This is a genomic window from Faecalispora sporosphaeroides DSM 1294 (assembly GCA_000383295.1).
Taxonomy (GTDB): domain Bacteria; phylum Bacillota; class Clostridia; order Oscillospirales; family Acutalibacteraceae; genus Faecalispora; species Faecalispora sporosphaeroides.
The window spans coordinates 1-57671 of record KB911078.1 but is presented as its reverse complement, the minus strand read 5'-3'; the positions used below and the strand labels follow the sequence as shown (position 1 = coordinate 57671).

Genomic DNA, 57671 nt, shown 5'->3' with positions numbered 1-57671 from the left:
GAAGTAAGGCTTTGTTTTGTGCTTTGCTGTATTTATTATAGTAAAAAAGCGCGGCTGCGTCAAATGGAAGAGTCTGCACCGGCTGTGCCTGCCGTCACCGTCGCCGCCAGAAACTGTGACGCAAAGGTCTGCTCGTCCAGGGTGATTTCCGTCAGCTCGCCCGTTTCCATATTTTTCAGCTTGCCGCGCCCGCTCTGCAGCTCGTCGTCGCCCAGCACCAGCGTGTACTTCGCGCCGATCTTATCGGCATACTTCATCTGGGCCTTCAGGCTGCGCCCGCAGGAATCGAACTGCGCGAATACGGAGCATTCCCGCATGCGGCGGGTAAGGCCGAACGCCCGCTTCTGCGCGGCCTCGCCGATGGCTGCCACGAACAGCTCGCACTGAGACTGCACCGGCAGCTTTATTCCCTGCGCCTGCAGGATCATCAGAACGCGCTCGAGGCCGATTGCGTAGCCCAGCGCGGGCAAGGGCTTGCCGCCCATTTCGGCCACCAGACCGTCGTAGCGTCCCCCGCCGCAGAAGGTGCTCTGCGAGCCGAGGTCGTTCGACACAAATTCAAACACCGTGCGGGTGTAGTAATCCAGCCCGCGCACGATGGTGGGGTTGACCTCGTATTTCACGCCGGCGTCGTTCAGATAGCCCTTCACGCCCTCAAAGTGCTCGCGGCAGTCGTCGCACAGGTAGTCGAGCATGATGGGCGCACCCTTCGCCACCTCTGCGCAGGGCGGATTTTTGCAGTCCAGAATGCGCATGGGGTTTCGGTCAAGGCGGTCCTTGCAGGTGTCGCACAGCTGGTCGACGGACGCAGAGAAATATTCCTTGAGCGCCTGGTGGTACTTGGCGCGGCATTCGGGGCAGCCGATGGAGTTGATCTCGATGGAGTAGCCGCGCATGCCGAGGCGGTCGAAAATGGACTTGGCCAGCAGAATGGTTTCTGCGTCGGCGATCGGGTCGGCGGAGCCGAAGGCCTCCACGCCGAACTGGTGGAACTCGCGCAGGCGGCCGGCCTGCGGCTTCTCGTACCGGTAGCAGGAGGTGAAATAATACAGCTTTACCGGCAGCCCCTCGTTGTAAAGGGCGTGCTCCAGCAGGGCGCGAACCGCACCCGCGGTGCCCTCGGGGCGCAGGGTGATGGAGCGCCCGCCTTTATCGTTAAACGTGTACATCTCTTTTTGAACCACATCGGTGGTTTCGCCGACCGAACGCTGAAACAGTTCCGTATGCTCAAAAACAGGGGTGCGGATTTCGCCATAGCCATACAGTGACGCCTCTTCGCGCATCACCTGCTCCACCAGCTGCCAGCGCGCGGTTTGTTCGGGCAGAAGATCCTGTGTGCCCTTGGGGCCCTGAACCAATAATGCCATAAAAAACACTCCTTATTTTCTGTTCCCGCCTTTCGGCGGGCGAGTTAAAACAAAACCCCCCGCTCCGCTGAGAGCGAGGGATCCTACCTGAATAGAGATAAATCCCAAGATCAGTACTTCGGATTTAAGATGTTGCGCCAGTCCAGGTCACCGCGCTCCAGACCGTGGATGAGAACCTCCGCGGTGGCGATGTTGGTAGCCACAGGGATATTGTGCATATCGCACAGGCTCAGCAGATTCATATCGTTGGGCTCGTGCGGCTTCGGATTCAGGGGGTCGCGGAAAAACAGAAGAAGATCAACTTCATTATACGAAATCCGCGCCGCGATCTGCTGGTCGCCGCCCTGCGCTCCGCTTAAAAAGCGCTGAATACTCAGCCCCGTGGCCTCCGATACCAGCTTGCCGGTGGTGCCTGTCGCGCACAAGCTGTGTCGGCTCAGCACCCCGCAGTATGCGATGCAGAACTGAACCATCAGTTCCTTTTTGGCGTCGTGGGCAATCAATGCAATATTCAATGCTTAATCCTCCTTCATCTGAGATTGATTAGAATAGTTGCTGCGATGAATTTACAGCTTTTCCAGTCTCGCAAGGGGAACCGATTCCCCCTCCAGCCGGGCGGCCAGACGGTGAAACGCCTGCATCGCTGGAAAATATGGTGAAACTGGCTTGCCGCCGGTAAATGCGGCGGCGGTTTCCGGGTCCTCCGGTACAATTCCGATCAGCCGGATTCCCGCGGCGTCGATCACATTGTCCAGGTCGTGGAACAAGCCGGATTTGACAAAATTTTTGTAGTGGAACCGATTGACGACCAGCCTCTGCGACGAAATGCCGGCCTGTGTGAGCAAAAGCCGCACCTTGTCGCTGCCGCGCAGGCAGAGCGGGTCGGGCGTTGCTACCACAAGGGCTCTCTGCGCCGCGGCCGCGGCCGACTCAAAGCCCGCGCCAAGCCCGGCGGGGCAGTCGATCAGAACGTGGTCGTAGTAGCGCGAAAGAATCGGCACCAGCTGCCGCATCAAATGGGGCGAAACAACTTTTTCCTCACGGTACGGCGCGGGCATCAGGTACAGCCCCGGCACACCGCATTCATAAATGGCCCGAATCGGCTCGCAGGAGCCGGAGACCACGTCGGAAATGTCGAACATCACCTGGTCGTCCAAAGCGAGCATACGGTCCAGGCTGCGCAGCCCGGCGTCGCCGTCGATCAGCAGCACCCTGCGCCGGCGTTCTGCCAGAACTCGTCCCAATCCGGCACAGACGGTGGACTTCCCCACGCCCCCTTTGCCGGATGTAATGACTGTTACCGCTCCCATAAGTCACTTCCTCACTTCTCATACTAACACAATTGTGAATCTCCGTCAAAGATTTTTTTCAAAATTTGAACGGCAATAGTCACAATCCATAAATTAATCAAAAAAATAGAACACAATGTCAGCGCCATGGCAAACCGCTCAGCCCGCGGCGGAGGAAGCGCCGGAAGAGGTTCCCGTGCCGGGGGCGGCTGCGGAGGAGGTTCCGGAGGAAGCGGAATCCTCTTTGGCGGGGAATACCAGGTTGCCCGAAGCGTCCACGGTTTTGCCGAAGAAATACGCGTCGAACAGATCGCGCGCCACAGCAGTGGAGTATTTGCCGTAGGCGCCGTATTCCAGCACGACCGCCACGGCGATTTCGGGCTTGTCGTACGGGGCAAAGCCCACGAACACCACGTTGTCGGAATGCGGCGGCACCTGCGCGGTACCGGTTTTGCCGGCCACGGCAATGCCGTAGTTCGCGAACGAGGCGGCGGTGCCCCCAACGCTCGTAACGGCGCGCATGCCCCTTTTCACTGTTTCCAGATTTTCTTTGGAAACGCCCGTTTGGTCTACGACCGTGGGGGAATTCGGGTCGTTCTGCATTACGACCTTGTCGCGGTTGTAGTCGGTGATCTTACTGATGAGATGCGTTTTCAGCCGGGTGCCGTCGTTGACGAGCGTTGCGACATAGGTGGCCAGCTGCAGAGGCGTAAAGGAGTTGTCGGCCTGGCCGATCGAGGCCTGTACCACGTCGCCGCCGTTCCACACGCCGCCGGCCGCAACGCGCACCTGCGGGCTGGAGAGAACGCCCGCGCCCTCGTTGATCTCGATGCCGGTTTTCTGCCCCAGACCGAAGCGTTTGGCGTACAGGTCGAGCGTGTCTATGCCGAGGCGGCGGCCGGTGTCGTAAAAGAAGATGTTGCAGGATTTCTGCAGCGCGGTGACGACGTTGACGGTGCCGTGGTAGCCCATGCAGGTGGGCTGGTAGTCCTTCCAGAAGGTATACACGCGGTGGCAGGTGACGGTGGAGGAGGAATTGATGACTCCCTCCTGCAAAGCCGCCGAGGCGACCACCGGCTTAAACGACGAGCCGGGCATGAAGGAACCGACCAGCGCGCGGTCGTACATCGGCTTTGTCTTGTCCTGAAACAGGCTCGACACATACGAGGGATTGCTGTTGTACTGGTTTAAATCGTAGCTGGGGAACGTTGCCGCCGCCAGCACGGAGAAATCCTTGACGTTGAGCACCACGGCGCCGCCCGCGACGCAGTCCGCCCCGCCCTTGCTGCCGCCATTCTTCCCCTCGGTCTGGGCGTTCTTCACGTTGTTCGCAAGTGAAACCTGCGCCACCTTCTGAAGGTTTTTGTCGATGGTGAGGTAAATCGAGTCGCCCGCTACGGGCGCCTGCGTTACCGTGCTGGAGGCAACGGCTCCGGTGCGCGTGGTTTCGATCACCTTCAGGCCGTTGGTGCCGCGCAGGTATTTTTCAAAATACGATTCCACACCGCTTTTGCCGATGGAATCATTATAGGCATAGCCGCCCAGATTATCCAGGCTGTAGGTGTTTCCCTGCTTCTTTTCTTCGGCGTATTCCTCCTGGGAGATCGCGCCCAGCGTTCCCAGCACATGCGGGGCGACGCTGCCGTCGGGGTAATCGCGCACGGTGCTCACCTCAACGGTGGCGCCGGGAAGATTCTGCGCGTTTTCGCTGACGATCCCAACGGTGTCGGAGGAAATACCTGTCGCAAAGGTATACGGGGTGGAAACGGAGAAGCCAGAAATATCCATATTGTAGCGCACAGAGAGAATGGCGCGCGTCTGCTTCGGGGAGTAGCCGTCGCAATCGTAGTCCTTTTTCATCTGCAGTACGCACTGCTCGGCGGTGGCGTAAGTATTCAGGCGCAGATGCTTGATCAGCGCCGCCACGTCGGAATCGCGGCCGGGAATGAACTCATACGCCCCCGCGGCCGTTACCTGAATCGGCAGCTCGTCCACCCAGGTCTCGCCGCGTTTTTCGAGCAGCGAGGCGAGCTGAAGAATGGTTTTGTTCTGCGTGTCCTTTGTCATGGCAGACTTATCGAACACGATGGTGTATACGGTTTTGTTTACCGCCAGCGCGTTGCCGCTCCTGTCCAGAATTTCGCCGCGGGCAGCCGTCATTTTCACCGACGAGGTGTTGGTGCGGGTGGAAACGTTCAGCCAGTAAGCGCCGTTGATGATCTGCCAGTCGATCAGGCGGAGGCCGTACACGGCGAACGCCGCCATGATGACTACGATACAGAAAATATAACGGGACAAGCCCTTCATGCGATTCATGGAAAACCTCCTGTCAACCGGCGCTTTCCCGGATATTCAGTGCGAAAGCCCGGTTAAAGGCATAAATCAAAGGCACCGAAAGCAGCGTGTAAACAAAGCGTGGCAAAAAATGGCTGACCAGCGCGAAGCCGGGATATTCGTACCCTGAAAACACGTAGTAGAACAGCCACTGCAGCAGCAGAATCAGGGCCACCGCCACAGTGGAGAGCAGCAGTGCCGACAGCAGGCTGGCCCGCAGCAGGTGGATGGCCATCAGCGCGGCGCAATAGCACAGAATACAGAGCAGCAGTGTGTGGAATCCGATCGACGCGCCGCCGCTCATACCGAAATCGAGCAGAATGCCGCAGAAAAGACCAAAACCTATGGCTGCGGTTTCGCTCTCGAACACAGCGATGGAAACGGCCACAGGCAGCAGCAGAACGGGGCGCGCACCGAAAACCGGTGGAATCAGGCCCGGCGTTTCATTCAGCAGGTAGATCACAATGATTTCTATAGTATAGGCAAAGTAGCGCAGCAGCTTTTTCCTGTCCGTCATTTGGCAGCCTCCGAACCGGGTGTTGTTCCGCTGGAGGCGGTGCCGCCGCCCGAAGACGGTTTGCCGCCGGACGGAGTGCCCGAGGGCTCGGGCAGTGAGCTGAGCGCTTCCCCTTTGCCGAGGAAGCCGGTGATGATGAATACGTCGCGCACGGTTTTCGGGTCAACAAACGGTTTGATGACCGCCATGTAAGAAACGCTGTATTCCTCCGGCCCGACCGAAATCACCTTGCCCACCGGCAGATTTTTCGGGTAGATGCCGCCAAGGCCGCTGGTGACGATGATGTCGTCCTTCTGTACCTTGGTTTCGGAGGAAAGGTAGCCGAGCTTCGCGTAGCCCTGCTCGTACAGCTTAATGTTGCTGCTGACCACGCCGCTTTCGCGGTTCGCGCGGTCGAGCGCGGCCATGTTCGTATCTGGGGAGAAAAGAGTGGTCACCTGGCAGAACGTTGAGCTGACGCTGGACACCCAGCCAACCACGCCGCTTTCGGTAATTACCGGGCTGCCCGCGGTCACACCCGCCAAAGAGCCCTTATCCACGGTAAAGCTGCCGAACACGTCGTTCGGGTCGCGCCCCACCACAGAGCCGGAAACAAAGGTGAAATCCTTGTTTTCGTTTTTCAGCTCCAAAAAAGTGCGGTACTGCGCGTTCTCCTGCTTCACCTGGTAGTAGTCGATCAGCTTGGCGCGCAGGGCGTCCACTTCTTTTTTCAGCTCCCGGTTCTCACTTTCCAGGTCGGCGGCGGGGCGGCCCACGCTGGCCGCCGCATTGTTGGAAATAACGGTGGAAACCTTCTGCATGGGGGTGAATACGCGCCCCAGAAGAGAAGAAAACACAGAGCCGCCCTCGGCCCCGGCCGAATAGACCATAATGCCCAGAACAACAAATACAATGCCAAGCAGAGCCTTAAAGCCCCGGCTGTGAAAGACATCTCTCAAAACGTCACCTCCATCGGCAAGACGGCGGGGATGCCGCATGGCTCAATCCCCCGTTTTCAGCGGAAAAAAGCGGAGAGCCACCAATGAACCCTCCGCGAAAGTTATATTGCAGGCAAGGCTTATCTCTTCCGCGCCTTGTAGTATTCCGACGGCATGGCTACCTCCAGCCGCTTTCCGGTTCCGTCCACCACGCAGTCGAGTGGGCTGTCCGCCACATGTACCGGCATGTTCGTCTCCTGCGAGATCAGCATGTCCAGGCCGCGCAGCAGAGCGCCGCCGCCGGTGAGCATGATGCCGTGGTCAATGATGTCTGCGGAAAGCTCGGGCGGGGTTTTCTCCAACGTGCTCTTTACCGCGTCCACAATCAGCGCGAGCGGGTCGCTCAAGGCCTCGCGCACCTCGTCGGCATGAATTGTCACGTTCTTCGGCAGACCGTCGAGCAGGTTGCGGCCCTTGATGACGACGGAAGCATCCTTGGTTTCTTCGGTGGGGAACGCCGAGCCGATGGAAATCTTGATTTCCTCAGCGGTGCGCTCGCCGATGAGAAGATTGTATTTTTTCTTGACGTAGGAGATAATCGCCTCGTCGAATTTATCGCCCGCCACGCGCACGGAACAGGAGGTGACGATGTCGCCGAGCGAGATCACGGCTACCTCGGTCGTGCCGCCGCCCAGGTCAACCACCATGCTGCCGGTGGGCTCCGCCACGGGCAGGCCCGCGCCGATCGCCGCGGCCATGGGCTCTTCAATCAGCTCCACCTGGCTCGCGCCGGCCTGGCGCGCTGCGTCCTCCACGGCGCGGCGCTCCACCTCGGTAACACCGGAGGGGATGCACACCACAATGTGGGGCTTGCTGAACATGTTTGATTTGGTTGCCCTTTTGATAAAATGCTTGAGCATGGTCGCGGTGATGTCGAAGTCCGCAATCACACCGTCTTTCAGCGGACGAACCGCCACAATGGAACCCGGGGTGCGGCCAATCATTTCCTTGGCCTGCGTGCCTACCGCCAAAACCGTGTCGGAGCGGATGTCCACCGCCACGACCGACGGCTCGCGCATCACGATTCCCTTTCCTTTCATGAACACCAAAGTATTGGCTGTCCCTAAATCGATTCCAATATCCTTTGCAAACATGGATGTTCCCCTTTCATTCCCGCCCGTTTTATGTGAATCAAAAAATAGATTGATAGAGTTGCCCGGTCAATTACCGAAAAAGGGCGCAAAACCCCATTCGTCCGAATATCCCTATTATAACCGCTGAACCGTCATTTCTCAACAGGAATCCGAAATAATCACAAAAAATTCATTATTTTGAAAGAAATGATTTGCAGAAAAGTTTACGGCGTTTGCTTCTCCCGTTTGGGCGGGTGCACATGAGGCAGCATTTCTTTGCAGCACGCCCCGAATTTTTGAAATTTGGCGCGCTTCGTTCTGGGGGATCCCGTGGTTTGCGTTGCTCGCCTCGTCCGGGCCGCTCAAAAACACGTCGTCTTCCCAATGGCAGACGGATTTCCGCAGCCGCACGCCGGGAAACTGCCGGTCAGTGCAAATTCTGCCTGAGCCATGCGGAAAAGGCGGCGAGCTGCTCCGGCGTGTGGAAAAAGTGTTCTCCCCCGTTTACCACCTCCAGTTTGCAGGAAAAGCGCCGGGTGAAGGCGTCGATGGTGTCCCGCTCGCACAGGGTGTCGTTTTCGCCGTATAGGATTGCGGTTTCGCTGTCCCACCGCTCGATGGGGTGATCTTTGACATAGCAGTAGTAATCCCAGTACAAAGTCTGGCCGATCGGCGTCGGGATTTCGCCGAGCTCCCGCAGCCGTTCTTCGGTAACCTCAAACCAGGTCATCATGTTTTCAATGATGCGCCGCATATCCACCACGGGGGAAAGAAACAACGCCTGTTGGAGCGGTTCCTCCCGGTATTCGAGCAGGCTGAAATAGGCCCCCATACTGCAGGCGAACAGGCTGACCTGCTGCCAGCGGCTTTTTGCGTAATCCATCACCTTACGAAGATCGCGCACGCAAAACTGTACCTTGCAGGGCGGCTGTGTGCCGGCGCGTTCCCCGTGCTCCGGCAGGTCAAAGCTGATTACCTGCGTGCCGCGGAGTGCGGCCTCCTCGGCCAGCAGCCGGATAACGGTGTCCTCCTTGTTTGAGAGATTGCCGTGCACGGCAAGAAAAACCCGGTCGGAGGGTTCGCCCCAAACAACGGCGGGAATTTGGTCTATGAGAAGCTTTTGTGTTTTCATTTTATCGTCTCCTGAATCAGTCGGCCGTTCGGCAGGCGGTTGAAGCATGCTCAAACGGTTTGAATTTGAAATAAGCGATCTAGCTCGATTTTATGGCATTTCAATTTTTATATTCGATAATATCATCCACTTTGCATTCAAGTACAAAACAAATCCTGGCCAGGATATCCGTATCAATCTTTTCCACTTGATTCTTGTACCATTTATCCACCACTTCAAATCGGGAATCGATTTTACGGGCAAGATGATTTCTGGTCATCCCCCGAGAATCTAGCAACTCCTTTAACTTGAAGTTTATTTGTCCATAGTTCTTTCGCTGTAATACAGAATTTGTTTTGCTCATGTTAATATCACCTCTAATAGATACTACATGCAAAGTTACTTATTGACGAATCGCTTATTAATAGTTACTATATAAGAAGTAAAGTAATATAGGAGGGTTAAAATGGAGCAAAAAGGAATCGCAAGAAAACTGGATCAGCACGGTCGGATTGTAATACCGATTGAAGCAAGGCAGTTATTGGGCTGGACAGCGCACACGCCCATTGAAATCGGCCGGTTGGGACGCTATATTCTTCTGTATACACAGGGAGAAAGCGACGCAAAACCAATTCCGGTACGGGAAAATCCTGTTTTGAGGGAAACAGAAGAGATGCTGGGGAATTTGCCGGATCAGGATCTGCTGCTGGTGTGGGAAATTCTGCACCGCCTTACCAAACAGCAAAAGGGAGCGGAATAAAACAGCTTCGGCGTCTGACGGGGCCCCCTGAATAAGAGCAGGGCCGCCCGTCGCCCGCCAAAAATTGCGGGTACTGCGGCGGGCCTCGCTCGAAAAAAACACACAAAAACTGCGGCCAACCCATTCGGATTGGACTGCGGTTTTTGTGTGTCCTGCCCAATTTTGATGCGGCATTTTTCATACAGCAAAAGTCCCATTCGCGGGCTGTACGCCGGGGGATTCCCAGCCGGCAGTGCGTCAGTCACTCAATCGGGCAGCTTGCCTCCAGGCCCAGAAGGGCGCCGAATCTTTGACAAGCCGTGATAAAACAGATCAGCGCAAAAAGCTCCGCGATTTCCGCATCTGAAAATACCTCTTTCAGTGCGCTGATGTCATCGCCGCCGATATGCGTTTCGTTGCTGGACAAGTCTGCGGCGCGAACCGCCAATTGTACCCGCGGATCCGTTATGTTTTTGGAAGGGCTTCCCTTCGCCATGCAATATTCACAGCCGTTATGAAACGCCAGAGTGCGGCGAACCTGTTCTTTCAGCTCTGCGGAAAAGGTATCGCTGGAAAAAATGCAGTCCTCCAGAGAAACCCATTTCTCCAGTATTTCTTGATGATGCCCCAACAGCTGTTGAAAGGGGGTAAGCCCGTTCTGCGAGAAAGAGATGCCTGCCATGATGTTTCCTCCTTACATGATGTGTTCCGTTGACAAATCAATTATAGCAGGAGTATATTTAGAATCGTATTCCGTATGATAGAATATTGTTGTGTTTATATTGCTGTTGGAACTTATATTTTGAAAGGGCATTTCAAATGAAAACAGACGAAACAGATGTGCGGATTTTGCGGGAGCTGCAAGCGGACAGCCGGATTTCCATAAGAGAGTTATCGAAGCGGGTGAATCTTTCCCCTCCCTCTGTGACCGAAAGGGTACGGAGACTGGAGGATCATCACATCATCGAGGGGTATACAATCCGTTTGAACAAAAAGGCGCTTGGCCTCGGCATCGACTGTATCGTTCAGGTTACCATGAAGGATGGGCAGTACGAAAAATTCAAACAGTTCATTCAGGAGGATAAACACACCGAGTGGTGTTACCGGATTGCGGGCGCAGCGTGCTTTATCGTCAAATTGTCGGTTCCCTCTTTAGAGGAGATCGAACAGTTCATCAATGCCGTATCCTCCTATGCACTGACGAACACGTCCATCGTTTTCTCCAAAGTGGAAGTGAACGACCGCATCGATAAATTTTTATGAATCCCGCCGCGGGAGAAAACCGACCGGCGGCTCCCCCGGGCCGCCCACAGGACTTTGTGCCGCTGCAAAAAAAAGAGAAGAGGACGAATGGCAAGCGCCCAATCATGCGGAGAACAGGAGGAAAGAAGAATGACTTTGCTATCCAGAGCAGAGATTATTTATTTAGTAAGAGAGATAACGGATTGTTCGGACAAATCCGAAGCGGAGATCGACAGATTGATTGATCGCCTGGAAAAAGGAGTGCTTGACCCTCAAATTACAGACTATTTGTTTTGGAATGAAATGACGCCGGAAGAAATCGCGGATACAGCGTTGGCTTATACTCCGATGTGTCTATAATTTTCATATGAGCTATAGAATAGAGAGTGCTTGAAGTCATGCCGGAAAAAGATCTTCACATTCAGGCGATATGCGGGCGACCGAAAAAAAGCAGGTAAATCGAAAAGACGGACGATTCGCGGGGAGCGGATCGTCCGTCTTTTGCTGTTTTTCTGCCGACCGGAATGCTTTTGCCCACCGCTTCTTCGGAGCCGGTTCCTTTTGCTTCCCAAAAAGAAAAGTGACAGGGGCTATTCCGGGGGAATCCGACGCCTTAATCCTGTTCTGAATCCGGGGAATACACCTCACCATTCTCCCAGCTTTTGGTCAGCTTGGCAACCACCCCTCCAAGAAGAATCAGGGCCAGAATATTCGGGATGACCATCAATCCGTTAAACAAATCCGCAAGGCTCCATACCAGATCAACCTTCAGCGCACAGCCGATGCCCACAAAGACGGAGACCAGAACGGCATAGAGCGGTACCGCTTTTTTCCCGAAAAGATATTTTACGTTGGCAAGGCCGAAAAAGTACCAGCCCATAATGGTTGCAAAAGCGAAGAAAAAGACGCAGACCGCAATGATCACATATCCGAAATGGCCGAATACCTGAGAATAGGCCGCCTGCGTCAGCTCAATGCCGGTGACGAATTCCCCTTTTGCGTTGGTAGAGCCCAACACCCCCGAAGTTAAAATGGCCAGAACGGTCAGCGGGAGCAGAACGATGGTATCAATGAATACGCCCATCATGGCCACAAGGCCCTGCTCGCAGGGATTCTTAACGCGGGCCAGAGCATGCGCGTGGGGGGTCGAGCCCATGCCGGCCTCATGCGTGAACAGGCCGCGCGCGATGCCGAACCGAACGGCCTGCTGCACGCTGACGCCCAAAACGCCGCCCAAAACCGCCTGGGGATAGAACGCGCCGACAAAAATATCGTAAAACGCGGGGAGGATGTTGCGGAAGTTGATAAAGATCACGACCAGCGAGGCCGCGGTGAAGAAAACCGCCATAAAGGGAACCACCTTTTCCGCAACGGCCACAATACGCTTGACGCCGCCCAGAAAGACCAGCAGAGAGATCAGCGCGAGCCCGCCGCCCACAAATTCGGAAGGGACGCCGAAGGCCGCCTCCATGGCCCCGCCAACGGAGTTGGCCTGCACCATATTGCCCATAAAGCCGAGCGCGAAGATGATCAAAACGGCAAACACGGCGGCAACCGCCCGGCCCGCCGGCCCTTTAATGGCCGCACGGATGTAGTAGGCCGGCCCGCCGACCAGCGTGCCGTTTACATTGGTTTTGTAGCGCTGGGCAAGAGTGGCCTCCGCATAAATGGTGGCCATGCCCAGAATGGCGCTTACCCACATCCAGAACACCGCGCCGGGGCCGCCGGAGACCATGGCGGTAGCCACACCCGCCAGATTTCCCGTGCCGATCTGTGCCGATACCGAGGTGATCAAAGACTGAAAGGAGGTCATGCCCTCCTTTTCACTCGCTTTCTTTCCGCTGAACGTGATCGAGCCAAAGGTAGAGCGAAAGCTCTGCTTGAATTTTCGGAATTGAACGCCTCTGGTCAGAATTGTAAAATAGATGCCGGCGCCGCAGAGCAGAAGAATTAAAAATACATTCCACAATACCCCGTTAATACTGTTGACCAAATGAGAAAACCACTCCACAATAACACTCCTCCATAAGTTGAAACAAAAGCCGTCGGAAGAAGCGCGGCGCCTGCCGCAGTGTGCTTTGCGAATAAACAAAAGAGTCAAACCATGCAGCGATGGTTTGACTCTGGATATGCAGCACAAAAAAGGCCCAATTGTTGTGGGCACAGAGCTCTGTCCTTTTGCCTGAGAGATTAGCACGAGCGAATCGAGCCTTACACCTTCGGCACCCAAAAAGGGATTCTCCAGAGTTACATCCATTCATAGTCCTCACCTGAATAACTCAGGCGCCTGAGAGTGTTACTCCTTCGGCAGGCCGCAGCCGTTTTCCTACGAACTTCTCTTGTTTCGGTAATAATATTCATTTTACTTTATCGTATCATATGGATTCCGTTAAGTCAAATAAAGCTTTCGACTGGTCGCACGCGTTTTTTTGTGTGCTTTGCCGCGGGAATGGCCCTGATTGCGACGGATGTTCTGCAAAGAAAGTGTGGCGGCTTTCCCTCGCCTGTGTCCGGGCCTGTCTGCCGTTATTTGTCAGCCGCGCCGCAGAGAGACCGCCCGGTGCTCCAAAGGGCCTTTGAACTCTCCTGTTGTTTTCCTCAGGGGCGAAGGCTCGCCTTACGTTCGGTCGCCCCACCGCGTGGAAAGCCCAAAGTAAGCAAAGCGATTTCTGGTTTCGTATTGGGTCGGAGAAACGGTATCGTACAAAGTTCGCGATCGGGGTGAACGGCAGAGAAACGCAGGGAGAGCAAAGGGGCGGTCGGCGGGGTTCACATCAGGCGTTTTTCCCCATCCAGGTACGGAAGGCAGGGATCTTTTGCAGCACCGGGAACAGCACCAACGCGATCAGAACGCCGGATGCGCCCTGCACCACATTGAACGGTACCCCGGCCGTCGCTGCGATTGCCGACGCCGCCCAATTGCTGCCGGAAGCCATTCCCAGGCCGATTTCATAAAGATAATAGCCGCCGACCATGAGCGCTTCCCCCACCAGACCGCAGATCGCAATGCGCGCGCGGCTTTTCCCGGGCAGCACGCGGTATAAGACGCCCGCCGCCACTGCCGACGCGGCCTTAATCACCAGCGTGCCCGCCGCATAGGACGCGTAGCCGGAAAAAACATCCGCAAGCATCGAGCCGATTCCGGCGGCCAGCCCGCCGATTTGGGGGCCGAGCAATATGCCGCACAGCAGCACCATGCCGTCTCCGGGGTGAATGTACCCGTTTGTCGGGGTCGGAATTTTGATCGCCATGGTCGTAACGCAGGTCAGAGCGGCAAACAGGGCCGCGATGACAAGGCTTTTTGTGTTTTTCATTGGGCATCCCTCCTAGAATAGTTACCAGTATACCCCTGGTTTGACTATATGGAAATACCCAGTTTCGAGTTTTTTTATGGTATCAGATTCGTCGGCGCATGAGCTCCTCAATTTCGTGCAGGGTCGTCTGTTTCTTTATCTTCCAGTGCACGATGCGGTTTTATAAAGGGGTTCTCCCCCCAACGGGCGGCGCGGATTTATGCAATAATAAAAAAACAGAGCAAACGCAATGTCTGCTCTGTTTGGCGCGCCCGAAGGGATTCGTGCATTCATGCCGTTTCGCGCCTACGGCGGCAAGCCCTTTGAGCAGGAAAGAAAATAAAATCCGGTTGCCCCTCATTGGGGTGACGAGGGGTTCTCCCCCCAACGGGCGGCGCGGATTTATGCAAAATAAAAAACAGAGCAAACGCAATGTCTGCTCTGTTTGGCGCGCCCGAAGGGATTCGAACCCCTGACCTTCTGATTCGTAGTCAGACACTCTATCCAGCTGAGCTACGAGCGCAAATCGCTGATGCATGTCCTAAGACCGAACAGCTTTATTATTATATGCAAAGCAGGCTGAAAAGTCAAGTGGTTCTGTAAAATAATTTTCCGCAGAAAAGGAACGGCCTGCTGCCGGTCACAGCAGCAGGGCCGAAAATCCGATGGGCGGAAGCGTTAGAATACTGCCGGATAGCGGCTCCCCAAGTAGGCAATTCGCTTTCTCCCAGCCTATGGGCAGGGCGATCTGCTCGGCGGCGCTGCCGGAATTGAGCGCGATCAGCAGGCGCTGCCTTTTTCCTTCACGGATGTAACACAGACATCGGCGGAATGCGGCCACCGGCACCAGCGGCGAATCCTCCAGCGCGGCGCGGGCGGTCTGCCGCAGCCTTGCCAGCGAGCGGTACCATTCCGTGAGAGCGGCGTCTTCCTTCCCCCACGGGAAGCACCTGCGGTTGAAGGGGTCGCGGTAGCCCTCCATTCCAGCTTCATCGCCATAATAAATGCACGGGACGCCCGGCAGGGTATACTGCATCAAAGAAGCGCCGCGCAGCCGCCGCAGGGCAATTCCACGCTGCGTGGGGCTCAGGCGCTGGCGGCTCTGCCACTCACGGTCTCTCCCGTTCAGGGCTTCGCCGCCCAGAACGGTGAGCGCGCGCTCGGTGTCGTGCGTGCCGAGGTGATTCATCAGGCAGCGCAGTACCTGCGGCGGGTAGTTTTCCTGCACGGTGAGCAGAATTTCCATCGCGTCCTTGGCGCGCATTCCGGTGAAGAAGCCCAGCACCGCGCTGCGGAACGGGTAATTCATCACGCTGTGGAGCTGCCGGCCCTGAAAATATCGGCGGCGCTGCCCGTAGGCGATTTTGTTCGAGGCGTCTTCCCACACCTCGCCCAGAATCAAAGCGTCGGATTTTTCCTCTTTGGCCGCCTCGGCAATCCGCTCGAGCAGCGGATCGGTAAGCTCATCCGCCACATCCAGCCGCCAGCCGGCCGCACCCAGGCGCAGCCACTTGCGCACAATGCCGTTCTTGCCGCACAGGTACTGCTGGTAGCTTTCGGAGCACTCGTTGATGCACGGCAGGGTGAGAAAGCCCCACCAGCAGTCGTATTTTTCGGGCCACGGCGAAAAGCTGTACCAGTCGTAATACGGTGACTCCTTCGACTGATATGCGCCGGGGCCGGGGTAGCGCCCCTCGCGGTTGAAATAGACGCTGTCGCTGCCGGTGTGATTGAACACTCCGTCCAGAAGAATGCGGATGCCGAAGCGTTCTGCCTCCCGGCACAGATGTGCAAAATCCCGCTCTGTGCCGAGCAGAGGGTCGATCCGGCTGTAATCCGCCGTGTCGTACCGGTGGTTGGAATGAGACTCAAAAATCGGATTCAGATACAGGCATGTGACCCCCAGCGATTGCAGGTACGGCAGCTTTTGCACAATGCCCTGCAAATCGCCGCCGAAAAAATCGCGGTTTGTGATTTCGCCGGTTTCGTCAGGCTGCCACTGCGGCTCCTCTCCCCACTCGTCGTGCATTTTCCTCCCGTAAGGGATCTCTTTCTTTGCCTGACCGGAGCGGTAAAAGCGATCGGGAAAAACCTGGTACAGAATCCCGCCCGGGAGCCAGCGGGGCGTTTCAAACCCCGGCTCATATACGGTGAGCTGCCATTTGTCCCCGCCGGAAAGCTCCCCCCGGCCGCCGAACGCGCGGCTCAGGCCGAGCATGCCCCGGTTCGTCTGCAAGGAAAAAGAGTAAAAATACAATCCGCTGCGCGGCGGAGTAAAATCGCATTCCCACCACTCCCGGTCGTTCCCGTTCATCCCGCACCAGAACATTCCCCAGTGGAACTGCTCTCCGCCGTCCTCCTGCAGATTCAGCGTGGCGGCGGTGCAGCCAAGGCCGCGGGGAAGTGTGATCTTAAAATGGATATTCTGCCCGGCGGGAGTGGCCCCCACCGGATTTTTATACACAGGATTCCTGGAATCAAACATATTGGAAGAAGCTCCTTTTTGCCGTTTTTCGGCGGAGCGTCACCGCTCCGCCTTTTCCGCGCGTCCTTTTCCCACCTGGGGAACCGGTTCCGCGTTCCAGATTTCTGCGGCGTACTCGCGAATGGAGCGGTCGGCGGAAAAGCGCCCCGCGTGGGCGGTGTTTGTCAGCGCAATGCGGTACCACTGCCCGGGGTTTTGATACAGCTGCTGCGAGAGGCGGCGCGCGCGGGTGTAGTCGTCAAAGTCCGCCAGTACCATGTAGGGATCGGCGTTTTTCAGCGAATCCGCAATCTGGCGGAAGCTGACGCCGTGAAAGCCGCGGCTCATCTCGTCGAGCGCCTGGCGTAGAACGGGGTGGTTCTGGTAAATCCCCGCGGGATAATACCCGTTCTTTTTGCGCTCCTGCGCCTGCGCGGTGGTCATGCCGAACAGCAGGATATTCTCGTCGCCTACGGCGTCGTGAATCTCCACGTTTGCGCCGTCGAGCGTGCCGAGCGTCACCGCGCCGTTGATCATGAATTTCATGTTGCTGGTGCCGGAGGCCTCGGTGCCCGCGAGAGAAATCTGCTCGCTGATGTCCGCCGAGGGGATGAGCAGCTCGGCGAGCGTTACGCGGTAGTCCTCCAGATAGACGACCTTCATCTTCTGGTTGACGCGCGGGTCGTTGTTGATGGTGTCGCCCAGATTGACGATGAACTGGATGATCTGCTTTGCCATATAGTAGCCCGGCGCGGCCTTCGCGCCGAAGAAATACGTTCTGGGGGTAAAGTCCGCGTTCGGATTGTCGCGCAGCCACTGGTAGGTGGCGAGGATTTCGAGCGCGTTCAGGTGCTGGCGCTTGTATTCATGCAGGCGCTTGACCTGCACGTCGAAAATGGAGTCGGGGTCGATCGCGATTCCGTTGGTTTTCAGCACATAGGCCGCGATGCGCTCCTTGTTGCCGCGGCGGATGTTCGCCATGCGCTCGAGCACGGACTTGTCGTTCTGGAATTTGAGCAGGCGGTCGAGCCGGGCGGCGTTGTGGATATATTCCTCGCCGATCAGCTCGGTGATCAGCGCGGCATACGCGGGGTTCGACTGATTCAGCCAGCGGCGGTAGGCGATTCCGTTTGTCACGTTGCGGAATTTTTCGGGCATTTCGGTGTAAAAATCATGGAATACGGTCTGCTTTAAAATGTCGCTGTGCAGCTGCGACACGCCGTTGATGGAGTGAGTGCTCACAACCGCGAGATTCGCCATTTTCACATAGCCGTCGTTGAGGGGAGCCATGCGCCCTACCTTGTAGCCGTCCACGCCTTTCGCGTGCATTTCAGCGCAGAAGCGGCGGTTGATCTCCTCCACAATCTGGTAAATGCGCGGCAGACGGCGGCGGAACAGATCCACGCCCCAGCTTTCGAGCGCTTCGGTCATCACGGTGTGGTTCGTATACGCCATAGTGCGGTGAACGATGCTCCAGGCCTGATCCCACCCGTAGCCGCATTCGTCGAGCATCACGCGCATCATTTCGGGGATCGCCAGCACCGGGTGTGTGTCGTTGAGGTGGATCGCGATCTTTTCCGGCAGGTTGTCGAGCGTGCGGTTGATGGAAAGGTGGCGGCGGATGATATCCTGAATCGTGGCGGAAACGAGGAAATACTGCTGCGTCAGGCGCAGACTCTTCCCCTCGGGGTGGTTATCCTCGGGGTACAGCACCTTGGTGATGACCTCGGCCATCGCGTTCTGCTCCATGGCGCGCAGGTAATCGCCGCCGTTGAAGAGTTTCATGTCAAAATCCGCCTCGGCGGAGGTGGCGGCCCACACGCGCAGGCGGCTTACGCCCCGGCCGTCCATACCGGCCACGTACAGGTCATACGGAACCGCCAGCACCTTTGAATAGTCCTTATGGCGCACAACGTGGTACTGGTTGTTCCACGATTCCTCAATCGTTCCGTCAAAATGCACCTCAACCGCGCGATCCGGCACCGGCTGGAACCACACGCTCCCGCCCGGCAGCCAAAAGTCCGGCAGCTCGGTCTGCCAGCCCTCCACCAGCTTCTGGCGGAAGATGCCGTACTCGTACCGCAGCGAATAGCCCATCGCCGGGTAGCCGAGCGTGGCCAGCGCGTCGAGAAAACAGGCCGCAAGGCGCCCCAGGCCGCCGTTGCCAAGGCCCGCGTCCGGCTCCTGCTCGTAGAGATTGTCAAGGTTCACATTCATGTCGCCGAGCGCGCCGCGGAACGAATCCTCCAGCCCGAGGTTGAACAGATTGTTCTTGAGCGAGCGCCCCAAAAGGAACTCCATACATAAATAGTAGATGGTTTTGGTGCCCGTTTTGGCCGCGGTATCGCGGAACTCCTTGCGGCCCTTTACCAGCATGTCGCGCACGACCAGGGCCACGGCCTTGTAGTACTGTTCGTCGGTGGCGTCCTGCCATTCCACGCTCATTTCATGGCTCAGCGTTTCTTTGACGCGCGCCTGAATCTCTTTTTTTGAAAGCGTATACTTCATATGCTCCTGTCCTCCGATTCTATCATAAAGCAGCACTTTTCCCTATTATATGCCGGGTTAGATTTATGTTTATTGTATACCAAAAATCACCGAAATACAATTCCAATAAACTGACAGAATAAAAGAGAAAAAAACGTAAATTTTGCCCGTATTCCCAGTTAAAAGGATTTTTCGGATTCAGGCAGGATTCTCTTTTATTGGTGGAGAGAAAGCGGCCCGAATTTAGTTAAATTCACCAAAATGGATTTCCTGTAAGAGCTTCTCTTCTCCGCCCGCCGGCGAAAGAAAATCCGGCAAAACGCGACAGGCCCTTTCCTAATTGCGCAAAATGGCTTATAATAAAAGAGATTGTAGGAATGCCGGCCTGCTGCCAAGGCTGTGAAAGGATGGTCACCATGAATAAGATTAAGGTGCGTCTGAATATTTGCGGAACCGAGTGTACCCTTACATCGGAGGATAACGAAACCTATGTGCTTGCACTTGGGGATGAAGTGGAAAAGAGCATTCAGAGCATTATGTCCAAAAACGACCGGGTTTCTTTGACCCTGGCCGCCATTATAACCGCTTTGTCGTTTTGCGACGACGCGAAGAAGGCTGCCGCCGCGGCGGATAATCTGCGCTCGCAGATTAAGGATTACCTGGAGGATTCCTCCCGCAGCCGTCTGGAGGCCGACGAAGCCCGCCGTGAAATCGAGCGCATGAAGCAGGAGATTCAGACCCTGCGCGCCCGCTTTTCGGCGGGAGAAGCCGCTCGGAGCCCTGCCCGGGAGCCCGCGCGCCCCGCACCTGCCGCAACGGAGCAGGAAAAGCCCGTGCCTTCGCCGGAGCCGAAACCGGCAAAGGAGCCGGAGCAGACCGAGCGGCCTTACGAGGAGGAACCGCCGGAGGAAATCCGGCCCGCCGCGCCCGCCGTGCCGAACGTGCATACCGGCCATTACTCGCGCCCGGCGTCTGCCCAGGTGCCGGAGGAGTTGGACCGCAGCAGTTTCATGAGCTTTTTTGAAAAGAAAGAAACGGACTGAACACCGAACATACCTGCGCGGAGGAAGAAAGGGACACTGTGATGAGCAACCGGGATTACGCCATCGTCATGGTACTTGCTGTCGTGATGTTTCTGGTGGGCTATACTGTTTTGGAGGCGCTCACAAAAGAGTCCTCCTCCTCTTCCGCTTATGGGACAATCATGGTGATTGTGTTTGCCCTGTACGTGACGTATCTGGGACGAAACAGAAAAGGGCCGAAACAGTAGCGCTGCCGAAAACGCTCCTGTGAGTTTCGGCGGCCCGCACTGTACGCACTGTATATTTTATGCTGAATAAAGGTTGGGATACAAACCATGGAAATTTTATCTCCCGCCGGGTCGCCGGATTCTCTGGTCGCCGCGGTGCGCTCCGGCGCCGATGCGGTGTATCTGGGCGGCAGCGCGTTTTCCGCGCGGGCGGCGGCGAAAAATTTTGACGATGACGCCCTGCGGCAGGCAGTGGAATACTGCCATGCCCGGGGCGTTAAAGTCTATCTGGCGCTCAATACTCTGCTGCGGCAGGAGGAGCTGCCCGCCGCGCTGGAGCTGGCCGAATACGCCTGTTCCCTCGCGGTGGACGCATTGATCGTGCAGGATCCCGGGCTGACCGCGCTGCTGCATGAGCGCGCCCCAAAGCTGCGGCTCAATGCGTCGACGCAGATGTCGATCACCAGTCCGGCGGGCGCGCGCCTGCTCGCGAAAAACGGTTTTGCCCGGGTGGTGCTGGCGCGCGAGCTCTCCCTTTCGCAGATCCGCGAAATCAGGGATGGAACGAAGGACACGCCCTTAGAGATCGAGAGCTTTGTGCACGGCGCGCTGTGCATGTCGGTGTCGGGCCAGTGCTATTTCAGCTCGGTGCTCGGTTCGCGCAGCGGCAACCGGGGCATGTGCGCCCAGCCGTGCCGTCTGCCCTTTTCCGTGCCCGGCGGCACGGGCCATGACCTGAGCCTGAAAGACCTTTCGATGATCGCCCGCATTTCGGAGCTGGAGAATGTCGGTGTGACCAGTGCCAAAATCGAGGGCCGCATGAAGCGCCCGGAATATGTGGCAGCCGCAACGGCGGCCTGCCGGTATTCGGCCGACGGCCGGCCGATCCCGCGTGAGCTGACGGAGAATCTTTCCGCCGTGTTTTCCCGGTCCGGCTTTACAACGGGTTACCCCGACGGCACGCTGGGGAGGGAAATGTTCGGCATCCGCTCCAAGGAGGATGTGACCGGCGCGACAAAAGAGGTGTTTGGGCAGCTGCACGCCCTGTATAAGGACGAGCTGCCGCGCGTGCCGGTGCGGCTGGAGCTGACGGTGCGGGCCGGGCAGCCGGTCGCGCTTTCGGCCGCCGATGACGACGGCCGCCGCGCCGAGGCTTTGGGCGAGTGTCCCGAGCCGGCGCTCAGCCGGCCCATCGACGAGGAGCGTTGCCGCACGCAGCTGCAAAAGACCGGCGGAACCCCGTTCTTCGCGCGGGAGGTGCAGTGCATAATCGAGCCGGGGCTTTCTCTGCCCCTCTCTATGCTCAACCGCCTGCGCCGCGAGGCGCTGGAGCGATTGTTGGCGCTGCGCTCGCAGCGGGAGCCGGTGCCGTTTACGCGCCTGCCCGTTCCGGCAGCCCGGCCGCATCAGCCCGCAAAACCACCGCGCCTGCGCGCCGCCTTCCGGCGGGCGGAGGATGTGCCGGAGCTGGCAAAACAGTGCGAGCTGGTGTATTTGCCGGTGGATGTGCCGGAGAAGCGCTTTGAAGAGCTGCTTTCCCGGGGCTTCCCGATGGCGGCAGCCTTGCCGCGCGGCATTTTCGGCTCGGAAAACCGGCTGAAGGAGCGCCTGAACGCGCTGAAAAAAGCCGGTATCTGCGACGTGTGGGCCGGAACGCTCGGTGCGGTGGGGCTTGCGCTTGAAAGCGGAATGAAGGTTCACGGCGGGTTTTCGCTCAACGCGATGAATACCCCGGCGCTCGAGTGGCTGGGCCGCCAGGGCCTGTACGACACCGAGCTTTCGTTTGGGCTGACGCTCGCGCAGGCAGCGGCGATCGGCGGCGATCTGCCGCGCGGGCTGGTGGTGTACGGCCGCCAGCCGCTGATGCTGTGCCGCAACTGCCCCGGCAAAAACGGCGCGCAAAGCTGTGCCGAGTGCGGCGGAAACGCGTGGCTCACCGACCGGCGCGGCGTGCGCTTCCCCGTGATGTGCGACGGCGACGCGAGCGAGGTGCTGAACTCGGTTCCGCTGTATCTGGCGGACCGGATGCGCGAATTTCGCGGGCAGGATTTCGGGGTTTTCAGATTTACTGTGGAAAACTCTGTGGAAATTGAGGAAATCTTTCGGAATTATCTTGGTTTGCGGGCTGTGGAAAATACAAAACGCGACAAAGAACAGCAGCCTTTTACAAGGGGGTTGTATTATCGTGGAATTGAGTAGCGAAAGCAGGCAGGAGGAACAAGCATGGAACCCATTCGATTTCAAAAACTGCATCCGAACGCGGTGATTCCCCAGAGAGCCACTCCCGGCAGCGCGGGGATGGACCTTGTGGCCTGCATGGAGGAGCCGGTGCTCTTGCCGCCGGGCGGGCGGGCGATGATTCCGACCGGGCTGGCAATGGCGATTCCCACTGCGGAGTGGGTGGGCCTGGTGTATGCCCGCAGCGGTCTGGCCGTGCGCCATGGGATCACCCTTTCCAACAGCGTCGGCGTGATCGACAGCGATTACCGGGGCGAAATTCGCGTAGGGCTGTGCAATCTGGGACAGGAGCCCTATACCGTACAGCCCGGCGAGCGGATTGCCCAGCTCGTGATTTCGCCGGTGCTTCTGCCGCCCGTGGAAGAGGCGAACGAGCTGGACAGCACCGAGCGCGGCACCGGCGGATTCGGTTCCACCGGAAAACGGTAACGGACGGAAAAGAGGAGAACCGCGATGAAACATAATTGGCTCAAAAATTTGTTTCTGGTTATTCTGCTTGTGCTGGCTGTGGTGCTGGGCAAGCTGCTCGGCACGGTAACGGCGAAGCTCCCGCTTCTCGCGTGGCTCGGCATGAGCGCCGATTTTGGCTTGAAGCCGGTAACGGTCGATCTGGCCGTGGTCAATTTTACATTCGGCCTGATGGTCAATATCAACGTGGCGCAGGCGTTGCTGCTCGCGGTGGCGATTCTCGCGTTCAGCGCGATCCGTCTGCGTGCCTGAGCCTGTACGCACACTGCGTGCGCAGGCTTGCTTTTTTATCTTTGGCATGAAAGCACAAGTTCTCAGTGGGTGCCGCGCGTGGGATTCCGCTTGCGCGGGCTTGCCCCTCGTGCCGGGGCGAACTGACGAGAAAAGAATTTTCCCGCGCCAAAGAGCTTTCCGCTCCCTTGTAGAAAACAAGACTGCCGCTCTGCAGGGAAGGTGCCGAAAGAAGATGGCAAAATAGCTCGGGCGCGGTAAAGCATGATCTATCAAAAGAGTATGGATGGGTTCATTTGAAAGCAAAAGCGAACGGGCAATCAAAAAGAAGGCCCTGTTTCGGGGCCTTCTTTTTTCAGTACATAGCAAACGGATGACTATTTCTGGTTCTTCTCAAAATCTTTGTACAGCAGGCTGGGCTGAATCCCCTTGTTGTTCTGATATTTGCCGCTGCAGTACGGGTCGTATTCCCCGTCGATGGTGTGGTAGTAAATCTGGCACACCTCTACGTCCGGGTAGATGACCAGAGGCTGTACGACGAAAATCTCCAATGTCCAGAAGCCCGCAAACCCCACGTCGCCGAAGCCCGCCGTGGCATGAATGCACATTCCAAGCCGACCAATGGAAGAGCGCCCCTCCAGCATGGGGACGAATCCTTCGGTTTTTGTAAATTCCTTCGTGCGGCCCAGGTACAGGCGGCCCGGGGCCAGTGTCAGGCCCTCCGGCGGAATCTGGATCAGCGTCGCGGGATTGGGGGTCTTCATATCCAGCACCGGGGCGTCGTAAACCAAAAGCTCGTTGTGCAGGGACAGATTATAGCTGTTCGGGTTCATCTTCGTTTCATCGAACGGGTCGATCACGATTTCTTTGTCAAGATGCTTTAAAATCTCTTTTCCCGATAATATCATGGCGAAAGCGTTCTCCTTTGTGCGGTCGGTATTTGCTGCTATTGTACCACATCACAAATTTTGTGTAAAGAAAAGCGCCGGCGTTTTCTGTGCCGTCAGGCGCCGCTCTGGCAGGGCACTGCTTGCGTTTTTCGGGGAAATAAGGTATCATACTCGCAGACGAACGCTTTTAAAAAAGGGTTTCAGAGACGGAAAGGACAGAGCACAGGATGCATCCTATGAGAAAAAAAGAGAGACAGATTACGCAGGACGAAGCATACCGGATTCTGGAGAATGCCGAATATGCTACGCTCTGCACTGTCAATGCGGATGACGGGGCGCCTTACGGTGTGCCGATTTCTTACGTGGTGAAAGACCGCGTGATCTATATTCACATGGCCAAGGAAGGCCAGAAGCTCGATAACCTGAAAAAGGATCCCCGCGTGTGCGTGACGTGCGTCGGTCAGACGTTGCTGTATCCCGAGCAGTACAGCACGGATTTTGAGAGCGTGATCGTGACCGGTCGGGCGGAGTTTGTCACCGACCGCGGCGAAAAGATGGAGATGCTGCGGATTTTGTGCGACAAATACGGCCTGCCGGACGGCGGGGTATTTCTGGAGAAGAAGATCGAGGGCGGTGTCGACCGCATGGAGATCATGAAAATCCCGGTGGAGACGATCAGCGGAAAGGCCCGCTGGAGAAAGCCGAAGCCCCCGCTGCCCGCGCAGCCTTGAACGGCAATACAGGAAGGAAAGGAGAGACAAAATGGCAGATGCAGTCGTGAATAAATCCTTTCTGTTTTACGGTAAGGTACCGGTTACCCCAGAAATTCAGCGCTTTCTGCACCCGTCGGAGCAGCTTCAGTTTTGCGTTAAAACCTTTCGGGATGTGGCGGTGTTTACCGATAAACGGATTCTGATTGCAGACCGTCAGGGAATCACCGGCAAAAAGATCGAGTATTTTTCCGTTCCGTACCGCAGTATCGTCACCTATGCAATTGAAACGGCCGGCACATTGGATCTGGATGCGGAAATTAAGCTGGTGCTTTCCGGCGGGATTGTTCTGGAATTGAACTTTTTCAAGGACAAAGAGAACCAGATGGAGGAGCTTTTGTTCCAGGTGTACGATCTGATCACGCAATACGTTTTGCAATAAGCATTTGATAAATATGCAGCACGGCTGCTCGAATATGGGGATTCTGCCTTTCTTTTTTGGAAAGCAGAGTCCCCATTTATTTATAAAAATACTTTATATTTGAAAAGAAATGTCCGCGTTTGTTTTTAGTTCAAAAAAAATTCATATTTATTTAATTATTTTCAGGAACAATTTGTACTTATTCCAAGGACAGAGAGGGGAACTTACAAAGAGTCAATTTGGTACCTTTGTATAGAATTTTTTCGGAGCACTCCGGATAGAAACGTGCAAGATTTTTTGATACTTCAGATTGCTTCAAAATAATACAAAACCTCAAAAATCAATATATAGGGGATCACATTCACGTAAACCGAATTTGAGAAAGGAGATCATCTCGATCAGAATGAGCCGCCCGGTTGCACCGCATTTGTCACAGATAAAAAGAGATAAGAAGAGCAATCCTGCATTTTCGGCATTTTTCTCTCCTCAGCCTGTCCGGGCAGAGGGGTGGCATTCGGGAGCCTGGTCCATCCCGCGGGGAGTTTGGGATGCCTCTAAAAGGGGGTACCCTTCGTGGAGAGATACAAGGGATAGTGGGAAGAAAGAAAAAAAGAGCTCCAAAAGGCTAAAAATAAGAATGATTTACATTTTAAAAACAGGGCTTTCAACTGTCCTCCACAGAAAGACAAAAAAGGCGAAAATCCACCGCTGGCCGCCGTTTTCGACCTATTGCCTTTGCAAAACAAATGCACTATAATAGGGTCGTGAATTTATTTGACAGCCCGGACAGGCGACTGTCCGGCGGAAAAAAAGGAGGCTGTTATGTCAATTTTAGAGGGTTCCATCGGGGTAATGGATTCCGGCATTGGCGGGCTTACGGTTGCAAAAGAAATTCAGCGTATCCTGCCGCATGAGGATATCCTGTACTTTGGCGATAGCGCCAATTGCCCCTACGGGAACAGGTCGGCGCAGGAGATCGCAGAGCTGAGCCGTAAAATGCTTCGCTTTTTGGGCGGCCATGGGGTAAAGGTCGTCGCGATTGCCTGCAACACCATTTCAACTCTTGTCGATATCCTTACACCGGACTTTGATTTTAAGATCATTGGCATTGTGGCTCCTTCTGCCGCATATGTTGTGCGCTCGGGAATCAAAAGAGTAGGGCTGATCGCTACGGAATTCACCGTTTCGACCGGCAACTACGACAAGCTGATCCATCAGCTTGATCCGGAGGTTCAGGTAACCGGCAAGGGCAGCCCGCTGCTGGCGGGGCTGGTTGACAGAGGTGACTTCAATCAGCAGGACATCAACACCGAGATCCGTACTCAGATCGACAACATCCTGTCCAGAGACGCTCAGATTCAGCACGTCATTTTGGGGTGTACGCATTATCCTATTATTGAAAACAACTTCAAAGAGTGCTATCCTGGGCTTTCCTTCATCAATCCGGCCCTTGAACAGGCCAATGTCGTTCGCGACTACCTGACGGAAAAGAATTCTCTGGCCCGGGAGGGAGAAGGCGGCTTTACCATCTGTACTTCGGGCGACCCGGAGGTTTACGTCCAGGTTGCGAAGCGGATTGGGATGAAAGAGCCTACTTCCACCGCTCATATCGCTCTGTAAAAAGAATTTGTATTCCGTTCGGTTTACAGAGAGAGCAGAATCAGAAAGCTTTTTGTACATAAGATGAGCTTTCGCGGCAAGCAAGAATGTGCGTGGCCTTTGTTCCGTATTCCATCGCTGAAGGCGGCGCTGCCGTATCTTTCGCGACAGCGGGAATCCAGCCGGCACAGAGCGGGTGGTGCTCGTAAAAAACCACCGGATTGAAAACAAATGGAGCTGCTCCAACAAGACTTTCTTGGCAGAATAACGGGAATTGGGCCCGCTATTTGTTCATGTTGGATGGTATTTGCTCCGGCGTCAAATATTTTTTATTAATTTTTTGACGTTATTGTATTTTTCTGTAGCATTTTGACATCGCGATGTCATACTTACAGACAACCAAATTTCTATTGTTGTAGGAGGAGATAGTTTATGGGCGTTTTAAAAGGAGTCATTGATATCGGCACGAACGATGCCGGTATGACTACAATTGGCCTGAACATGTACCTGGCGGCAGGTCTTGCGGCACTTTTGTTCTGGCTTGGTAACTGGACGGTTGATAAGGTTCGGTTCCTGAAAGAAAAGTGCATCCCCTCGCCTCTGGTAGGCGGTTTGTATTTCGCCATCGTGAACACGATTCTCACCGCGAGCGGCGTGCTGAGCATTTCGTTTAACGACACGCTGCAGTCTTTCTTTATGCTGGTATTCTTCTGCACCGTCGGCTTCACGGTCAGCATTCCGATTCTGAAGAGCGGCGGTAAAAACATCATTATCATGCTGCTGCTGGCAACCGTGATGACTTTCCTGCAGAACTTCCTGGGCGGCGGACTGATGGCCGCGTTCGGTCAGGATCCCAGACTCGGCGTTGCGGCAGGTTCCACCGCGCTGATCGGCGGCCCCGGCACGGCGGCGGCCTTCGGTGCGACTATGGACGCTCCTTTCGATAAGGGCGGCTACAACATGGGCGGCACAGGTACCATCGTAGGCGTTACCGCGGCTGTTTTCGGCCTGGTAATGGGCTCTATCATGGGCGGCCCCACTGCTTACAGAAGAATCAAGCAGTTCAACCTGAAATCCTCTGAAGCGGCTCTTGAGGGCGGCGAAGACGGCGAGACCTTTAGCACCACCAGCGGCGCCTTTACGCATGCCGCAATGCTCCTCGCGGTTGCAATCGGTATTGGTCAGCTCGTTTCTGTCGGCCTGAAAGCGGCTACCGGCATTACACTCCCCGGCTACATAGGCGCGATGCTGGTTGCGGCTTGCATGCGCAACATCAATGACGCAAGAGGCAAAAAGTTCCCGGGCGAAGAGATCGACACAGTCGGCGGACTTTCCCTGAACCTGTTCCTCGCAATGGCGATGATGGGCCTCAAGCTGTGGCAGCTCGTAGATCTGGCGCTTCCTCTGATCGTTGCTCTGCTGGCGCAGATCGTTCTGATGTATCTGTTCTCTTACTATGTCGTATTCAACGTAATGGGCAAGAACTATAATGCTGCGGTACAGACCGCCGGTTTCATCGGCTTCGCAATGGGCGCTACCTCGAACGCGATGGCGAACATGCAGGCGATCACCAAGCAGTATGGTCCTGCAAGAGAGGCTTATTTCGTAATCCCCATGGTTGGTGGTCTGTTCATCGACTTCATCAACGCGGCGGTGATTACCGGATTCCTCAACTGGTGGACTCCGTGATCTGATTCCTGAGGCTTGCAGGAATAGATTCCATCTGAATTTCTAAAATGTGTGTGTGGTTCTGCCGCCCGGATGAAATCGCCGGGCGGCAGAGCGTGGAAAAAACGATGATCGGCCGTTCTGAATGAGGTGTGTGGTTTCAGGAAGAGGGCCGTTTCGTGTTCTGAAAATAGCGACGTTTTTTGGACAAAATAGGCATTGGCAAAAGCTTTTGCGGGTTGAGTGCGTGCGCTGAACCCGGGGGCTTGCGAATCCTTTTTGTATATTTGTGTGAGTTTTCCCTATTTTTAGAGAAAAATTTTTTTATGGAGGTCTTTGTTATGAACGCGTATGTTGAAAGAGTGTTGGAAGAAACCAGAAAAAAGAACGCAGGAGAACCCGAATTTCTTCAGACCGTTGAAGAGGTTCTCACCTCTCTGGCTCCCGTAGTGGATGCCCACCCCGAGTATGAGAAGGCCGGCCTGTTGGAGAGAATGGTTGAGCCCGAGCGCACCATCGAGTTCCGTGTGGCGTGGGTTGACGACGCCGGCAAGGTAAACGTAAACCGCGGCTACCGTGTACAGTACAACGGAGCAATCGGCCCCTACAAGGGCGGCCTGCGCTTCCATCCGTCCGTAAACCTGTCTGTCATCAAGTTTCTGGGCTTTGAGCAGACCTTTAAGAACAGCCTGACCACTCTGCCCATGGGCGGCGCAAAGGGCGGTTCCGACTTCGATCCCCGCGGCAAGAGCGACGCCGAGATCATGCGTTTCTGCCAGTCCTTCATGACTGAGCTGTATCGCCACATCGGTCCCGACATCGACGTTCCCGCCGGCGACATCGGCGTAAGCGGAAAAGAAGTTGCTTACATGTATGGCCAGTACCGCCGCATTCGTGGCGCGTTCGAGAACGGTGTTATCACCGGCAAGGGCCGTTCCTTCGGCGGCAGCCTGATTCGCCCCGAAGCTACCGGTTATGGTGCTATCTACTATGTAAACGAAGTCCTCAAGCATGAAAACGACACCATTAAGGGCAAGACCTTCGCGATTTCCGGCTTCGGCAACGTTGCCTGGGGCGCTGTGAAGAAGATTGCGGAGCTGGGCGGCAAAGCCGTAACCATTTCCGGGCCTGACGGCTATGTATACGATCCCGATGGCATCGTAACCGACGAGAAGATCGACTTCATGCTCGAGATGCGTTCCAGCGGCCGTGACAAGGTGCAGGATTATGCCGACAAGTTCGGTGTGGAATTCTTCCCGGGCGAGAAGCCGTGGGGCCGCAAGGTTGATATTATCCTCCCCTGCGCTACGCAGAATGATGTCAACATGGACGAAGCGAAGAAGATCGTTGCCAATGGCATTAAATACTATATCGAAGTGGCCAACATGCCCACCACCAACGACGCTCTGGTATACCTGATGAGCCAGAAGGGCATGGTGGTTGCTCCTTCCAAGGCTGTTAACGCCGGCGGCGTTGCGGTTTCCGGTCTGGAGATGTCCCAGAACAGCGAGAGACTGTCTTGGACTGCGGAAGAGGTTGACCAGAAGCTCCACCAGATCATGAAGAACATTCATGACGCTTCTGTTGCCGCTGCGGAAGAGTTCGGCCTCGGCTACAACCTGGTAGCGGGCGCAAACATCGCCGGCTTCAAAAAGGTTGCCGACGCTATGCTGGCTCAGGGGATTTTCTAAGCAAACCCAAGGTTTTTCCAAGCTGTTTTCAAATAGGCGGGCGTTACAACGCCCGCCTATTTCTTCTGCCCGCAAGGGAAAGGATACCAAGAGAACCGGGCTGGAAAGGCAAAGGGACTCTTTTTCAAAGAACGGAGTCTTTCCGGTGCGCAAATTTTTCTGCGGTGCTGGCAGTGAGATCATCGCGGACTCATTAAATTCCGCAGAAAAGTACATAAAAACGCAAAATATATTTGGGTGATTTCATCAGAAAAATTTCGCTTTTTGTTAGAAATCACTTTGGAAAATACGGAATAATACATAAAAAATCACGCTTTGTCAGCATATCTTTCAACATAGTTGATTTTACGAAAAGCTATGGTATAATTAAAAGAAAGAATGAGACGGGGTATTTGAGGAATTTTATCTTTTTTGGAGAAACGCTTTCCCCCGTTCTCAAGCGGATCCGCACAGTGCGGTACCGGCCGGGCCGGGAGGAATATAGGCAAAGAGAGGGAGATATATTATTGCGGTAAGGGGAGAGGAAATGAATGATTTAAAACACTGGAAGCGAGCCCTGCTGATTGCAGTTATCGTGACTTTTTCCTCTCAGTTGTATTTCAATTTCTTTACAGATAACTTTCGTATTTCAGCGGCGGTGATCCTGTTCCCTGTTTTACTCATGACGATCGCAAAGGATCAGAATTCCGCGGCGATTGGCTGTGTGACCGGTGCCATGGTGTTTGTGGTGCGCTTGTTCCTGATCAGCTCGGGAATTGCGCAGCTGCAGGACAATGTGACGGTTGCGCTGATCGGCGGTTTGTTTTATGTGGCCTATGGGCTGCTGTTTTCGGTTTTTATTAAAAACAAGCACACAATTCCGTTTCAGCAGATGATCGTCGGCATGGTGCTCAGCGATTTCTGCGCCAATATTTTTGAAGTCGGGCTGCGTACGAGCATGCGGTACAACAGCCTTGACACGCAGGTGTATTTTTATCTGTTTGGCATTGCGGTGGCCCGTACGATTATCGCGGGTTCCATTCTGCTTGGCGAGCAGAATTATCGTGCTCTCATGAAGAAGATGGAGCACGAAAATCGCTATCAGCGCCTGTACCTGATGACGACGCGGCTGAAAAACGAAGTGTACTTCATGGAGAAAAACACCGATGAAATCGAGTCGGCGATGAGCAACGCCTATCGCCTGTATGAGAAGCTTTCGGGAATGGACCTGCAGCCGGAGCTGAAGAAAACGGCGCTTTCCATCGCTCGCGACGTCCATGAAATCAAAAAGGATTATATCCGCATCATGCAGGGAATACAAAAAGAGATTGATGAGCAGTACAGTGAAGAAGAGATGGGAATTCGCGATCTGCTGCAAATTTTAAAGGAATCCACCTATCGCCTGCTGGAGGCTCGCAGGCTCGATATTCAGCTGGATTTTCACGTGCAGGATGAGTTTGTCACCGGCGACCACTATGCGCTGATGCTGGTGCTGATGAACCTGGTGAATAACGGCATCGAAGCGATTGAGAAAAAGGGGCATAAAGGCTGGATTTTGGTTTCTGTGGAGAAGCAGGGCGATCAGTTTTGGTTTACGGTAACCGATAACGGGCCCGGAATCCCGAAGAAAGACATGGATCGGATCTTTCAGATGGGATTTTCCACAAAGTTTGATGAAGAAACGGGGAATATCTACCGTGGGGTAGGTCTGTCGGGGGTACAGATGACGGTGGAGGAAAAATTCAATGGTTCCATAGAAGTGAAATCAGAGCTTGGGGTTGGAACGGAGTTCCGTGTAATGATCCCCGCGGAAAAGCTGGAGGAAGAAACTGTATGAATTTTTATATTGTAGAAGACGATTTGTCGGTGATCAATAACCTGGAAGATATTATCGAAAGCCATAACCTGGGCAGTGTGTGCGGCGACTCGGAGGGCAAGGCCCCCGACCCGGCAGAGATTATGGCGCGGAACCCCGATGTGGTACTGGTGGATTTTCTGATGCCCAATGTGGATGGAATTCAGGTGGTATCGGCTCTGCGCGAAATGGGCAGCACTGCCAAGTGCATCATGATCTCGCAGGTTTCAAACAAGGAGCTGATTATGAAGGCCTACAACGCGGGGGTGGACTTTTTTATCAGCAAGCCGATCAATGTGATCGAGATCAAGCGGGTAATTGAAAATATTACCCGGCAGATTCAAATGGAACAGACGCTGTCAAATATCCGCAAGATGTTTCAGGTGGATGTGGGCGCCGCCCCGGCCGCCGAAAAGGATGATAAGGACACTCCGGTGCGCAGGCTGCAGTATATTCTCAACCAGCTTGGCATGTCCGGCGAGAAGGGCTCCAAGGATATCATCACCGTTTGCCAGTATCTGTATGATCATGAAAAAACCAGCATGGCCGAAGAGAATATTGGCAAGCTGTGCGAAATACTGAGCGACAACCCGAAGAGCATGGAGCAGCGGATTCGCCGCGCGATCGCGAAGGGCATGTCGAATCTGGCCAATTTGGGCATTGAGGATTTTATGAACGACACCTTTACGCGGTACTCCAGCACGCTGTTTTCCTTTGAGGGAATCAAAACAGAGATGGATTTTATCCGCGGCAAGCGTTCCTCCGGCGGAAAGATCAACATCAAAAAGTTCATTAATGGTCTGCTGGTATTTATGGATCAATAACGAAGGAAAGCGCTGTCCCGGCCGGGCGGCGCTTCTGCTATATCAATTATATTTTCTTTTTGGAAGAATTGCTTTGTTATTGAAGAGGAGCCTTTGTTCAAAAGAAGGGATTGCCTTTTTCTGCGGGTGCCCGCGCGTGGGGATTCCGCTTGCGCGGGCTTGCCTCGGCCCTAAGGGGCAGACTTTGCGCCAGCAGAATCAAGATCATGTTTATAGTATGGAAAGCTGTTTGTACATGAGAACAACCAGCACACGCGCGATGAATGCAGCGCAAAGCGAAAGACCTTCTCTAAACTGCTTTGCGATGCATGTGCAAATTCAGCCTGCCGCTTCTCCCCTTTTCATTATAATATAGAATACCAGAGGGAGTTCGCCATAGAATCAGAAAACCCAGGCGATTCCAACGGAGAATGGAAACGCCTGGGTTCTCTTTAGTTAGCATGGTGAAATCAAATTAATAGGTATAGAAGCCTTTGCCGGTTTTTCTTCCCAGCGCGCCGCCGCGAACCATTTTACGCAGCAAGGGATGCGGGCGGTATTTGGGGTCGCCCGTCTCGGACTGGAGAACCTCCATGATCGCAAGGCAAATGTCCAGGCCTATCAAATCGCCCAGAGCCAGCGGGCCCATGGGGTGGTTCGCGCCCAGCTGCATTGCGGTGTCAATATCTTGGGCAGAGGCGGTGCCGTCTGCGTAAATGCCAATCGCTTCGTTGATCATCGGAATCAGTACGCGGTTTACAATAAAGCCTGCGGCGTCCTTCGCGATGACCGGAGTTTTGCCAATTTCCTTGGCGATTTCAGAAATGCGGTCAACCAGCTCCTGCGGAGTGTTCAGGCCGACTACGATTTCAATCAGCTTCATGACGGGGGCCGGGTTGAAGAAGTGCATGCCGATCACCGGGCGATCCAGTTTGGAGGACAGCTCCGTTACGGACAGCGAGGATGTATTGGTGGAGAAGATGGTCTCCTTTTTGCAGATGCCCTGCAGAGCCAGGAACAGCTCACGCTTGGCCTGCATGTTTTCAATCGCGGCTTCCACGATCAGGTCGCAGTCTGCAACCTTTTCTTTCAGGCCGGTGGTGATTTTCGCGAGGACTGCATCCTTCTTCGCTTCTTCCAGCTTTCCTTTGGAAACGAGCTTTTCCAAATTTGCCTGAATCTTCTTTTTGCCATTTTCAGCAAAGCTTTCCTGAATGTCGCACAGGACAACCTCGTAACCCTCTGTGACAGCGAAAGCCTGAGCAATACCGGAGCCCATGGTTCCGGCGCCGATTACGCCAACTTTCATATGAATGACCTCCTGTTTCTATCATTTCTCCTCCCGTGGGCAGCCGTTGTGCCGGCGTGTCTTCCCCGGGCAGATCACAGGTGCTTCGGAGCCGGGCGAAACCCGCCCGGGCGGCGGAGAACCATTCGAACCAAATGAAACGGGAGCGCCCGGGCGAATTGCTCCGCGCGGGACGCTTGACCGAACAGTGGTGATAAAGAACCTCACACCGTAAGCGGCAGCGGGCTGCCGTTTGGCGGAGAGAACCTTGAAACGCAAAGCAGCGATATGTTTTACCGCCGGAGAAGGAATCGCTTCGTCCTCCGTTGCTTCTTAAAATAATTATAAGCCTTCCACGATGGTGGAAACGCCCATGCCGCCGCCTACGCACAGAGTGGCAAGGCCCTTGCCGCCGCCACGGCGCTGCAGCTCATACAGCAGAGTGCAGAGGATACGGCAGCCGGAAGCGCCAACGGGGTGGCCGATCGCGATTGCGCCGCCGTTCGGGTTGACCTTCTCTTTGTTCCACTTCAGCTCCTGGCCCACGGCCAGAGCCTGTGCGGCAAACGCTTCGTTGGCCTCGATGACTTCCATCTCGTCGATGCTCATGTTGAGCTTTGTGAGCAGCTTCTGGGTGGAGAAAGCAGGCCCAATGCCCATGATCGCCGGGTCTACACCGGCCCAGGAGCCGCCAACCCATCTGGCCAGGGGCTTCACGCCCAGTTCCTTCGCCTTTTCTGCGCTCATAACGATCACAGCGGCAGCGCCGTCGTTAATGCCGGAAGCATTCGCGGCGGTAACAGTACCGTCTTTCAGGAAGGCGGGCTTCAGGCCGCTGATGCCCTCAACCGTTACGCCGGCACGCGCCTGCTCGTCGGTAGAGAATACCGTTACGGCACCCTTTTTGCCGGGAATCTCCAGCGGGGCGATCTCGGCGTCGAACTTGCCGGCCTTCTGTGCGGCTTCGCATTTATTCTGGCTCCATGCGGCAAATTCATCCTGCATTTCGCGGGTAATGCCGTATTTCTTCGCTACGTTTTCCGCGGTTACACCCATGTGGTAGTCGTTGAACGCATCCCACAGAGCGTCATTTACCATGGTATCAACGATCTTGTTGTTGTTCATGCGGTAGCCGAAACGGGCCTGCTGCAGCGCGTAAGGCGCAGCGGACATATTCTCCATACCGCCGGCGATGACGACGTCCGCTTCACCGGCACGGATGCGGGAAGCAGCAACGTTTACGCTCTGCAGACCGGAGCCGCAAACCTGGTTCAGAGTCAGCGCGGGAACCTCCTGCGGCAGGCCGGCGAAAATAGCTGCCTGGCGCGCCACGTTCTGGCCAAGACCGGCCTGAATCACGCAGCCCATGAGAACCTCGTCCACGTCTGAAGTCTGAATGCCGGCTCTCTTCAAAGCCTGCTCAATTACAAATGCGCCGAGTCGGGGCGCCGGTACGCCGGCAAGGCTTCCTCCGAATTTACCAACTGCCGTTCTCACGGCACCTGCCAATACAATTTCTGTTGCCATAATGGTGCTAACCTCCTAAATTTTCTGGTGGGGTCACTCCGCCGAAAAAGAAAGAATACACGGCGGATTTTGCAATCACAGACACCTGCCAACCATTTCACAATAAGGAATTCATTCTGAATCATGGAATCAATTCATACCTATTATCTCACTATAGGAAACAAAACACAAGGGTCGGCCGATTGATTTTTTTAACAAAATCAATTCGGCTTTTTTAGCATTTTTGTCGTTTTACAGACGCGGTAGAATATTTTGCGCAGGCCGGGAAAAAGAACAATTGCATATTGTGAAATAATCTTGTATGATGATAACCGTATTTTACAGCAAAATGATTTAGAAATCGTGAAAAATTGATCGGAAACGATTCGTTAATCATAAAAAGGAGGTATTGAAATGGTACAAAGCTTGATACGTGCGATGGAGGTTCTCGAGCACCTGCGAAAAGCGGATAAATCCTGTTCGCTTGCAGAGCTGTCGCAGATGTCCGGCCTGCCGTCGAGCACGGTTCACCGGATTCTGCAGACCTTTTGCAGCGCGAACTATGTGTCCCGCGACCCCAAAACACACCTTTATCGGCTGGGTACTGCCCTGATTCCGCTGGGAATGGCGGCGACAAGGCGTTTACGACTGAGCGATTCCGCGAAGCCTGTGCTGAAGGATCTGATGAAAATCACCAAGGAAGATGTTTTCCTGATTATTATATCGGGCTATAGAGGCATGGTGCTTGAAAAGGTGGAGGGCCCGAATCCCCTGAAGGTGATCGAGCGCTTCGGCAACGAGGTGGACCTGCACTACGGCGGCAGCCGCCGGGCTCTGCTGGCCTTTCAGACGGACAGCTTCATCCGGAGCTACATTCAGGATCATCTGCGGGATGATCCGGCGTTTACGCCGGAAGAAGAACAAAAGCTGCTGAACAGCCTGGTGCGCATCCGCGAGGAGGGCGTCGCAATTTCACGCGGGGAATACATTCCGGATGCGGTGGGAATCGGTGCGCCGGTGTTCGACATGAACGGCAAGGCGGTCGCTTCCATCGGTCTGATCGCCCCGCAGTCGCGCACCACCAGAGCGCAGGAAGAGGAGTTCAAAGTTCTGGTAAAGCAGCACGCAGCCCAGTTATCCATTCTATTGGGGTTTGTCCAAAAATGACAATAATGTACTGCCATTTTTATTAAAAATAAAGATTCAATGTCTTGTTTTTTTATTGACACACAATTCATTTGATGCTATCATTTATTTTGAAAATTCCAAAAAATGAAATGAATTTCATAATACGGGAAATCAAGAGGGGGGATTTAGAGTATGCCAGTTGAGCAATTATTGCCGCTGTTGTTCTCAGGACTGACCGTGATACTGACGATCGCGATCCTTTCAACGCTGACCAAAATCAAGGCCGCGGTGGAAGAGTTGGCAGCAAGGCCCGTTGTGGCGCCGGCGCCGCAGCCTGTAGACGATGGAACAGACGAGATTTACGCGGTTATTATGGCCACAATCAGCGAGGATTTGCAGATTCCGCTGGATCAGCTGCAGTTTAACAGCATCAGAGAGTGTTAACAAAAGAAAGCATCCGTTGTTTTGAAAAGAATTATGTTGTGATAGGAGAGACCGATTATGAAATACTTGGCAAGAGTCAATGGCAAAGCATATGAGGTGGATGTGGAGCGCGCTCCCTCCGCTTACAAACCGATTCCCAGAGGAATCTACACCGGCGAGCTTCAGGCGGCTCCGGCCCCGGTAGCGGCTCCCGCTCCCGTAGCAGCGCCCGCCCCGGCAGCGGCTCCTGCGGCAGCTCCCGCCCCCGCAGCGGCCCCCGCTCCCAAGAAGGCTCCCGCAGCGGCGGCAGCCGGCGATACCACCGTTAACTGCCCCATGCCCGGAACCATCCTACAGGTAAAGGTTTCCGAAGGTCAGGCAGTCAAAGCGGGCGATACCCTGTTCATCCTCGAGGCGATGAAGATGGAAAACGAGATCGTTGCTCCCTGCGACGGCACTGTGAAGAGCGTTTCCGTCAACAAGGGCGACGCGGTACAGTCCAACGATCAGCTGGCTGTGATCGGCTGATTCTTCTCCCCCTCAGTTTGATATTGCTGCCGGATTTCGATCCGGCTTGCGCTGAAGTAACGGCTCGCAGGTTCTTATCGTGGAATGCATTCTAAGATGCGGATGATTCACGGAAGAATCCAGTGCGGGCTTTTCAGCGGGCTTTATGCTTTTATGAGGTTGCAAACAGAGGCGGATTTGTGCGTTTCCTGAAAATACAGCTTGGCAAACCGGTATTTGTGTGTTAAAATAGACAGTAAGCACGAGTGGTTTGTTCAAAAATTAACAAATCGGCCGTTTGGCTGTAATTTTTCGATTTTTTCTGTTTTTTTCAGTAACTGCAAATAAATTCTGCCTTTTTCAGTCCAAATGATTCTTTATTTGAAAAAGGAGGCACCTGTCAATGGCTGAGCACGGTTACTCAATGCCCTCGTACTTTAAAAATATGCCGATCATCGGTTCGGCAAACCCCCAGGTGAACGCGGAAAACGAAGCGGAATTCCGCAAAGTGGAAAAGGAAATCGCAGATAAGAGGGCCGAAATGCGCGATAGCGGACGTTCCGACGAATCTCTGCACCAGTCCGGTCAGATGACCGCTACCGACCGTATTGAGGCTTTGGTAGACCCCGGTTCGTTCCTGCCCCTGAACAGCCTGTATGACCCGGAGAGCAACTCTACCGGCAGCACCGGCATCATCAAGGGCCTGGGCAGAATTCGCGGCAAGTGGGCGATGATCATCGCCTCCGACAATAAAAAGCTGGCCGGCGCATGGGTCGCGGGCCAGGCAGACAACCTGCTGCGTGGCTCCGACACCGCAAAATGCCTGAACATCCCGCTTGTTTACATCCTGAACTGCAGCGGCGTTAAGCTCGACGAGCAGGAGAAGGTATACGCAAACCGCCGCGGCGGCGGCACCCCCTTCTTCCGCAATGCGGATCTGCAGCAGAACGGCATTCCGGTGATCGTCGGCATCTACGGCACCAACCCGGCCGGCGGCGGATACCACAGCATCAGCCCCACCATTCTGATCGCTCATGAGAAAGCCAACATGGCAGTCGGCGGCGCCGGCATCGTGGGCGGCATGAACCCGAAGGGCTATGTGGACGAAGAGGCTGCGCAGGCGCTGATCGAGGCAACCAAGAAGCAGGTCAACGACCCGCCCGGAAACGTTGCGATCCACTACGGCGAAACGGGCTTCTTCCGCGAGGCGTACACTGAGGAAATGGGCGTTCTCGAGGCGATTCAGAAGTACATGGACGATATTCCGGCGTACAATCCGGAGTTCTTCCGTGTGGATTACCCGCAGGAGCCCAACTTTGAGCCCAGCGAGCTGTACAGCATCCTGACCATGAACACCAAGCGCCCCTACAATGTGGAGAATATCCTCAGCCGCATTTTCGACGGCAGCCAGTTCGACGAATACAAGAAGGGCTACGGCCCCGAGATCATCACCGGCATCGCCAAGGTAAACGGCCTGCTGGTCGGCGTGATCGCAAACTATCAGGGCATCCTGATGAACTACCCCGAGTATAAAGAGAACAGCGTCGGCGTCGGCGGAAAGCTGTATCGCCAGGGTCTGATCAAGATGAACGAGTTCGTCACCCTGTGCGGCAGAGATCGCCTGCCCATCGTCTGGTTCCAGGATACCACCGGAATCGACGTCGGCAACGACGCGGAAAAGGCGGAGCTGCTCGGCCTTGGCCAGTCTCTGATCTATTCCATCCAGTCCTCCAAGGTGCCGCAGATTGAAATCACTCTGAGAAAGAGCACCGCCGCTGCCCACTATGTGATGGGCGGCCCGCAGGGCAACGATACCAACGCCTTCACCCTCGGCACCGCGGCCAGCGAAGTGAACGTGATGCACGGCGAAACCGCCGCCGCCGCCATGTATTCCCGCCGCCTGGTAAAGGACGCCAAGGCCGGCAAGGACCTCAAGCCCACCATTGACAAGATGAACGAGATGATCGAGGAGTACCGTGTCAAATCCGGCCCGCTGTTCTGCGCTCAGCACGGCTTCCTGGATGAGATCATCGAGCTGACCAAGATCAGAGAGTACGTGATCGCGTTTGCCGAGTCCGCTTACCAGAACCCGCGTTCGTTCTGCGCGTTCCATCAGATGCTTCTGCCCAGAGCAATCCGCGATTACAACAACGTATTTGCCAAAGCAGTTGAAAAATAATTCGGTCTCCGCCTGAGGCGGAAAATCGTGAATCGGGATTCCGGCGCACCGCCCAGTCAATCCAACAGTGTGGTATCCACCCTTACAGTTGATGAAGGGAGTGCGCCGGGATTTTTCCTTGGTTCCCGGCTGAACGGGCCGGGCCCCGGCGGGGAAGCGGCGCTTCACGCCGGCGGAGAATATTTCCGGAGCACCGGGAGCTTGGGGCGGGCCGCATCGGGCGGCGGGTTCCCCGGGCACGGCATTATCTTTGGATGAGGAGTTTAAATATGGATTGGAAAGATCTGTACGCGCAGCGAAAAATGACCGCGGAGGAAGCGGTGGCTCGCGTTCGTTCCGGCGACAGGGTGGTAACGCCCAACGCGGCGGGCGCGCCGATTCATTTGATCAATGCGCTGGTTGCGCGAAAAGATGATCTGAAGAACGTGGAAATTGCCCACATGGTACCTTTGGCAAAAGCGCCCTACGCCGCGCCGGAGATGGAAGGGCACTTTATCCACAACTCCATTTTTGTAGGCGGCTCGACCCGGGCCACCATTGAGGCCGGCATCGGCGACTATACGCCCTGCTTTTTCCACAAGGTGCCCGAGCTGTTCGACACCACTCTGCCGGTGGATGTGGCGCTGATCCACGTTTCCACCCCCGACGAGCACGGCTGGTGCAGCTACGGCGTAACGGTGGACTACCAAAAACATGCCGCGGAGGTGGCAAAGCTGGTCATCGCGCAGGTGAATGAGAATATGCCCCGCACGCTGGGCGACTGCTTTATTCATGTGAGCGAGATGGACTGCATCGTGGAGTGTAACGATCCGATTCTTGAGCTTGGCGCCCCCAAAATTACCGAGATTGAAAAGAAGATCGGCGGCCACTGCGCCGAGCTGATCAGGGACGGAGATACCCTGCAGTTGGGAATCGGCGCGATTCCGGACGCGGTGCTCCTGTTCCTCAAAGAGAAGAAAGATCTCGGCATCCATACGGAAATGTTCTCGGACGGCGTGGTCGAGCTGGTGGAAGCCGGCGTGATCAACAATTCCAAAAAGACGCTGCACAGAGGGAAGAGCGTTGCAACCTTCCTGATGGGCACACGGCGTTTGTACGATTATGTTCATAACAATCCGGCGGTGGAAATGTACCCCGTCAATTATGTCAACGACCCTGTGATTATCGCGAAAAACGATAATCTGGTGTCGATCAACTCCTGCGTGCAGATCGACCTTCTGGGCCAGGTGGTATCCGAAAGCATCGGGCCGGTACAGATCAGCGGCGTGGGCGGGCAGATCGACTTTATCCGCGGCGCTTCCATGAGCCGCGGCGGGCGTTCGATTCTGGCGATGAATTCCACGGCGGCGGGCGGCAAGGTGTCGAAGATCGTGCCGTTTATCGATCAGTGGTCGGCGGTGACCACCTCCCGCAACGACGTTCAGTACGTTGTGACGGAGTACGGGATCGCGGAGCTGCGCGGGCACACGACGCGAGACAGAGCCCGCAGCCTGATTAAGATTGCCCACCCGGATTTCCGTGATTCCTTAAAAGAGGAATTTGAAAAGCGTTTCCATACAACCTATTAAGAACATATAGAAGAATAAAAACAAGAGGCCCTGCCGAATGCCGCAGGGAACAGTCAGGAGGGACACAGATGAGTCTGGTTACATTTGAAGCAAAGCATGACAATCTCATCGGGATTCTGACCATGAACCGGCCCCAGGCGCTCAACGCGGTAAACCTGGAGGTCATGAAGGATCTGGAGCAGGCGCTGGAGCAGGCAAAGCAAAGCGGTATCCGCTGCCTGATCATCACCGGAGCAGGCGAAAAGGCTTTTGTGGCCGGTGCCGACATTGGCGAAATGCGCAATCTGACAAAGCAGCAGGGCGAAGAATTTGGCCTGCTCGGCGACAGGATTTATCATCTGGTGGAGCAGTTCCCCGCCCCTGTGATCGCGGCGGTCAACGGCTTTGCTCTGGGCGGCGGCTGTGAGCTTTCTCTCGCGTGCGACATTCGCCTTGCGTCTGAAAAAGCGGTGTTTGCGCTTCCCGAGGTGGGCCTTGGCATCACTCCCGGGTGGGGCGGCATGCAGAAGCTGGCCAGGGCGATCGGCCCCGGCAAAGCGAAGGAAATGGTATTTACCGCCGGCAGAGTAAAGGCGGAAGAGGCCCTCGCAATCGGCCTGGTCAACGCGGTGTACGCGCCCGAAGAGCTGCTTGCAAAGGCCGAGGAGCTGGCGCTGAAGATTGCCGCAAACGCTCCGGTGGCCGTGCAGAACGCAAAGCGCGCCATTAACGAGGGTGTTGGCCTTGGCTTGTGGGAGGCTGCCGAGCTGGAGGCCAGGCACTTTGGCGATTGTTTTGAAACTCAGGATCAGCGGGAAGCGATGGGTGCGTTTGTGGAGAAACGCAAGCCCGCGCCGTTCGTTGGCAAATAAATTTTTCATAATTAAAAATCAGGGGGATCGATATGAATTTTGAGCTGAACAACGAGCAGTCGATGGCTCGGGAAATGTTCGCGGCCTTTGCAGAAAAGGAAGTAAAGCCCTTAGCTCACGACATTGATGAGGAAGAGCGCTTTCCGGCAGAGACCGTTGAAAAAATGAAGAAGTACGGCTTTTTCGGCATTCCGTACCCGAAGGAGTTCGGCGGCCAGGGCTGCGATGTTCTGACCTACATCCTGTGCGTGGAGGAACTGTCGAAGGTGTGCGGTACAACGGGCGTTATCGTTTCCGCACATACCTCTCTTTGTGCCGACCCGATTTACAAGTTCGGCACCAAAGAGCAGAAGGAAAAATATCTTGTTCCGCTCGCTTCCGGCAAAAAGCTTGGCGCATTCGGCCTGACCGAGCCCGGTGCAGGCACCGACGCTTCGGGCCAGCAGACCAAGGCTGTGCTGGAGGGCGACCACTATGTGCTCAACGGCAGCAAGATTTTCATCACCAACGGCGGCGTGGCCGACATTTATGTCGTGTTCGCCATGACCGATAAATCCAAGGGCGTGAAGGGCATCTCCGCGTTTATCGTAGAGAAGGACTTCCCGGGCTTTTCCATCGGCAAAAAAGAGAAGAAGATGGGCATTCGCGGCTCCGCTACCACAGAGCTGGTATTTGAGAACTGCATCGTTCCCAAAGAGAACCTGCTCGGCCAGGAGGGCAAGGGCTTTACCGTTGCCATGACCACGCTGGACGGCGGCCGCATCGGTATTGCCGCGCAGGCGCTGGGCATTGCCGAGGGCGCTCTGGACGAAACCATCAAGTATGTAAAAGAGAGAAAGCAGTTCGGCCGTTCGATTGCCGCGTTCCAGAACACGCAGTTCCGCATTGCGGACATGAAGACGAAGATCGACGCCGCAAAGCTGCTCGTTTACCGTGCGGCAATGCTCAAGCAGGCCGGCGCCAAGTTCTCTAGCGAGGCTGCGATGGCGAAGTTGTTTGCGGCAGAAACCGCTATGGCGGTTACCACCGAGTGCGTACAGCTCTTCGGCGGCTACGGCTACACCAGAGAATACCCCGTGGAGCGCATGATGCGCGACGCGAAGATCACCGAAATCTACGAAGGCACCAGTGAAGTGCAGCGCATGGTTATTTCCAATGCGCTTTTGAAATAAGGGGGGGCACGCAGTGAAAATCGTTGTAAGCATCAAGCAGGTTCCGGATACCAATGAGGTAAAGCTGGACCAGACGACAGGAACCCTGATTCGTGAGGGTGTTCCCAGCATTATCAATCCGGACGACAAGGCTGGCCTTGAGGCTGCCCTCCGTTTGAAAGATCAGGTAGGCGCGCATGTTACCGTGCTGACCATGGGCCCGCCTCAGGCGGCCATCGCTCTGCGCGAGGCTCTGGCCATGGGCGCGGATGAAGCGATTCTTGTGACCGACCGCGCGTTCGGCGGCGCCGACACCTGGGCCACTTCCTCCACTCTGGCCTCCGCTATTTCCAAGCTGGATTACGATCTCATCATCACCGGCCGCCAGGCCATCGACGGCGACACCGCACAGGTTGGCCCGCAGATCGCCGAGCACCTCGGCCTGCCCAACGTAAGCTATGCGGAAGAGCTGTGGGTGGAAGGCGATACCCTCAAGGTAAAGCGCCAGTATGAAGACCGCTATCACATCGTTCGCGTCAAAACCCCCTGCCTGATCACCGCTTTGGCCGAATTGAATGAACCCCGCTATATGACTCCCGGCGGCATTTTTGACGCCTTCCAGAAAGAAATTATCGAGTGGCACAGAGCCGACCTCGATGTTGACGACAGCAACATCGGCCTCAAGGGCTCCCCCACCCGCGTGAAGAAGTCCTTCACCAAGGCGGTGAAGGGACAGGGCACCATTGTAACGATGGAGCCCGAAGAGTCAGCCAACTGGCTGACCGACCGTCTGCGTGAAAAATTCATTCTGTAGTAGGAAAGTGGTGAGGAATTATGAGTAACGAAGCATATAAGGGAATATTCGTATTTGCCCAGCAGGTGGACGGAAAGCTGTCCAACGTTGCGCTGGAACTGATCGGCAAAAGCAAGGCTTTGGCCAAAGATCTGAACACAGAAGTTACCGCCGTGGTATTGGGTAACAAAATCGGCCATCTGCCGGAGCAGCTGGGCCGTTATGGCGCGGACCGCGTTGTCATCGCGGAGGATCCAATTCTGGAAACTTATACCACCGAGCCTTATGCGCATGTTATTACCGAAATCGTAAAAAAATATCAGCCTGAGATCGTGCTGTACGGCGCAACCGCCATCGGCCGCGATCTGGCTCCCCGTATTTCCGCCAGAGTACACACCGGCCTGACCGCCGACTGCACCTCGCTGGAAATCGAAGAGGGCACCGGCAACCTGCTGATGACCCGCCCCGCATTCGGCGGCAACATCATGGCGACCATCGCCTGCGCGGACTTCCGCCCCCAGATGGCGACCGTTCGCCCCGGCGTAATGCAGCGACTGACCCCGGTGGACAACGCCCACCCGGTGGTAGAGTCCTTCTCCGTTCCGGATCTGGCCGAGCATGTCAACGTGGAAGTTGTTGAAGTGATCAAAAAGATCAGCGAGAAGATGGATATTCAGGAGGCCAACGTTCTGGTTTCCGGCGGACGCGGCATGGGCGGACCCGAGAACTTTAAGCTCCTCGAAGAACTGGCCGACGTTTTGGGCGGCACAGTTTCTTCCTCCCGTACTGCGGTTGACGCAGGCTGGGTTGAGAAAGACCGCCAGGTTGGCCAGACCGGTAAAACGGTTCGCCCGAACCTGTATATTGCCTGCGGCATTTCCGGCGCCATCCAGCACTTGGCTGGCATGGAAGAGTCGGATGTGATCATCGCGATCAACAAAGACCCCAGCGCTCCCATCTTTGAGGTGGCGGATTACGGCGTTGTGGGCGACGCGATGAAAATCCTGCCTCTGTTCACAGAGCAGGTGAGAAAAGCCAAGGAAGAAAAGAGCAACGCCTGATTCATTTCAGGCTCTCAGCACGGCAGCGCGCAAGGATTTTGCATTTGGAGGCTTCCGCGCCGCCGCGCGGGTTTTCCCCGGCCCAATGCGAATCCACGCGCGCTGCCGCGCTGAAAATTGCTTTTTTTCAGATGGAGCCGACCAGTTTTGCCGGCCGATTCCATCCATCATACTTAAATTGGAGGTTTTACCGTGGGAAAAGTGTATACGCTATCTGAAGCAGTAGCTAAATTCGTAAACGACGGTGACAGTATTGCGATCGGTGGCTTTACCACCAACAGAAAGCCCTTTGCCGCCGTGCATGAAATCCTCAGACAAGGCAAGAAAGACTTTATTTTAAATGCGGGCGCCAACGGCGGTGATGCGGATTTGCTCATCGGCTGCGGGCGTGTGAAAGCGTACATCAACTGCTACACCGCAAACTCCGGCTATACCAACGTATCCAGACGGTTCCGCGCGGCGATTGAAAACGGCGACATTCTTTTTGAGGACTACTCACAGGATGCTGTTATGCTGATGTTCCATGCCGCTGCTCTGGGATTCCCCTATGTTCCCAGCCGCCTGATGATGGGTACCGGCCTTGCCGATAAGTGGGGCATTTCCAAAGAGATCAGAAAGACCATTGACAAGCTGCCCGATGAAAAGTTCGTCATTGAGCAGAATCCCATGAACCCCGAAGAGAAGCTGCTGCTCCTGCCTGTGCCGGAGATTGACGTTGCCGTCATTCATGTGCAGATGGCTTCCCCCGACGGAACCTGCCGCATTCTGGGCGACGAGTTCCAGGATACCGATATTGCGGGCGCTGCGAAGAAGGTCATTGTTACCTGCGAAGAGCTGGTTTCCGATGAGTATATCCGCCGCGATCCCAACGCGAACACCATCCCCGGCTTCTGCGTGGATGCCGTTGTTCATGCCCCGCACGGTGCGCATCCGTCCCAGTGCTACGACTACTATGACTACGATTCCAAATATTATAAAGAATACGATGTTGCCTCCAAAACACAGGAAGCGTTCGACGCTTTCTGCCAGGAGTGGGTATTCTCCACCCCGACACACGAGGACTACCTCAACAAGGTAGGCGGCGCCAGGCTGGCCAACCTCAAGGTTGTTCCGGGTCTCGGCTACCATGTTGATATGACGGCACAGGCGAAGGAGGAGAAGAAGTAATGGCTAACTACACGAATTACACCAACAAAGAAATGCAGGCAATTACGATTGCCCGCGCGATCACCAACGATCATATCGCGATTGTTGGAACAGGTCTTCCTCTCATCGGCGCAACTGTTGCCAAGAAGATATTTTCCCCCGGCTGCACACTCATTGTTGAGAGCGGCCTGATCGACTGCGATCCCGTTCAGGTTCCCACCTCTGTCGGTGACTGCCGCTTTATGGCGCACTGCGCGGTGCAGTGGCCTCCGGTTCGCTACATTGGCTTCCAGGCCAACGAGTGGCTCAAGAACAGAGACAGAATGATCGCCTTCATCGGCGGCGCTGAAATTGACCCTTACGGCAATGTCAACTCCACCTCCATGGGCGATTACCATCATCCGAAGACCCGTTTCTCCGGCTCCGGCGGAGCGAACGGTATTGCAACGTATGTCAATACCGTTCTCATGATGCAGCACGAAAAGCGCCGCTTCACTGAGAAGATCGATTACATTACCAGCCCCGGCTGGATGACCGGCGGCCCCGACGGACGCAAGAAGGCAGGTCTGCCCCAGAACCGCGGCCCGCTGATGGTTGTTACCGACAAGGGCGTTATGAAGTTTGACGAGAAGACCAAGAGAATGTATCTGGCGGGTTACTACGAGTCCTCCTCCATTGAGGAGATCGTAGAGAATACCGGCTTTGAGATTGACACCTCCAGAGCAGAGCTGCTGGCTCCGCCCTCTCCGGAAGTCATCAAGGCGATCCGCGAAGAGATCGATCCCGGCCAGGTCTTCATCAAAGTTCCCAAAGAGTAATTATCGTTGATATTCATTCCTTGCACGCGGCGGAGCTTTGTTTGAGGCTCCGCCGGCGGCGCAGGGGGTTCGACTGTTTGGCGGTTTCAGGCCGATTCGGCTTGAAATGCCGATACCGAGTTCAAAAAGCCAATTGGTAGGAAGGTTACTATGGAAGCAAAGTATACGTTAGGCATCGACGTTGGTTCCACCACGTCTAAATGTGTGATTGTGAAGGACGGGCAGGAGATCGTCAGCAAATCTCTGGTTTCAGTGGGTGCCGGTACCAGCGGCCCCGAGCGCGCGATCAAAGAGGTGCTGGATAACTGCGGAATGAAAAAAGAAGACATGAGCTTTATTCTTGGCACCGGCTACGGGCGTAATTCGCTTGATATCGTGGATGACCAGATGAGTGAGCTGAGCTGTCATGCAAGAGGCGCATACTACCTGTTTCCGGAGGTTCACACGGTCATTGACATCGGCGGACAGGACATGAAGGTGCTTCAGATTGACAATGGCGTTATGGTCAATTTCCAGATGAACGACAAGTGTGCCGCCGGCACGGGGCGCTTTCTCGATGTAATGGCCCGCGTGCTGGAGGTGAAAGTCGCCGAACTGGGCGATTTGGGGGCAAAGTCCACCAAACGGGTAGCGATCAGTTCTACCTGTACGGTTTTCGCTGAAAGCGAAGTGATCAGCCAGCTGGCGCAAGGCAGCGATATGCACGACATCATCAACGGTATCCACCACTCTATCGCCGCCCGTATGAGCGGTCTGGCACGCCGTGTCGGTGTGCGCGACCAGGTTGTTATGACCGGCGGTGTGGCGCAGAATGTCGGTGTTGTCGCAGCGCTGGAGGAGGAGCTCGGCCATAAGGTCTACACCTCTCCCCTGGCTCAGTATGCCGGTGCGCTTGGCGCGGCGCTGTTTGCGTACCAAAAGGCGACCCGCAAGAAATAGCGCCAGGCAATAGAATGATTTTTCGTCGGTGTGGGAGCTCCCCACACGTTAGAAACCCTTTGTTACTATTATTTTAAAAGGAGCGAGTGAACTATGGCAGAAATCGAAAAGACAGCACCCGCCGAGCAGACTGCTCCCGCAGCTGCGGCGCCTGCCAAGAAACCTGCAAAACCCGCCAGCCCCGGTGTAACTGCTCTGCGTAAAGTCGTTTCCGACGTTTACGCTGCCGCTTGGGAAGCAAAGAAAGCGGGCCGCCCGGTGGGCTGGTCTTCTTCCAAATTCCCCTGCGAAATTGCGGAAGCCCTCGACCTGGCCGTTGTATATCCCGAAAATCAGGCCGCCGGTATCGCCGCGCAGCATGACGGCGAGCGCCTGTGCGTGGAAGCGGAGAACCTGGGCTTTGACGCAGACATCTGCGGCTATGCCCGCATCAGCCTGGCCTATGCCTCCGGCGTGGAGACCACCAACGTGTCCCGCCAGATGCCCCAGCCCGACTTCGTTCTGTGCTGCAACAACATCTGCAACTGCATGACGAAATGGTACGAGAATATCGCTCGTATGCACAACATTCCGCTCATCATGATCGATGTTCCCTACAACAATACCACCCACGTGGACGAGAGCCAGGTGGCGTATATTCGCGCCCAGTTTGAGGACGCAATCAAGCAGCTGGAGAAGATCTCCGGCAATAAGTTTGATGAAAAGAAATTTGAGCAGGTATGCGCGAACGCAAACCGCACCGCGAAGGCATGGCTGAAGGTCTGCGACTACTGCCGGTACGAGCCCTCCCCGATGTCCGGCTTCGACCTGTTCAACCACATGGCGGACGTTGTTACCGCCCGCGGCAAGCAGGCAACCGCCGAAGCGTTTGAGCTGCTGGCCACCGAGCTCGAGGAGCACGTAAAGAACGGTACCTCTACCCTGCCGTTTGAAGAGAAATACCGTATTATGTTCGAGGGGATTCCCTGCTGGCCTGATCTGAGAGCGCTGTTTAAGCCCCTCAAGAGTGCCGGCTTGAACGTAACCGCTGTTGTGTATGCGCCCGCGTTTGGTTTCGTATACGACGGTCTGGATGATCTGTGTCGTGCATACTGCAAAGCCCCGAACAGCGTTTGCCTGGAGCAGGGTGTGGAATGGCGTGAGGGCCTCTGCCGCGACAATAAGGTAGACGGCGTTCTGGTTCATTACAACCGCAGCTGCAAGCCGTGGTCCGGCTATATGCCCGAAATGCAGCGCCGCTTTACCGCAGACCTGGGCATTCCCTGCGCCGCGTTCGACGGCGACCAGGCGGATCCCCGCAACTTCAACGCCGCTCAGTACGAAACACGCGTACAGGGTCTTGTTGAAGCGATGGAAGCAACTAAAGCTGCGAAGGAGGGCTAACGAACATGAGTATCGAATCGATGATCAGCGAGCTGGCCAGTGTTGCCGCACATCCCGGAAAGCAGCTGGCGAATTTTAAAGCACAGGGCAAAAAAGTGATCGGCATCATGCCCTACTATGCGCCCGAAGAGCTTGTTCATGCCGCAGGAATGGTTCCCATGGGCCTCTGGGGCAGCAACGACAAAACCATCTCTTTGGCGAAGGAATACTGCGCGACGTTCTACTGCACCATCGCACAGCTGGGCCTCGAAATGCTGCTGGACGGCACGCTCGATCAGCTCGACGGCGTGATCACTCCCACCATTTGCGACACCCTGCGCCCGATGAGCCAGAACATCCGCGTGGCGATGGCCAAGTACGAGAAGATGCCTACCATCTTTTTGGCACATCCCCAGAACCGCAAGCCCGCTTACGGCCTGAAGTTCTGTGTGGATCAGTACACCAACGTCAGAAAAGCGCTGGAAGAAATCAGCGGCGCTCCGATTACGGACGAAGCGATTCAGAACGCGATTAAGGTATACAACAAGAGCCGTGCTGCCCGCCGCGAGTTTGTAAAGCTTGCAAGCGAGCACTGCGACGTGATCACTCCCACAAAGCGCAGCGCCGTGCTGAAGGCCTCCTGGTTCATGCTCAAGGATGAGTACACCGAGAAGCTCGAAGCGCTCAACGAAGAGCTCAGAAAGCTGCCGGTTTGCGACTGGAAGGGCGTGAAGGTCGTCACCAGCGGTATCATCTGTGATAACCCGGCCCTCCTCAAGATTTTTGAGGACAACAACGTAGCGATCGCTGCGGATGACGTAGCGCAGGAGAGCCGCTCCTTCCGTGCCGACGCTCCGGAGGATCAGGCAGACCCGATGATGGCCCTGGCTATGCAGTTTGCAAGCCTCGACTACGACGTTCTGCTTTATGATGAGCATTCCTCTGAAAACCGCCGCGGCGAGTACGTTGCCAACATGGTAAAAGAAAACGGCGCACAGGGTTTGATCGTGTTCATGCAGCAGTTCTGTGACCCGGAGGAGATGGAGTATCCCTCTCTGAAGAAGGCTTTGGACGAGGCCGGCGTCCTGCACATCAAGCTGGGCATCGACCAGCAGATGCGCGACTTCGGTCAGGCTGCCACCGCGATTCAGGCGTTTGCCGACGTATTGAAGTCTCTTTAATTTACATTTCAAAAAGGCCCCTTTCGGGAGAAATCCCGAAAGGGGCCTTTTTGCGAACTCTTTATTTACTGAAAGAAAAGCGTTCTGGTGCTTTGCCGCGGAATGAGGGGCAAGCCCGCGCAACGCCGGCATAAACTGCCCGAAGATAATTGCTCTAGTAAAAAATTGTATTTCTATGAGAAACCCGTCAGGAACACACCAAAGGGTAAAAATTTGCCGCTTTGGTAAAAATCCGGGAATGTTGCGGCTTTTCCGGTACACATTAATAATTAATTTACATTTGAAATCTTGACAATCCCGGCACGGAATGATAAATTATTAAATAGAAGTTAGCACTCAAAACCATAGAGTGCTAAAATCTAAAAATGAGGTGAGAGGAATGGAGCTGAGCGACAGAAAACTGAAGGTGCTGGCAGCGATTGTAGAGGCTTATGTAAAAACCGGCGAGCCGGTTGGGTCGAAAGCGCTGGCCGCCGATTTGGGTGTTTCCTCCGCCACGGTAAGAAATGAAATGGCCGATCTCGCGGAGATCGGGCTTTTGGAGCAGCCGCATACCTCCGCCGGGCGGATTCCTTCCCAGAAGGGGTACCGCGTGTATATCGACCGGGTGATGAGTCTTAAGCCCGTCACGCAGGAGGAGCAGCGGTATTTGGACGGAATGCTGTTTTCGAGCGCGTACGACCAGCAGAAGCTGCTGGAGGGCGTATCGCATATGCTGGCGGGGCTCACCCGCTTTGCGGCGGTTTCCACCGCTCCGTCGGGCAAAAAAGCGGATATTCGCGCGCTGCAGTTTGTGCAGACGAGCCGCAGAACAGCTATGCTGATTCTGCTGACCTCGGCGGGCACAATGAAGCACCAGATTTTCCGGTGCGAATTCGATTTATCCCCTGAGATTCTGCGGGTGTTTTTCCGCGTGCTCAACGAGCGCTTGGCCGGTGTGCCCGTGGCCGCCGTCACCCCTGCGTATATTCAGACTCTGGCCGCCTCTCTCGGTGACCTCACGGTGATGATGTCCTCGGTGCTGATGGCGCTGCTGGAGGCCGCGCAGGAATCCGTTGAACCGGAGGTGCGCCTCAACGGGCAGATGAACCTGCTGTTCCACCCGGAGTTTGAACGCGGCAACGCCCGCAGAGTCATGGATTTTCTGGAGCGTCCGCAGGATTTGGCGGAACTTCTTCTGCAGCCGCAGAAGGAGGTTCGCGTGATGATCGGGGATGAAACCCGGCATCCCGAGCTGCGGGAATCGAGCATTATTGTGGCGCAGTATGCAATTGACGGCCAGCGCGCCGGTGCGATCGGCATCATCGGCCCCACCCGCATGGATTACGCGGGGCTGATCGGCAAGCTGGATTACCTGTCCCACACAGTGGGGCGTCTGCTGACAGAGCTGCGTCAGGAGGAATAATCAATCCATTCAAAATTGAACTAATAGAATGACGGGCTGCCGTGGAACGGCAGCGGAAAGGGGCAATCTCCTTGAGCAAACAGGATGCCGCGAAAAAGGCGGCGAAGCAGGCCGAACAGGCCGCAGAGACAGAGAAAGAAAAGGATTGTAATGCGGCGGAGCAGCCGCAGGCGGAAACGCCGGGAGACGAACAGCTGAAAAAGCTGCGGGAGCAGCTTGAGCAGACCGCTGCCGACCTTGCAAAGCAGAAGGATCTGCTTTTGCGCACCGCGGCGGAATACGATAATTACCGCAAGCGCACCGAGCGCGAGAAAACAATGGTTTACACAGACGCCACGGCGGATGCCATTGAAAAGGTTTTGCCGGTCTGCGACAATCTGGAGCGGGCGCTGGCCCAGCAGGGCGGCTCCGTGGAGGACTTTCGCAAGGGCGTTGAAATGGTTCTCTCCCAGCTGAACGGCACGCTCGAAAAGATGGGCGTCACGGTGATCGGCCAGCAGGGCGAACCGTTTGATCCCGAGGTACACAACGCCGTCTCTCATATCGAGGACGAAAATCTGGGCGAAAATGTCGTTGCCGAGGTACTGCAAAAGGGGTACCGCATCGGCGATCGCATCATCCGCCACGCGATGGTACAAGTGGCCAACTGACGGCCCGATCAGAAAATTCCGCCGCGGTCTGACGGCGGCAGCCGAAATGATTCGGCTCGACTTCATGAAAATAACAACCTAACTTTTTGGAGGTAATAAGTATGGCAAAAACAATTGGTATCGACTTGGGAACAACCAACTCCTGTGTAGCTGTCATTGAAGGCGGCGAGCCTGTCGTTATTCCAAACGCGGAAGGCGCGCGCACCACTCCGTCTGTTGTGGCGTTTTCCAAAACCGGCGAGCGCATGGTGGGCCAGGTGGCAAAGCGCCAGGCCATCACCAACCCCGAGCGCACCATTTCTTCCATTAAAAGAGAAATGGGCTCCTCTTACAAGGTGAATATCGATGGCAAGAGCTACACCCCGCAGGAAATCTCCGCGATGATCCTGCAAAAGCTGAAGGCGGACGCAGAAGCGTACCTGGGCGAATCGGTTACCTCCGCGGTCATCACTGTTCCCGCTTACTTTACCGACGCACAGCGTCAGGCGACAAAGGATGCCGGTAAGATTGCCGGTCTGGATGTCAAGAGAATCATCAACGAACCGACGGCCGCGGCTCTTTCCTACGGAATCGATAAGGGCAACGATCAGAAGGTGATGGTGTACGATCTGGGCGGCGGCACGTTCGACGTGTCCATCATCGAGATGGGCGACGGCGTGCAGGAGGTTCTCGCCACCGCCGGCAACAACCGTTTGGGCGGCGACGACTTCGACAAGCGCGTGATGGACTGGATGATCGACAGCTTCAAAAAGGAAAGCGGCATTGATCTGAGCGGTGACAAAATGGCGATGCAGCGCCTCAAGGAAGCCGCCGAAAAGGCAAAGATCGAGCTTTCCGGCATGACCTCCGCCTCCATTAACCTGCCGTTCATCACGGCGGACGCCACCGGCCCGAAGCATTTGGATCTCACCCTTTCCCGTGCAAAGTTCAACGAGCTGACCGCCGATCTGGTGGAAAAGACCATGGGCCCGGTGCGTCAGGCACTGCAGGACTCCGGCCTCCAGATTTCCGATATCAGCAAGGTGCTGATGGTCGGCGGTTCCTCCAGAATCCCCGCGGTACAGGATGCGGTGAAGAACCTGACCGGCAAAGACCCGTTCAAGGGCATCAACCCCGATGAGTGCGTCGCAATCGGCGCTGCGCTGCAGGCCGGCGTTCTGGGCGGCGAGGTTCAGGGCCTGCTGCTGCTGGATGTTACTCCTCTTTCTTTGGGCGTTGAGACCATGGGCGGCATCATGACCAAGATCATTGAGCGCAACACCACCATCCCGACCAAGAAGAGTCAGGTGTTCTCCACCGCCGCAGACGGCCAGACCCAGGTAGAGGTTAACGTGCTGCAGGGCGAGCGTGAATTTGCCCGCGACAACAAGCAGCTGGGTCTGTTCAAGCTCGACGGCATCGCTCCCGCACCCCGTGGAATCCCCCAGATCGAGGTTACCTTCGACATCGATGCCAACGGCATCGTAAACGTATCCGCAAAGGATCTCGGCACCGGCAAAGAACAGCACATCACGATTACCTCCAGCACCAACATGAGCAAGGACGACATCGACAAGGCCGTGAAGGAAGCGGAGCAGTTTGCCGCCGAGGACAAGAAGCGCCGCGAAGAAGTCGACACCAAAAACGAGGCGGAAAACCTGTGCTATTCCGTTGAGAAGCTGATCACCGACAGCGGCGACAAGATTGAAGAAGCCGATAAGACCGAGCTGAACCAGAAGGTTTCTGAGCTCAAGGGGATGCTGGCGTCTGCTTCCGTCGAGGAGCTGAAGCTCAAGACGGAAGACCTGCAGAAGAGCCTGTACGCGGTTTCTGAGAAGCTATATAAGGCCAGTGCCCCGCAGGGCGGCGCGGCGGCTCCCGATATGGGCGGCCAGCCCCAGCAGGGCCCGGCGGCGGGCGACGGCCAGACGGTGTACGACGCGGACTTTAAAGACGTGGACGACAGCCAGAAATAATTCCGGTATTTTCAACCCGGGGTGTTTTGTGGTATGATATTCGATACGTGATGAAAACGATACGGCGGCGCGTGGAGCCCGCGGTGTCGTACAGCAACACAGTTGATTGCGAAGGGTGGCCTCGGCCGCCCTTCGTCGGGTATGCCGCGCAGGCGCGGCCGCCCGGCATAGAAATCCAGGGCGGGCGGGAATTCGCTTTTCCGCTTGCCGCACCATGTGGGAGTGACTTGGCTTGGCGGAAAAAAGGGATTATTATGAGGTAATGGGCGTGCCCAAGAATGCCTCGGAAGACGAAATTAAAAAAGCTTACCGCAAACTGGCAAAGCAGTACCACCCCGATTTGAACCCGGGGGATAAAACGGCGGAAGCCAAATTTAAAGAGGTCAACGAGGCTTACGAGGTTTTGTCCGATCAAGAGAAGAAAGCGCGATACGATCAGTTCGGCCATGCGGGAGTAGACCCGAATTTTGGCGGCGGCCCCGGTGCCAGCCCCTTCGACGGCGACATTGATCTGGGCGATATTTTCAACAGCTTTTTCGGCGGCTTCGGCGTGGGGCGCAACGCAAACCCCAACGCGCCCCGGCGCGGGCGCGACGCGCAGGCATCGGTCACAATCTCGTTTGAAGAGGCTGCGAAGGGCACCAAAAAGCAGGTTTCTTACCAGCGGATTGAATCGTGCCAGTCCTGTGGCGGCTCCGGCGCGGAAAGCGGAACGGAAACGAAAACCTGCCCGCAGTGCGGCGGTACCGGCCAGGTGCGGGTCAGCCAGCGCACGCCGTTCGGCGTGGTGCAGACCAGCCGCGGGTGCGACCGCTGCGGCGGAAAGGGTAAGATCATCGATCACCCCTGCCATACCTGCGGCGGCACCGGGCGTGTCAGAAAAACCAAAACGCTCGAAATTGCCATTCCGGCCGGTATTGACGACGGCCAGACCCTGAATGTGGGCGGCCACGGCGACGCCGGAACAAACGGCGGCCCTGCAGGCGACCTGCACGTGTTTGTAACGGTGCGCCCGCACCCGATCTTCGAGCGCCGCGGCAACGATGTGTGGTGCGAAATGCCCATCACATTTGCGCAGGCTGCTTTGGGCGCGGAGGTTGTCGTTCCCACGCTCGACGGCAAGGTCAGCTACCAGGTGCACGACGGCGCCCAGCCGGGCGATGTGTTTAAGCTGCGCGGCAAGGGGATTCCCAATATTCACGGCCGCGGGCGCGGCGACCAGTATGTGCGCGTGACGATCGAGGTGCCGAAGAACCTGACGGACCGCCAGAAGGAAATTCTCAAAGAATTTGACGGCGCGGGCGATGAACAGCGCAACTACCAGAAGCGCAAGAGTTTTTTCGATAAAATCAAGGATCTGTTCGATACAGAAAAAAAAGAATAACGGGTGTTGTACCCGATGAAAAGGCTTCGCGAAAGCGAGGCCTTTTTTCTTTCTATGTGGGTGAAAATCATACAAAAAAGAATGGCAGAAAAAATATTTTTATTTTTTTGGTAAAATTTGTAACAAATAGCCCCTCTCAAACGTCATATTAATGAAGGCTGTTTGAAAAAGATTTGTATTATGATTTTGGTCTGAAAGGAGAGCGTTGCCGTTTCAGCTTTTCAAAGGCCTTCGATCCCGGCAGGATTTGATAGACGTAAAAAATCAGTTGCGTCTTAGAAAGGGAGATTGTAAAATGAAAAGAGCATTAAGTTTTGTACTTACACTTACTATGCTGATGAGCCTGTTTGCCATGCCGACTTCTGCAGCGACTGCCCCCAAACAGGAAACAGGAGCAGAGTTTCAGTCGCAGTCTTTTACTCGATATTCCATCCAATCGGGTTCAATTAAACAGGAAAATTGGACAACAGAACAAATTACAAGTCGATTGAGAAATCTAGGTGTATCTGAATCTGAAATTAAATATCTTTTAGAGTTGGAAAAAGAAAGAGAACGGAATTTTAGATTGCCTGCGACTACAGGTAAAATTACATTAATGGCTCGATTTCCCTCAAATCCGTCTATTGGGGATAGGTATACAACTCAAATAAAAGTTGGAGTGGCAACTACATCTTTAAGTTTGCAAGCCCTGGTTGTTAAATTTGTAAGCAAAGGTATTTCGCTTGCCGCGGCAATAGGGGTAGCAGAAGCTATAATATCTGATTATACAGATATTAAGGGGGTCGTTTTTACAGTCGATTATATTTACGGCTATGATAATGATAATCAACTCAATTGGGTATATAGCAAGGTCGATTGGGACTTTTATTATTAATTAGTGGGTGTTTGATTTATGAATCAAAAATTGCAAAGACAGTGGCATCTATTAGCTTATTTTTTTGTCGCATATGTATTGATTTCCAGTAGTTACCGTATTCTGAAAGCAGTCACCATTTTTGACTTGGCGATTCTGAAGTCTTTTCTGCTTTGGCCGTCTTTGGTTCTGCTTTGTGCTATTTTCCTTTTCTCTCTTTGGTTGTATCAAAAGAGCGGAAAGGAATGGAAAATGTACATGCAGGACAAAAAGTTTGTACGGCTTTTCTTTTTCGTTGGGTTTGGATTGGCAATTGTGCTTGCCGTAATTACAGATTATGTGATTTGATCTAAATATCCCTTCATATAGTTTTACAAATTCCAATTCAGGTATGTGAAAAAGGAGCAATAAGGTGCGATTATGAGCAGTAAATACTGGCTGGGCATCCAGCAGGAGATACTGGAGAGAAAAGGTATTTATAAGCTGTGGGTATTTCTGTTTCTGTTTTGCGGTACCGTGATTATGCTGCCGGAAATTCCGGTTCTGGCGTATTCCCCGCAGCTTCTTCTGGGAGTGATCACGCTCGTGTTTCTGGGGATCATCTGGCATGTCTGCAAAGAGGAAAGATCCAAAGAGCAAAGCCATGAGCTGTTAGGTTACATGGTTCTTTTCCTTGTGATGATTGCCGGCTCAATTTCCTCGATCTCAGCGTGCAATTCACAGATTAGGCGGATGGTATGCCGCAGCTCCAGCAACTTCGCAGGCATCACAGAGCCAATAGATTGTCTGGCGGCTTCCCGTATCTCTATGGCCTTGTCTCGTCCGTAA

53 protein-coding genes, 1 tRNA gene, 1 pseudogene and 1 riboswitch are annotated in these 57671 nt (G+C 55.2%); of the genes and pseudogenes, 36 read left to right on the top strand and 19 right to left on the bottom strand.

Features of this window, described 5'->3' with window-relative positions:
* Positions 1-59 precede the first annotated feature (59 nt).
* From hisS to G340_RS0115455, 9 genes are all read right to left on the bottom strand, one after another.
* A complete protein-coding gene (gene hisS, locus G340_RS0115500; protein WP_020074555.1) occupies positions 60-1367 on the bottom strand; it encodes a histidine--tRNA ligase in 1308 nt (435 codons plus the stop codon).
* Between the two features lie 110 nt (positions 1368-1477).
* The gene (gene mgsA / locus G340_RS0115495) at positions 1478-1882 is read right to left on the bottom strand and encodes a methylglyoxal synthase (protein ID WP_020074554.1); all 405 of its coding nucleotides are present in this window, start codon (positions 1880-1882) and stop codon (positions 1478-1480) included.
* A gap of 51 nt (positions 1883-1933) precedes the next feature.
* Complete coding sequence (locus G340_RS0115490) at positions 1934-2677, bottom strand: nucleotide-binding protein (RefSeq protein WP_020074553.1); 744 nt, start codon at positions 2675-2677, stop codon at positions 1934-1936.
* Between the two features lie 138 nt (positions 2678-2815).
* Positions 2816-4972: a peptidoglycan D,D-transpeptidase FtsI family protein gene (locus tag G340_RS0115485; protein ID WP_020074552.1), complete on the bottom strand. Its 2157-nt coding sequence runs from the start codon at positions 4970-4972 to the stop codon at positions 2816-2818.
* Positions 4973-4985: 13 nt separating this feature from the next.
* Complete coding sequence (mreD, locus tag G340_RS0115480; protein WP_020074551.1) at positions 4986-5507, bottom strand: rod shape-determining protein MreD; 522 nt, start codon at positions 5505-5507, stop codon at positions 4986-4988.
* Positions 5504-6445 (bottom strand): rod shape-determining protein MreC, encoded by a 942-nt coding sequence (gene mreC / locus G340_RS0115475; protein WP_020074550.1) that lies wholly within the window; start codon positions 6443-6445, stop codon positions 5504-5506. The genes mreD and mreC overlap by 4 nt, the downstream gene beginning before the upstream one ends.
* A 119-nt stretch (positions 6446-6564) precedes the next feature.
* Complete coding sequence (locus G340_RS0115470) at positions 6565-7578, bottom strand: rod shape-determining protein (RefSeq protein WP_020074549.1); 1014 nt, start codon at positions 7576-7578, stop codon at positions 6565-6567.
* Between the two features lie 406 nt (positions 7579-7984).
* Entirely contained in the window at positions 7985-8689 is a 705-nt protein-coding gene (locus tag G340_RS0115460; RefSeq protein ID WP_020074547.1) for an alpha/beta hydrolase, read from the bottom strand.
* Positions 8690-8789: 100 nt separating this feature from the next.
* Positions 8790-9032 (bottom strand): helix-turn-helix domain-containing protein, encoded by a 243-nt coding sequence (locus G340_RS0115455; protein WP_081626966.1) that lies wholly within the window; start codon positions 9030-9032, stop codon positions 8790-8792.
* 102 nt (positions 9033-9134) lie between these two features.
* Between G340_RS0115455 and G340_RS0115450 the strand changes: the two genes are divergently transcribed.
* The gene (locus G340_RS0115450; protein WP_020074545.1) at positions 9135-9428 is read left to right on the top strand and encodes an AbrB/MazE/SpoVT family DNA-binding domain-containing protein; all 294 of its coding nucleotides are present in this window, start codon (positions 9135-9137) and stop codon (positions 9426-9428) included.
* A 241-nt stretch (positions 9429-9669) separates the two neighbouring features.
* On the opposite strand, the gene G340_RS0115445 is transcribed toward G340_RS0115450, so the two are convergent.
* Positions 9670-10089, bottom strand: a complete 420-nt coding sequence (locus G340_RS0115445; RefSeq protein ID WP_020074544.1) for a carboxymuconolactone decarboxylase family protein — start codon at positions 10087-10089, stop codon at positions 9670-9672.
* Between the two features lie 137 nt (positions 10090-10226).
* Between G340_RS0115445 and G340_RS0115440 the strand changes: the two genes are divergently transcribed.
* Both G340_RS0115440 and G340_RS0115435 read left to right on the top strand, forming a co-directional pair.
* A complete protein-coding gene (locus tag G340_RS0115440; protein WP_020074543.1) occupies positions 10227-10670 on the top strand; it encodes an Lrp/AsnC family transcriptional regulator in 444 nt (147 codons plus the stop codon).
* Positions 10671-10799: 129 nt separating this feature from the next.
* Complete coding sequence (locus G340_RS0115435) at positions 10800-11009, top strand: hypothetical protein (RefSeq protein WP_020074542.1); 210 nt, start codon at positions 10800-10802, stop codon at positions 11007-11009.
* Between the two features lie 253 nt (positions 11010-11262).
* Here G340_RS0115435 and G340_RS17005 read toward each other — a convergent pair whose 3' ends face one another.
* The 5 genes from G340_RS17005 to G340_RS0115400 form a co-directional block, all read right to left on the bottom strand.
* Positions 11263-12660, bottom strand: a complete 1398-nt coding sequence (locus G340_RS17005; protein WP_020074540.1) for an alanine/glycine:cation symporter family protein — start codon at positions 12658-12660, stop codon at positions 11263-11265.
* 149 nt (positions 12661-12809) lie between these two features.
* Positions 12810-12904: riboswitch (glycine riboswitch) on the bottom strand.
* Positions 12905-13423: 519 nt separating this feature from the next.
* Positions 13424-13963, bottom strand: coding sequence for an ECF transporter S component (locus G340_RS0115420; protein WP_020074539.1), 540 nt, complete (start codon positions 13961-13963; stop codon positions 13424-13426).
* Between the two features lie 425 nt (positions 13964-14388).
* Positions 14389-14465: transfer RNA gene (locus tag G340_RS0115410), tRNA-Arg, on the bottom strand.
* Positions 14466-14582: 117 nt separating this feature from the next.
* A complete protein-coding gene (locus G340_RS0115405; RefSeq protein WP_020074537.1) occupies positions 14583-16427 on the bottom strand; it encodes a glycoside hydrolase family 13 protein in 1845 nt (614 codons plus the stop codon).
* Positions 16428-16466: 39 nt separating this feature from the next.
* Positions 16467-18914 carry a glycogen/starch/alpha-glucan phosphorylase gene (locus G340_RS0115400; protein ID WP_020074536.1) on the bottom strand — a complete coding sequence of 816 codons (2448 nt, stop codon included), beginning with the start codon at positions 18912-18914 and terminating at the stop codon, positions 16467-16469.
* A 395-nt stretch (positions 18915-19309) separates the two neighbouring features.
* Here G340_RS0115400 and zapA point away from each other — a divergent pair, with 395 nt between their 5' ends.
* The 5 genes from zapA (at position 19310) to G340_RS0115375 (ending at position 23100) form a co-directional block, all read left to right on the top strand.
* Entirely contained in the window at positions 19310-19936 is a 627-nt protein-coding gene (gene zapA / locus G340_RS0115395; protein ID WP_020074535.1) for a cell division protein ZapA, read from the top strand.
* 41 nt (positions 19937-19977) lie between these two features.
* Positions 19978-20163, top strand: coding sequence for a hypothetical protein (locus G340_RS0115390; protein ID WP_020074534.1), 186 nt, complete (start codon positions 19978-19980; stop codon positions 20161-20163).
* A gap of 87 nt (positions 20164-20250) precedes the next feature.
* On the top strand, positions 20251-22341 hold the full coding sequence (locus tag G340_RS0115385) for a U32 family peptidase (RefSeq protein WP_020074533.1): 2091 nt from the start codon (positions 20251-20253) through the stop codon (positions 22339-22341).
* Positions 22342-22365: 24 nt separating this feature from the next.
* Positions 22366-22809, top strand: coding sequence for a dUTP diphosphatase (gene dut / locus G340_RS0115380; protein WP_020074532.1), 444 nt, complete (start codon positions 22366-22368; stop codon positions 22807-22809).
* 24 nt (positions 22810-22833) lie between these two features.
* The gene (locus G340_RS0115375) at positions 22834-23100 is read left to right on the top strand and encodes a DUF4321 domain-containing protein (protein WP_020074531.1); all 267 of its coding nucleotides are present in this window, start codon (positions 22834-22836) and stop codon (positions 23098-23100) included.
* A 356-nt stretch (positions 23101-23456) separates the two neighbouring features.
* Here G340_RS0115375 and dcd read toward each other — a convergent pair whose 3' ends face one another.
* The gene (gene dcd, locus G340_RS0115370; RefSeq protein WP_020074530.1) at positions 23457-23987 is read right to left on the bottom strand and encodes a dCTP deaminase; all 531 of its coding nucleotides are present in this window, start codon (positions 23985-23987) and stop codon (positions 23457-23459) included.
* Between the two features lie 218 nt (positions 23988-24205).
* Between dcd and G340_RS0115365 the strand changes: the two genes are divergently transcribed.
* The 8 genes from G340_RS0115365 (at position 24206) to G340_RS0115330 (ending at position 32716) form a co-directional block, all read left to right on the top strand.
* The gene (locus tag G340_RS0115365; protein WP_020074529.1) at positions 24206-24700 is read left to right on the top strand and encodes a pyridoxamine 5'-phosphate oxidase family protein; all 495 of its coding nucleotides are present in this window, start codon (positions 24206-24208) and stop codon (positions 24698-24700) included.
* 31 nt (positions 24701-24731) lie between these two features.
* Positions 24732-25121, top strand: a complete 390-nt coding sequence (locus tag G340_RS0115360; RefSeq protein ID WP_020074528.1) for a PH domain-containing protein — start codon at positions 24732-24734, stop codon at positions 25119-25121.
* Between the two features lie 289 nt (positions 25122-25410).
* Complete coding sequence (locus G340_RS18120; RefSeq protein ID WP_154653246.1) at positions 25411-25857, top strand: hypothetical protein; 447 nt, start codon at positions 25411-25413, stop codon at positions 25855-25857.
* A gap of 65 nt (positions 25858-25922) precedes the next feature.
* Entirely contained in the window at positions 25923-26720 is a 798-nt protein-coding gene (gene murI, locus G340_RS0115355; RefSeq protein ID WP_020074527.1) for a glutamate racemase, read from the top strand.
* A gap of 411 nt (positions 26721-27131) precedes the next feature.
* Positions 27132-28388, top strand: coding sequence for a sodium/glutamate symporter (locus G340_RS0115350; RefSeq protein ID WP_020074526.1), 1257 nt, complete (start codon positions 27132-27134; stop codon positions 28386-28388).
* 320 nt (positions 28389-28708) lie between these two features.
* A complete protein-coding gene (gene gdhA, locus G340_RS0115340; RefSeq protein ID WP_020074525.1) occupies positions 28709-30058 on the top strand; it encodes an NADP-specific glutamate dehydrogenase in 1350 nt (449 codons plus the stop codon).
* A 526-nt stretch (positions 30059-30584) separates the two neighbouring features.
* A complete protein-coding gene (locus tag G340_RS0115335; RefSeq protein ID WP_020074524.1) occupies positions 30585-31874 on the top strand; it encodes a sensor histidine kinase in 1290 nt (429 codons plus the stop codon).
* Positions 31871-32716 (top strand): response regulator, encoded by an 846-nt coding sequence (locus tag G340_RS0115330; RefSeq protein WP_020074523.1) that lies wholly within the window; start codon positions 31871-31873, stop codon positions 32714-32716. The genes G340_RS0115335 and G340_RS0115330 overlap by 4 nt, the downstream gene beginning before the upstream one ends.
* A gap of 454 nt (positions 32717-33170) precedes the next feature.
* Here the strand turns inward: G340_RS0115330 and G340_RS0115325 are convergent, their stop codons facing one another.
* Together G340_RS0115325 and G340_RS0115320 are read right to left on the bottom strand one after the other, a co-directional pair.
* Positions 33171-34004, bottom strand: coding sequence for a 3-hydroxyacyl-CoA dehydrogenase NAD-binding domain-containing protein (locus tag G340_RS0115325; protein WP_020074522.1), 834 nt, complete (start codon positions 34002-34004; stop codon positions 33171-33173).
* 321 nt (positions 34005-34325) lie between these two features.
* Positions 34326-35510: an acetyl-CoA C-acetyltransferase gene (locus G340_RS0115320; protein ID WP_020074521.1), complete on the bottom strand. Its 1185-nt coding sequence runs from the start codon at positions 35508-35510 to the stop codon at positions 34326-34328.
* Between the two features lie 393 nt (positions 35511-35903).
* On the opposite strand from G340_RS0115320, the gene G340_RS0115315 reads away from it, so the two are divergent.
* From G340_RS0115315 to G340_RS0115210, 20 genes are all read left to right on the top strand, one after another.
* Positions 35904-36656, top strand: a complete 753-nt coding sequence (locus G340_RS0115315) for an IclR family transcriptional regulator (RefSeq protein ID WP_020074520.1) — start codon at positions 35904-35906, stop codon at positions 36654-36656.
* A gap of 153 nt (positions 36657-36809) precedes the next feature.
* Positions 36810-37061, top strand: coding sequence for a hypothetical protein (locus G340_RS0115310; RefSeq protein ID WP_009065298.1), 252 nt, complete (start codon positions 36810-36812; stop codon positions 37059-37061).
* 57 nt (positions 37062-37118) lie between these two features.
* A complete protein-coding gene (locus G340_RS0115305) occupies positions 37119-37568 on the top strand; it encodes an acetyl-CoA carboxylase biotin carboxyl carrier protein subunit (protein ID WP_020074519.1) in 450 nt (149 codons plus the stop codon).
* A gap of 382 nt (positions 37569-37950) precedes the next feature.
* Positions 37951-39726, top strand: coding sequence for an acyl-CoA carboxylase subunit beta (locus G340_RS0115300; protein WP_020074518.1), 1776 nt, complete (start codon positions 37951-37953; stop codon positions 39724-39726).
* A gap of 269 nt (positions 39727-39995) precedes the next feature.
* Positions 39996-41294, top strand: coding sequence for an acetyl-CoA hydrolase/transferase family protein (locus tag G340_RS0115290; protein ID WP_020074516.1), 1299 nt, complete (start codon positions 39996-39998; stop codon positions 41292-41294).
* A gap of 68 nt (positions 41295-41362) precedes the next feature.
* On the top strand, positions 41363-42145 hold the full coding sequence (locus G340_RS0115285; protein ID WP_020074515.1) for an enoyl-CoA hydratase-related protein: 783 nt from the start codon (positions 41363-41365) through the stop codon (positions 42143-42145).
* A 32-nt stretch (positions 42146-42177) separates the two neighbouring features.
* The gene (locus G340_RS0115280) at positions 42178-43317 is read left to right on the top strand and encodes an acyl-CoA dehydrogenase (RefSeq protein ID WP_020074514.1); all 1140 of its coding nucleotides are present in this window, start codon (positions 42178-42180) and stop codon (positions 43315-43317) included.
* Positions 43318-43330: 13 nt separating this feature from the next.
* Positions 43331-44110, top strand: coding sequence for an electron transfer flavoprotein subunit beta/FixA family protein (locus tag G340_RS0115275; protein WP_020074513.1), 780 nt, complete (start codon positions 43331-43333; stop codon positions 44108-44110).
* Between the two features lie 20 nt (positions 44111-44130).
* Positions 44131-45150 (top strand): electron transfer flavoprotein subunit alpha/FixB family protein, encoded by a 1020-nt coding sequence (locus G340_RS0115270; protein ID WP_020074512.1) that lies wholly within the window; start codon positions 44131-44133, stop codon positions 45148-45150.
* Between the two features lie 192 nt (positions 45151-45342).
* Positions 45343-46317 carry a glutaconate CoA-transferase subunit A gene (gene gctA / locus G340_RS0115265; protein WP_020074511.1) on the top strand — a complete coding sequence of 325 codons (975 nt, stop codon included), beginning with the start codon at positions 45343-45345 and terminating at the stop codon, positions 46315-46317.
* Complete coding sequence (gctB, locus tag G340_RS0115260; protein WP_020074510.1) at positions 46317-47114, top strand: glutaconate CoA-transferase subunit B; 798 nt, start codon at positions 46317-46319, stop codon at positions 47112-47114. The genes gctA and gctB overlap by 1 nt, the downstream gene beginning before the upstream one ends.
* Positions 47115-47264: 150 nt before the next feature.
* Positions 47265-48053 carry a (R)-2-hydroxyglutaryl-CoA dehydratase activase HgdC gene (hgdC, locus tag G340_RS0115255; protein WP_020074509.1) on the top strand — a complete coding sequence of 263 codons (789 nt, stop codon included), beginning with the start codon at positions 47265-47267 and terminating at the stop codon, positions 48051-48053.
* Positions 48054-48146: 93 nt separating this feature from the next.
* On the top strand, positions 48147-49436 hold the full coding sequence (locus tag G340_RS0115250; protein ID WP_020074508.1) for a 2-hydroxyacyl-CoA dehydratase subunit D: 1290 nt from the start codon (positions 48147-48149) through the stop codon (positions 49434-49436).
* Positions 49437-49441: 5 nt separating this feature from the next.
* Positions 49442-50596 carry a (R)-2-hydroxyglutaryl-CoA dehydratase subunit beta gene (hgdB, locus tag G340_RS0115245; protein WP_020074507.1) on the top strand — a complete coding sequence of 385 codons (1155 nt, stop codon included), beginning with the start codon at positions 49442-49444 and terminating at the stop codon, positions 50594-50596.
* 379 nt (positions 50597-50975) lie between these two features.
* Complete coding sequence (gene hrcA, locus G340_RS0115240; RefSeq protein WP_020074506.1) at positions 50976-52001, top strand: heat-inducible transcriptional repressor HrcA; 1026 nt, start codon at positions 50976-50978, stop codon at positions 51999-52001.
* A gap of 71 nt (positions 52002-52072) precedes the next feature.
* Positions 52073-52651 (top strand): nucleotide exchange factor GrpE, encoded by a 579-nt coding sequence (gene grpE, locus G340_RS0115235; protein WP_020074505.1) that lies wholly within the window; start codon positions 52073-52075, stop codon positions 52649-52651.
* Between the two features lie 101 nt (positions 52652-52752).
* Positions 52753-54606, top strand: a complete 1854-nt coding sequence (dnaK, locus tag G340_RS0115230) for a molecular chaperone DnaK (RefSeq protein WP_020074504.1) — start codon at positions 52753-52755, stop codon at positions 54604-54606.
* A 232-nt stretch (positions 54607-54838) separates the two neighbouring features.
* The gene (dnaJ, locus tag G340_RS0115225) at positions 54839-55990 is read left to right on the top strand and encodes a molecular chaperone DnaJ (protein WP_020074503.1); all 1152 of its coding nucleotides are present in this window, start codon (positions 54839-54841) and stop codon (positions 55988-55990) included.
* Positions 55991-56285: 295 nt separating this feature from the next.
* Positions 56286-56864, top strand: coding sequence for a hypothetical protein (locus G340_RS17330; RefSeq protein WP_154653245.1), 579 nt, complete (start codon positions 56286-56288; stop codon positions 56862-56864).
* Positions 56865-56882: 18 nt separating this feature from the next.
* Positions 56883-57191, top strand: a complete 309-nt coding sequence (locus G340_RS0115210) for a hypothetical protein (RefSeq protein WP_020074500.1) — start codon at positions 56883-56885, stop codon at positions 57189-57191.
* Positions 57192-57523: 332 nt separating this feature from the next.
* Here the strand turns inward: G340_RS0115210 and G340_RS18535 are convergent.
* Positions 57524-57671 (bottom strand): annotated as a pseudogene (locus tag G340_RS18535) (IS110 family transposase); the annotation flags it as partial.

Coding starts and splice junctions, on each gene's coding strand:
- hisS (WP_020074555.1), bottom strand. CDS start 1,367: ATGGCATTATTGGTTCAGGGCCCCAAGGGCACACAGGATCTTCTGCCC.
- G340_RS0115490 (WP_020074553.1), bottom strand. CDS start 2,677: ATGGGAGCGGTAACAGTCATTACATCCGGCAAAGGGGGCGTGGGGAAG.
- G340_RS0115485 (WP_020074552.1), bottom strand. CDS start 4,972: ATGAATCGCATGAAGGGCTTGTCCCGTTATATTTTCTGTATCGTAGTC.
- mreD (WP_020074551.1), bottom strand. CDS start 5,507: ATGACGGACAGGAAAAAGCTGCTGCGCTACTTTGCCTATACTATAGAA.
- G340_RS0115470 (WP_020074549.1), bottom strand. CDS start 7,578: ATGTTTGCAAAGGATATTGGAATCGATTTAGGGACAGCCAATACTTTG.
- G340_RS0115460 (WP_020074547.1), bottom strand. CDS start 8,689: ATGAAAACACAAAAGCTTCTCATAGACCAAATTCCCGCCGTTGTTTGG.
- G340_RS0115455 (WP_081626966.1), bottom strand. CDS start 9,032: ATGAGCAAAACAAATTCTGTATTACAGCGAAAGAACTATGGACAAATA.
- G340_RS0115450 (WP_020074545.1), top strand. CDS start 9,135: ATGGAGCAAAAAGGAATCGCAAGAAAACTGGATCAGCACGGTCGGATT.
- G340_RS0115445 (WP_020074544.1), bottom strand. CDS start 10,089: ATGGCAGGCATCTCTTTCTCGCAGAACGGGCTTACCCCCTTTCAACAG.
- G340_RS0115440 (WP_020074543.1), top strand. CDS start 10,227: ATGAAAACAGACGAAACAGATGTGCGGATTTTGCGGGAGCTGCAAGCG.
- G340_RS0115435 (WP_020074542.1), top strand. CDS start 10,800: ATGACTTTGCTATCCAGAGCAGAGATTATTTATTTAGTAAGAGAGATA.
- G340_RS0115420 (WP_020074539.1), bottom strand. CDS start 13,963: ATGAAAAACACAAAAAGCCTTGTCATCGCGGCCCTGTTTGCCGCTCTG.
- G340_RS0115405 (WP_020074537.1), bottom strand. CDS start 16,427: ATGTTTGATTCCAGGAATCCTGTGTATAAAAATCCGGTGGGGGCCACT.
- G340_RS0115400 (WP_020074536.1), bottom strand. CDS start 18,914: ATGAAGTATACGCTTTCAAAAAAAGAGATTCAGGCGCGCGTCAAAGAA.
- zapA (WP_020074535.1), top strand. CDS start 19,310: ATGAATAAGATTAAGGTGCGTCTGAATATTTGCGGAACCGAGTGTACC.
- G340_RS0115390 (WP_020074534.1), top strand. CDS start 19,978: ATGAGCAACCGGGATTACGCCATCGTCATGGTACTTGCTGTCGTGATG.
- G340_RS0115385 (WP_020074533.1), top strand. CDS start 20,251: ATGGAAATTTTATCTCCCGCCGGGTCGCCGGATTCTCTGGTCGCCGCG.
- dut (WP_020074532.1), top strand. CDS start 22,366: ATGGAACCCATTCGATTTCAAAAACTGCATCCGAACGCGGTGATTCCC.
- G340_RS0115375 (WP_020074531.1), top strand. CDS start 22,834: ATGAAACATAATTGGCTCAAAAATTTGTTTCTGGTTATTCTGCTTGTG.
- dcd (WP_020074530.1), bottom strand. CDS start 23,987: ATGATATTATCGGGAAAAGAGATTTTAAAGCATCTTGACAAAGAAATC.
- G340_RS0115365 (WP_020074529.1), top strand. CDS start 24,206: ATGAGAAAAAAAGAGAGACAGATTACGCAGGACGAAGCATACCGGATT.
- G340_RS0115360 (WP_020074528.1), top strand. CDS start 24,732: ATGGCAGATGCAGTCGTGAATAAATCCTTTCTGTTTTACGGTAAGGTA.
- murI (WP_020074527.1), top strand. CDS start 25,923: ATGTCAATTTTAGAGGGTTCCATCGGGGTAATGGATTCCGGCATTGGC.
- G340_RS0115350 (WP_020074526.1), top strand. CDS start 27,132: ATGGGCGTTTTAAAAGGAGTCATTGATATCGGCACGAACGATGCCGGT.
- gdhA (WP_020074525.1), top strand. CDS start 28,709: ATGAACGCGTATGTTGAAAGAGTGTTGGAAGAAACCAGAAAAAAGAAC.
- G340_RS0115335 (WP_020074524.1), top strand. CDS start 30,585: ATGAATGATTTAAAACACTGGAAGCGAGCCCTGCTGATTGCAGTTATC.
- G340_RS0115330 (WP_020074523.1), top strand. CDS start 31,871: ATGAATTTTTATATTGTAGAAGACGATTTGTCGGTGATCAATAACCTG.
- G340_RS0115325 (WP_020074522.1), bottom strand. CDS start 34,004: ATGAAAGTTGGCGTAATCGGCGCCGGAACCATGGGCTCCGGTATTGCT.
- G340_RS0115320 (WP_020074521.1), bottom strand. CDS start 35,510: ATGGCAACAGAAATTGTATTGGCAGGTGCCGTGAGAACGGCAGTTGGT.
- G340_RS0115315 (WP_020074520.1), top strand. CDS start 35,904: ATGGTACAAAGCTTGATACGTGCGATGGAGGTTCTCGAGCACCTGCGA.
- G340_RS0115310 (WP_009065298.1), top strand. CDS start 36,810: ATGCCAGTTGAGCAATTATTGCCGCTGTTGTTCTCAGGACTGACCGTG.
- G340_RS0115305 (WP_020074519.1), top strand. CDS start 37,119: ATGAAATACTTGGCAAGAGTCAATGGCAAAGCATATGAGGTGGATGTG.
- G340_RS0115300 (WP_020074518.1), top strand. CDS start 37,951: ATGGCTGAGCACGGTTACTCAATGCCCTCGTACTTTAAAAATATGCCG.
- G340_RS0115290 (WP_020074516.1), top strand. CDS start 39,996: ATGGATTGGAAAGATCTGTACGCGCAGCGAAAAATGACCGCGGAGGAA.
- G340_RS0115285 (WP_020074515.1), top strand. CDS start 41,363: ATGAGTCTGGTTACATTTGAAGCAAAGCATGACAATCTCATCGGGATT.
- G340_RS0115280 (WP_020074514.1), top strand. CDS start 42,178: ATGAATTTTGAGCTGAACAACGAGCAGTCGATGGCTCGGGAAATGTTC.
- G340_RS0115270 (WP_020074512.1), top strand. CDS start 44,131: ATGAGTAACGAAGCATATAAGGGAATATTCGTATTTGCCCAGCAGGTG.
- gctB (WP_020074510.1), top strand. CDS start 46,317: ATGGCTAACTACACGAATTACACCAACAAAGAAATGCAGGCAATTACG.
- hgdC (WP_020074509.1), top strand. CDS start 47,265: ATGGAAGCAAAGTATACGTTAGGCATCGACGTTGGTTCCACCACGTCT.
- G340_RS0115250 (WP_020074508.1), top strand. CDS start 48,147: ATGGCAGAAATCGAAAAGACAGCACCCGCCGAGCAGACTGCTCCCGCA.
- hgdB (WP_020074507.1), top strand. CDS start 49,442: ATGAGTATCGAATCGATGATCAGCGAGCTGGCCAGTGTTGCCGCACAT.
- hrcA (WP_020074506.1), top strand. CDS start 50,976: ATGGAGCTGAGCGACAGAAAACTGAAGGTGCTGGCAGCGATTGTAGAG.
- dnaK (WP_020074504.1), top strand. CDS start 52,753: ATGGCAAAAACAATTGGTATCGACTTGGGAACAACCAACTCCTGTGTA.
- G340_RS17330 (WP_154653245.1), top strand. CDS start 56,286: ATGAAAAGAGCATTAAGTTTTGTACTTACACTTACTATGCTGATGAGC.
- G340_RS0115210 (WP_020074500.1), top strand. CDS start 56,883: ATGAATCAAAAATTGCAAAGACAGTGGCATCTATTAGCTTATTTTTTT.